The sequence below is a fragment of the Methanoculleus thermophilus genome, assembly GCF_001571405.1.
Lineage (GTDB): Archaea > Halobacteriota > Methanomicrobia > Methanomicrobiales > Methanoculleaceae > Methanoculleus > Methanoculleus thermophilus.
Window position 1 is genome coordinate 1 of sequence record NZ_BCNX01000014.1, and the last position, 44247, is coordinate 44247.

The 44247-nt window shown below is 59.0% G+C and carries 49 protein-coding genes, 4 tRNA genes and 1 rRNA gene; 31 read left to right on the forward strand and 23 right to left on the reverse strand.

The genetic code is table 11. The features are described from left to right. Positions 1-115: ribosomal RNA gene (gene rrf, locus MCUTH_RS10575) — 5S ribosomal RNA — on the forward strand; the annotation flags it as partial. A gap of 46 nt (positions 116-161) precedes the next feature. Here rrf and MCUTH_RS10580 read toward each other — a convergent pair. The 3 genes from MCUTH_RS10580 to MCUTH_RS10590 form a co-directional block, all read right to left on the reverse strand. After that, a complete protein-coding gene (locus MCUTH_RS10580) occupies positions 162-689 on the reverse strand; it encodes a fasciclin domain-containing protein (RefSeq protein ID WP_066958762.1) in 528 nt (175 codons plus the stop codon). Positions 690-1101: 412 nt separating this feature from the next. Next, a complete protein-coding gene (locus MCUTH_RS10585) occupies positions 1102-2313 on the reverse strand; it encodes a multidrug effflux MFS transporter (RefSeq protein WP_066958763.1) in 1212 nt (403 codons plus the stop codon). 38 nt (positions 2314-2351) lie between these two features. Beyond that, a tRNA-Glu gene (locus tag MCUTH_RS10590) sits at positions 2352-2426 on the reverse strand. A 190-nt stretch (positions 2427-2616) separates the two neighbouring features. On the opposite strand from MCUTH_RS10590, the gene MCUTH_RS10595 reads away from it, so the two are divergent. Then, positions 2617-3732 (forward strand): OBG GTPase family GTP-binding protein, encoded by a 1116-nt coding sequence (locus tag MCUTH_RS10595; RefSeq protein WP_066958764.1) that lies wholly within the window; start codon positions 2617-2619, stop codon positions 3730-3732. Here MCUTH_RS10595 and MCUTH_RS10600 read toward each other — a convergent pair. Then, on the reverse strand, positions 3719-4834 hold the full coding sequence (locus tag MCUTH_RS10600; RefSeq protein WP_066958765.1) for a tRNA (guanine(10)-N(2))-dimethyltransferase: 1116 nt from the start codon (positions 4832-4834) through the stop codon (positions 3719-3721). The two genes, MCUTH_RS10595 and MCUTH_RS10600, sit on opposite strands and share 14 nt — an antisense overlap. A 69-nt stretch (positions 4835-4903) precedes the next feature. On the opposite strand from MCUTH_RS10600, the gene MCUTH_RS10605 reads away from it, so the two are divergent. From MCUTH_RS10605 to MCUTH_RS10615, 3 genes are all read left to right on the forward strand, one after another. Next, a tRNA-Arg gene (locus tag MCUTH_RS10605) sits at positions 4904-4978 on the forward strand. 75 nt (positions 4979-5053) lie between these two features. Continuing rightward, on the forward strand, positions 5054-5893 hold the full coding sequence (locus MCUTH_RS10610; RefSeq protein ID WP_066958766.1) for a geranylgeranylglycerol-phosphate geranylgeranyltransferase: 840 nt from the start codon (positions 5054-5056) through the stop codon (positions 5891-5893). A gap of 211 nt (positions 5894-6104) precedes the next feature. Next, positions 6105-6515, forward strand: coding sequence for a bactofilin family protein (locus MCUTH_RS10615; RefSeq protein WP_066958767.1), 411 nt, complete (start codon positions 6105-6107; stop codon positions 6513-6515). Here MCUTH_RS10615 and MCUTH_RS10620 read toward each other — a convergent pair. The 4 genes from MCUTH_RS10620 to MCUTH_RS10635 are packed head-to-tail and all read right to left on the reverse strand — an operon-like array spanning position 6480 to position 9994. Then, positions 6480-7184: a DUF116 domain-containing protein gene (locus MCUTH_RS10620; protein WP_066958768.1), complete on the reverse strand. Its 705-nt coding sequence runs from the start codon at positions 7182-7184 to the stop codon at positions 6480-6482. The two genes, MCUTH_RS10615 and MCUTH_RS10620, sit on opposite strands and share 36 nt — an antisense overlap. Beyond that, the gene (gene mtnA / locus MCUTH_RS10625; RefSeq protein ID WP_066958769.1) at positions 7181-8233 is read right to left on the reverse strand and encodes an S-methyl-5-thioribose-1-phosphate isomerase; all 1053 of its coding nucleotides are present in this window, start codon (positions 8231-8233) and stop codon (positions 7181-7183) included. Before mtnA ends, MCUTH_RS10620 begins: the two co-directional genes overlap by 4 nt. Before the next feature lie 2 nt (positions 8234-8235). Beyond that, on the reverse strand, positions 8236-9510 hold the full coding sequence (locus MCUTH_RS10630) for a CoB--CoM heterodisulfide reductase iron-sulfur subunit A family protein (protein WP_066958770.1): 1275 nt from the start codon (positions 9508-9510) through the stop codon (positions 8236-8238). Next, the gene (locus MCUTH_RS10635) at positions 9503-9994 is read right to left on the reverse strand and encodes a gamma carbonic anhydrase family protein (RefSeq protein WP_066958771.1); all 492 of its coding nucleotides are present in this window, start codon (positions 9992-9994) and stop codon (positions 9503-9505) included. Before MCUTH_RS10635 ends, MCUTH_RS10630 begins: the two co-directional genes overlap by 8 nt. 431 nt (positions 9995-10425) lie before the next feature. Between MCUTH_RS10635 and MCUTH_RS10640 the strand changes: the two genes are divergently transcribed. Next, a complete protein-coding gene (locus MCUTH_RS10640; RefSeq protein ID WP_066958772.1) occupies positions 10426-10884 on the forward strand; it encodes a phosphopantetheine adenylyltransferase in 459 nt (152 codons plus the stop codon). On the opposite strand, the gene pyrI is transcribed toward MCUTH_RS10640, so the two are convergent. Together pyrI and pyrB are read right to left on the reverse strand one after the other, a co-directional pair. Beyond that, positions 10877-11347: an aspartate carbamoyltransferase regulatory subunit gene (gene pyrI, locus MCUTH_RS10645; RefSeq protein WP_066958773.1), complete on the reverse strand. Its 471-nt coding sequence runs from the start codon at positions 11345-11347 to the stop codon at positions 10877-10879. The two genes, MCUTH_RS10640 and pyrI, sit on opposite strands and share 8 nt — an antisense overlap. Continuing rightward, the gene (pyrB, locus tag MCUTH_RS10650) at positions 11344-12240 is read right to left on the reverse strand and encodes an aspartate carbamoyltransferase (protein WP_066958774.1); all 897 of its coding nucleotides are present in this window, start codon (positions 12238-12240) and stop codon (positions 11344-11346) included. The genes pyrI and pyrB overlap by 4 nt, the downstream gene beginning before the upstream one ends. Positions 12241-12425: 185 nt before the next feature. On the opposite strand from pyrB, the gene MCUTH_RS11460 reads away from it, so the two are divergent. Further along, positions 12426-12620, forward strand: a complete 195-nt coding sequence (locus MCUTH_RS11460; protein ID WP_083524871.1) for a hypothetical protein — start codon at positions 12426-12428, stop codon at positions 12618-12620. Between the two features lie 5 nt (positions 12621-12625). Here the strand turns inward: MCUTH_RS11460 and MCUTH_RS10655 are convergent, their stop codons facing one another. From MCUTH_RS10655 to MCUTH_RS10670, 4 genes are read right to left on the reverse strand one after another with little or no spacing between them, the layout of a single operon-like run. Further along, entirely contained in the window at positions 12626-13351 is a 726-nt protein-coding gene (locus MCUTH_RS10655) for a tRNA (adenine-N1)-methyltransferase (protein ID WP_066958775.1), read from the reverse strand. Next, a complete protein-coding gene (locus MCUTH_RS10660) occupies positions 13348-13689 on the reverse strand; it encodes a nascent polypeptide-associated complex protein (RefSeq protein WP_066958776.1) in 342 nt (113 codons plus the stop codon). The genes MCUTH_RS10655 and MCUTH_RS10660 overlap by 4 nt, the downstream gene beginning before the upstream one ends. Further along, complete coding sequence (locus tag MCUTH_RS10665) at positions 13671-14171, reverse strand: PUA domain-containing protein (RefSeq protein ID WP_066958777.1); 501 nt, start codon at positions 14169-14171, stop codon at positions 13671-13673. Before MCUTH_RS10665 ends, MCUTH_RS10660 begins: the two co-directional genes overlap by 19 nt. Beyond that, positions 14113-15510, reverse strand: coding sequence for a single-stranded-DNA-specific exonuclease RecJ (locus MCUTH_RS10670; RefSeq protein ID WP_066958802.1), 1398 nt, complete (start codon positions 15508-15510; stop codon positions 14113-14115). Before MCUTH_RS10670 ends, MCUTH_RS10665 begins: the two co-directional genes overlap by 59 nt. Positions 15511-16259: 749 nt before the next feature. Here MCUTH_RS10670 and MCUTH_RS10675 point away from each other — a divergent pair. The 12 genes from MCUTH_RS10675 to MCUTH_RS10725 all read left to right on the forward strand — a co-directional run bounded on the left by MCUTH_RS10675 (position 16260) and on the right by MCUTH_RS10725 (position 23161). After that, positions 16260-17648: an NAD(P)H-hydrate dehydratase gene (locus MCUTH_RS10675; protein ID WP_224732805.1), complete on the forward strand. Its 1389-nt coding sequence runs from the start codon at positions 16260-16262 to the stop codon at positions 17646-17648. 56 nt (positions 17649-17704) lie between these two features. Further along, a complete protein-coding gene (gene moaC / locus MCUTH_RS10680; RefSeq protein ID WP_066958803.1) occupies positions 17705-18199 on the forward strand; it encodes a cyclic pyranopterin monophosphate synthase MoaC in 495 nt (164 codons plus the stop codon). A 126-nt stretch (positions 18200-18325) separates the two neighbouring features. Further along, positions 18326-18916, forward strand: a complete 591-nt coding sequence (locus MCUTH_RS10685; RefSeq protein WP_066958779.1) for a 50S ribosomal protein L15e — start codon at positions 18326-18328, stop codon at positions 18914-18916. A 31-nt stretch (positions 18917-18947) separates the two neighbouring features. Continuing rightward, positions 18948-19592, forward strand: a complete 645-nt coding sequence (locus MCUTH_RS10690) for an RNase P subunit p30 family protein (protein WP_066958780.1) — start codon at positions 18948-18950, stop codon at positions 19590-19592. Continuing rightward, on the forward strand, positions 19589-20071 hold the full coding sequence (locus tag MCUTH_RS10695) for an Rpp14/Pop5 family protein (RefSeq protein WP_066958781.1): 483 nt from the start codon (positions 19589-19591) through the stop codon (positions 20069-20071). The genes MCUTH_RS10690 and MCUTH_RS10695 overlap by 4 nt, the downstream gene beginning before the upstream one ends. Next, the gene (gene psmA / locus MCUTH_RS10700) at positions 20071-20793 is read left to right on the forward strand and encodes an archaeal proteasome endopeptidase complex subunit alpha (RefSeq protein WP_066958782.1); all 723 of its coding nucleotides are present in this window, start codon (positions 20071-20073) and stop codon (positions 20791-20793) included. The genes MCUTH_RS10695 and psmA overlap by 1 nt, the downstream gene beginning before the upstream one ends. A gap of 11 nt (positions 20794-20804) precedes the next feature. Next, complete coding sequence (locus MCUTH_RS10705; RefSeq protein WP_066958783.1) at positions 20805-21509, forward strand: ribosome assembly factor SBDS; 705 nt, start codon at positions 20805-20807, stop codon at positions 21507-21509. 56 nt (positions 21510-21565) lie between these two features. Continuing rightward, positions 21566-21856 (forward strand): 50S ribosomal protein L37ae, encoded by a 291-nt coding sequence (locus tag MCUTH_RS10710; protein WP_066958784.1) that lies wholly within the window; start codon positions 21566-21568, stop codon positions 21854-21856. 6 nt (positions 21857-21862) lie between these two features. Next, a complete protein-coding gene (locus tag MCUTH_RS11465) occupies positions 21863-21994 on the forward strand; it encodes a DNA-directed RNA polymerase subunit P (RefSeq protein WP_083524872.1) in 132 nt (43 codons plus the stop codon). After that, positions 21991-22395, forward strand: a complete 405-nt coding sequence (locus MCUTH_RS10715; protein ID WP_066958785.1) for a Brix domain-containing protein — start codon at positions 21991-21993, stop codon at positions 22393-22395. Before MCUTH_RS11465 ends, MCUTH_RS10715 begins: the two co-directional genes overlap by 4 nt. Then, on the forward strand, positions 22392-22640 hold the full coding sequence (locus MCUTH_RS10720; protein ID WP_066958786.1) for a KEOPS complex subunit Pcc1: 249 nt from the start codon (positions 22392-22394) through the stop codon (positions 22638-22640). The genes MCUTH_RS10715 and MCUTH_RS10720 overlap by 4 nt, the downstream gene beginning before the upstream one ends. A gap of 155 nt (positions 22641-22795) precedes the next feature. Beyond that, positions 22796-23161, forward strand: coding sequence for a prefoldin subunit beta (locus MCUTH_RS10725; RefSeq protein WP_066958804.1), 366 nt, complete (start codon positions 22796-22798; stop codon positions 23159-23161). A gap of 35 nt (positions 23162-23196) precedes the next feature. Here the strand turns inward: MCUTH_RS10725 and MCUTH_RS10730 are convergent, their stop codons facing one another. Next, positions 23197-24741: a 2-isopropylmalate synthase gene (locus MCUTH_RS10730; protein ID WP_066958787.1), complete on the reverse strand. Its 1545-nt coding sequence runs from the start codon at positions 24739-24741 to the stop codon at positions 23197-23199. 149 nt (positions 24742-24890) lie between these two features. Here MCUTH_RS10730 and MCUTH_RS10735 point away from each other — a divergent pair. From MCUTH_RS10735 to MCUTH_RS10750, 4 genes are all read left to right on the forward strand, one after another. Beyond that, a tRNA-Tyr gene (locus tag MCUTH_RS10735) sits at positions 24891-24997 on the forward strand. 13 nt (positions 24998-25010) lie between these two features. Then, positions 25011-25083 (forward strand) — tRNA-Asp (locus MCUTH_RS10740). Positions 25084-25190: 107 nt separating this feature from the next. After that, complete coding sequence (locus MCUTH_RS10745) at positions 25191-25682, forward strand: HEAT repeat domain-containing protein (RefSeq protein WP_066958788.1); 492 nt, start codon at positions 25191-25193, stop codon at positions 25680-25682. A gap of 41 nt (positions 25683-25723) precedes the next feature. Beyond that, positions 25724-26137, forward strand: coding sequence for a secondary thiamine-phosphate synthase enzyme YjbQ (locus tag MCUTH_RS10750; RefSeq protein WP_066958789.1), 414 nt, complete (start codon positions 25724-25726; stop codon positions 26135-26137). 132 nt (positions 26138-26269) lie between these two features. On the opposite strand, the gene MCUTH_RS10755 is transcribed toward MCUTH_RS10750, so the two are convergent. Next, on the reverse strand, positions 26270-26533 hold the full coding sequence (locus MCUTH_RS10755) for a UPF0147 family protein (protein ID WP_066958790.1): 264 nt from the start codon (positions 26531-26533) through the stop codon (positions 26270-26272). 66 nt (positions 26534-26599) lie between these two features. On the opposite strand from MCUTH_RS10755, the gene MCUTH_RS10760 reads away from it, so the two are divergent. Continuing rightward, positions 26600-26983 (forward strand): Sjogren's syndrome/scleroderma autoantigen 1 family protein, encoded by a 384-nt coding sequence (locus MCUTH_RS10760; RefSeq protein WP_066958791.1) that lies wholly within the window; start codon positions 26600-26602, stop codon positions 26981-26983. Here the strand turns inward: MCUTH_RS10760 and MCUTH_RS10765 are convergent. Both MCUTH_RS10765 and glyS read right to left on the reverse strand, forming a co-directional pair. Beyond that, positions 26974-29235: a DEAD/DEAH box helicase gene (locus MCUTH_RS10765; RefSeq protein WP_066958792.1), complete on the reverse strand. Its 2262-nt coding sequence runs from the start codon at positions 29233-29235 to the stop codon at positions 26974-26976. The genes MCUTH_RS10760 and MCUTH_RS10765 overlap by 10 nt on opposite strands. After that, positions 29232-30962: a glycine--tRNA ligase gene (glyS, locus tag MCUTH_RS10770; protein WP_066958793.1), complete on the reverse strand. Its 1731-nt coding sequence runs from the start codon at positions 30960-30962 to the stop codon at positions 29232-29234. Before glyS ends, MCUTH_RS10765 begins: the two co-directional genes overlap by 4 nt. 311 nt (positions 30963-31273) lie before the next feature. On the opposite strand from glyS, the gene MCUTH_RS10775 reads away from it, so the two are divergent. The 4 genes from MCUTH_RS10775 (at position 31274) to MCUTH_RS10790 (ending at position 35679) form a co-directional block, all read left to right on the forward strand. Continuing rightward, positions 31274-31882, forward strand: a complete 609-nt coding sequence (locus MCUTH_RS10775; protein WP_066958794.1) for a helix-turn-helix domain-containing protein — start codon at positions 31274-31276, stop codon at positions 31880-31882. A gap of 64 nt (positions 31883-31946) precedes the next feature. Continuing rightward, the gene (locus MCUTH_RS10780) at positions 31947-32621 is read left to right on the forward strand and encodes a metal-dependent hydrolase (RefSeq protein WP_066958795.1); all 675 of its coding nucleotides are present in this window, start codon (positions 31947-31949) and stop codon (positions 32619-32621) included. 283 nt (positions 32622-32904) lie between these two features. Next, on the forward strand, positions 32905-33867 hold the full coding sequence (locus MCUTH_RS10785; protein WP_083524873.1) for a sulfurtransferase: 963 nt from the start codon (positions 32905-32907) through the stop codon (positions 33865-33867). Between the two features lie 558 nt (positions 33868-34425). Further along, the gene (locus tag MCUTH_RS10790) at positions 34426-35679 is read left to right on the forward strand and encodes an ArsB/NhaD family transporter (RefSeq protein ID WP_066958796.1); all 1254 of its coding nucleotides are present in this window, start codon (positions 34426-34428) and stop codon (positions 35677-35679) included. Here MCUTH_RS10790 and MCUTH_RS10795 read toward each other — a convergent pair. Both MCUTH_RS10795 and MCUTH_RS10800 read right to left on the reverse strand, forming a co-directional pair. Then, positions 35646-36572: a Clp1/GlmU family protein gene (locus tag MCUTH_RS10795; protein WP_066958806.1), complete on the reverse strand. Its 927-nt coding sequence runs from the start codon at positions 36570-36572 to the stop codon at positions 35646-35648. The genes MCUTH_RS10790 and MCUTH_RS10795 overlap by 34 nt on opposite strands. Before the next feature lie 275 nt (positions 36573-36847). Continuing rightward, positions 36848-37324 carry a pyridoxamine 5'-phosphate oxidase family protein gene (locus tag MCUTH_RS10800; RefSeq protein WP_066958797.1) on the reverse strand — a complete coding sequence of 159 codons (477 nt, stop codon included), beginning with the start codon at positions 37322-37324 and terminating at the stop codon, positions 36848-36850. A gap of 338 nt (positions 37325-37662) precedes the next feature. On the opposite strand from MCUTH_RS10800, the gene MCUTH_RS10805 reads away from it, so the two are divergent. Further along, entirely contained in the window at positions 37663-38973 is a 1311-nt protein-coding gene (locus tag MCUTH_RS10805) for a hypothetical protein (protein ID WP_224732804.1), read from the forward strand. A 19-nt stretch (positions 38974-38992) separates the two neighbouring features. Here the strand turns inward: MCUTH_RS10805 and MCUTH_RS10810 are convergent, their stop codons facing one another. Continuing rightward, positions 38993-39493, reverse strand: coding sequence for a metallophosphoesterase (locus tag MCUTH_RS10810; RefSeq protein ID WP_066958799.1), 501 nt, complete (start codon positions 39491-39493; stop codon positions 38993-38995). Between the two features lie 292 nt (positions 39494-39785). Between MCUTH_RS10810 and MCUTH_RS10815 the strand changes: the two genes are divergently transcribed. Continuing rightward, positions 39786-39971, forward strand: a complete 186-nt coding sequence (locus MCUTH_RS10815) for a hypothetical protein (protein ID WP_224732803.1) — start codon at positions 39786-39788, stop codon at positions 39969-39971. Positions 39972-40010: 39 nt separating this feature from the next. Here the strand turns inward: MCUTH_RS10815 and MCUTH_RS11470 are convergent, their stop codons facing one another. Together MCUTH_RS11470 and MCUTH_RS10825 are read right to left on the reverse strand one after the other, a co-directional pair. Then, on the reverse strand, positions 40011-41246 hold the full coding sequence (locus MCUTH_RS11470) for a GNAT family N-acetyltransferase (protein WP_083524874.1): 1236 nt from the start codon (positions 41244-41246) through the stop codon (positions 40011-40013). Positions 41247-41256: 10 nt separating this feature from the next. Continuing rightward, positions 41257-42459: an ATP-binding protein gene (locus tag MCUTH_RS10825; protein WP_083524875.1), complete on the reverse strand. Its 1203-nt coding sequence runs from the start codon at positions 42457-42459 to the stop codon at positions 41257-41259. Between the two features lie 387 nt (positions 42460-42846). On the opposite strand from MCUTH_RS10825, the gene MCUTH_RS10830 reads away from it, so the two are divergent. After that, positions 42847-44247, forward strand: a 1401-nt coding sequence (locus MCUTH_RS10830) for an NAD+ synthase (RefSeq protein WP_066958801.1), incomplete at its 3' end; no start/stop codon positions are given.

The window sequence follows — 44247 nt, forward strand, 5'->3', positions numbered from 1 at the left end:
GCCAGAGCAGAGGGGAAACACCTGGACTCATCCCGAACCCAGCAGTTAAGCCCTCTTACGTATTGTGTGGTACTGAGGTACGCGAGTCCTCGGGAAGCACGATTCGCTGCTAGTACCTCCCTTCCATTGGAAGCCTGCTCTTCTTTATTGTTCTGTTACGATTATCCCTCACTGCTTTGATTGGTCTCTTCTGCAGAAGATGGGCTGCTGTTAAAATTTGCCAGTTCCAGTGTTTTCTCCTGCGTTACGTTTGTTGTATTTGTGATATTCACTACAGCACCCGCCGTCTCTGCCTCAAGGAGGATCTCCGAGGGGATCATCACGGCATCGATGATGTAGATGATGCCGTTTGTTGCCAGGATCTCGCTCCCGACCACTTTTGCCCCGCCCAACCTCACTTCACCGCCGGTCGCTTCCACTGTGATCGGGCTGCCCTGTACGGTTGGTATGGTTTTGGCTGCAGTGATCTCCGATATTGTGTATCTTCCTGGGGCCAGATGATAGAGCAGAACCTCGGCGAGGTTGCCCTTAGGGTCATTGAAGAGTTCTTCCATCACGGCGTCCGGTAGGTGGGCAAAGACCTCATCCGTGGGTACAAAGATCGTGCACGGGCCGGGACCGGTGAATGCTCCTTTGAGTCCCGCCCTCTCTATCGCCTCTAAAAAGGTTGAGAAGTTGCCATTCTGCACAAGTACCTGCTCGATCGTCAGGTTTCATTCTGGATTTGCGTAAATAGGGGTCGATTTGAGCGATTTTAGGTTGCATGCAGGTGAGGTGCATGGCGGACGTCTGATCGCGCGGGCCGGGACCATCACGGCCGGCGGTATTGATGCCTCTTTGGGGCGTTCGCTCAGGTGATCCTACGCGATGCTGACTGCCCTCCGGCTGAACCCAAACGGCGGCAACTACAAACGTATCAAGCGTTCCGTCGCAAAGACAGCCTCACCTCTTTTCCGATGGGTTTAAGATAGTCTTTTTTCGGACGAGGGGGCAGGGAAGTTTTTCGGTTCCGTGCCTCTGCTACCGGGCGCTAATCGTCTTGGATCCTGTGCTTGTGTAGGTGCTAATAGAATCCCTCATCGTCACGCCCATCGGCTGTTCTCAACTCCTCACCAATCCCCATCTCCCGATCGCCGCCCACCCTGCGAGGCACACGGCCCCGACCGCCACGTTGAGCGCGCCAAGGCTCAGGACGAGGTTCTCTCCGCCAAGGAAGACCAGGATCATCCCGGCGCTGCCGAAGACGAGGCCGGCGCAGTTGATCAGGGCTGATGCGGAGCCGGTATCCTCCTTCTGCTGGTCGAGCATCAGGAACGCGCCCGGCGGACGCACGGCACTCCCCATCAATGATGCCGGGAAGAGGCCCAGGGCAAAGAAGAGAGGGCCGAGGTTCCCGAAGAGGCAGACGAGTGCTCCTCCGACAAGCATGACGGCGAAACCTGATGCGACGATCATCCAGCGGCTCGTGTGCCGGGAGAGCCAGAGGTAGAGGAAAGGACCCACTATCAGGCCTATAGCGTTGAGAGCAAAGTAGAAACTATACCACTGTTCCGAGAGCCCGAACCAATCCTGGTAGATGTACGGTGAGGCGGAGACAAATGCCAGGGATGCGGTGCTCACGAGCGAAAAAACGACGAGGAGCGATGTAAAACCCGGGTTCCTGAGCACGGCCCCGAGTCTCTGGATGGATTGCGCCACGGTGCCGGTATACCGCGAGGGTATGGTCTCTTCGAGGAGGAGGGCGCCTGCCATCGAGACGACTCCGATGAGAGCGAGTGTCAAAAAGAGCCCCCGCCACGACGTGTAGGGGAGCATGAACGCGCCGAGGACCGGCGCGATGGCGGGCGAGATGACGACCATCGACTGGACGATCGAGAGCACTGATTCCTGCTTCCTCCCGTCGTAGACGTCCTTGACCATCGCGGTCGCGACCGCAGAAGCGGCGCTGCCGCCGATGGCCTGGAGGACGCGGAATGCGCTCAGATGCCAGATGCTCCACGAGAGCGCACACCCGGCGCTTGCTGCGATGTACAGGGCAAGTCCGGCGAGGAGGATTGGACGGCGGCCGTATTTATCGGAAAGTGGGCCCCAGAAGAGCAGTCCAAGACTGAAGAAGAGAAAGAAGAGGATCAGGGTGAGGTTCGTCAGGTCGGCGGAGACCCCAAAGTAATCTCCCATGCCGGGGAGAGCGGGGAGGTAGAGATCGGTCGAGAGCGGGACAAAGGCGGAGAGCAGAGCAATCAGGACGACGAGACCCTTGTCGCCGAGATATTTCTGGACTCGCTGGTTTTGGCCGGAAAGTGATTGATCCATGGAATCGTCTCGAAGCAGAAGATTCTTTGAAAACAGAATGCTGCTATGGGGATTTGAACCCCAGTCGTAGGAGTGAGAGTCCTACATGATTGGCCGGTCTACACTATAGCAGCGCATTGCACACCATTGTGCTCTACATTGTTTGATGTTAAACTACTTAAACTTATCGCACATGCCCCTCTCCATGACCCGGCCTGTAACCTCGTAATCGGAGCCATATCCGGGCCTCGATTCTTCTGCCACACCATGATCTTTACCACAGACACCAATAAGTAGCTGCCCCGCATACCTATACCGGCAGTAATGAGCAGTGTCGAAGAGCAGATACGGGAGATTGAGGACGAACTCAAGAATACCCCGTACAACAAGGCGACTTCCAAGCATATCGGCCGCCTCAAGGCGAAACTTGCGAAGATTCGCGACGATGCGGTAGCCCGGGCTATGGCCTCCTCCGGCGGGGGAGAGGGCTACTCCGTGAAGAAGTCGGGAGACGCCACCGTTGTTTTAGTCGGTTTCCCGTCCGTCGGAAAGAGTACGCTGCTCAACAAACTCACCGGCAACGACCTCTCAGAGACTGGGGCATATGCCTTCACGACCGTCTCTGTCATCCCGGGCTCGATGGAGCACAGGGGCGCAAAGATCCAGATCCTGGATATCCCCGGCCTGATCGCCGGCGCAGCGATGGGCAAAGGCCGCGGGAAGGAAGTGATCGCCGTCGTCCGGAGCGCCGACCTGATCCTGATCCTTGTTGACGTCTTCAACCAGCAGCACGTCGACGTCCTCCTGCGCGAACTCTACGATGCGGGAATCCGAATTAACCAGGAAAAACCCGATATTACCATAAAGAAGACCGCAAACGGCGGGATCAGGCTGAACACCGTCGGCAGCGTTGATCTCGATATCGAGGAGATCCGGTCGATCCTTGCAGAGAACAAGATCGTCAATGCGGATGTCCTGATCCGCAACAACGTAACCCAGGATGATTTCATCGATGCGATGATTGGAAACCGGGTCTACGTCCCTGCATTCATCGCGGTCAACAAGGTCGATCTCGTCGACGAGAAGACGAGGACGAATATCGAGAAAGAGTTGACCAAACGGTTCGGTGAACCACCCATCATGGTCTCGGCGCACAGCGGCTACCGCATCGAAGACTTAAAGGACGCAATATACGAGAATCTCGGATTCATGCGTATTTACTTAAAACCGGTCGGCGGCCCTGCAGATATGGACGAGCCGCTGATCATCCGGAGCCCCGCGACGGTCGAGGACGTCTGCAACCGGCTTCACCGCGACTTCGCAGACAAGTTCCGGTATGCAAAAGTCTGGGGTAAATCGGCCAAGCACGACGCGCAGCGCGTCGGCCTCAACCACCAGCTCGCGGACGGGGACATCCTCACCATCGTCACCCGCCGCTGATCACTTTTTCAAGGACGGAAAGCGGTGCATCGGTTTTTATGGCGGTCCCTGAGTAGTGCGCTCGGCTTGCCCGGTAGCCGAGCCCCACAAGACGCTCGATGACCGTCTCGATGCTGCCGGGTGAGACCCGGAGTGATTTTGCTATGACGTGGTAGTCGTAGTGGCTCGATGTCTCCAGCTCCTGCCGGCAGGTCGAGAGCAGCCGCGCGATCCGTGCCCTGTTCCCGACGTTCACCAAAGGAAGCAGCTCCTCCATCGCGGCGAGCGTCGGATCGTCGTTGATCCTCCCGGTCCAGAGGGGGCCGACGGGGACGAGGTCCGCCCCGCAGAGGGGGCACTCCTCTGGTTCCGGAAGGAGACCGGTCTGCTCTGTCCGATAGAGGCAGTCTCTGCATTGCATGATGTAGCCAATCCGCGCAAGCGTCCTGTCGGCCGCAGCCGCCCCGTCCCTGAGACGGAGGTGCAGGCGGTGGAAGTGCTCGTGTGCGTAGCAGAAGAGGGGCTCTACCCCGCGATCGTACTTGATCACCTCGCGCACAACAAACCCTAGCAGCGTCCGGAGGCCGACCTCGGCGTGGTACTCGGTATTCCGGGGGCGGGAGAAGTAACGGCGCATTCCGGCTTTTAAGTGCGCCCCGCAGAGCGGGGCGGTATCGGTCGCGGTGACGAAGAGGTACCTCCCGGCGCTCCGGGCGGCGGCGTCGACAAACGGCGCAGGCGTCCCGAAGGGATCGAGATCGACGGCATCGAACTTCCGTACACTCATCAGAGCATTCGCATCGCTGTGGGTGACCTCGGCGGACAATCCGAGCCTCTCCACGTTCTGCCGGGCAAGGTCGACTGCTCTCTGGCTCCAGTCGTTGATCGTGACCGGGATACCGATTTCATGCGCCACCCGGAGCCCCCGGGCCCCTGACGCTCCCATGGCGTCGAGATAATCCTCCGGCCGCAGGACTGAGAGGAGGAGGATTGTAACATCCCGGTTCAGTTCCATGCGTGGATTATAAAAGACCGGTCCGCCTCCCGGCGGGAACTGAAGATGAGGATCTTGCCTCGGCACGAAAAACCGGGTTCTACCCTCCGTAACCTCAACGATATCCATTGCTTCCGGAAAGGTGGATACTCGATACCCTTATACCTTCTCATGAGTAATACTATTACTCCAGTCTGTGGGCTTGTGGCCTAGCCAGGATATGGCGTCAGCCTCCTAAGCTGAATGCCGGGGGTTCAAATCCCCCCAAGCCCGTCCGTTTTCCCGTGTTCTCTCAAGAGAAAACCCTCTGGTTATTTATCGATAGCCTGGTAACCTAACTATCCGAAAATGAGCGCAACAGCCTTTATCAGGATAACTCGCCCGCACAACGCCGTCGTTGCGGGGTTTACCGCGCTCATCGGGTACCTGGTCGCCACGGGTACCCTCACGCCGCCGTCGCTCCTGCTTGCCGTGGTGGTGACGCTCATAACCGCTGCGGGGAACGTCGTCAACGACGTCTATGACCTCGAGATCGACCGGATCAACCGGCCCGATCGACCCCTCCCGGCAGGACTGATCACTCTTTCCGGTGCGAAAGCCTACGCGGCAGTTCTCTTCATCGGCGGGCTTGCCGCCGCCGCCCTGACGACAACGCTCTGCTTTGCCATTGCTCTCGTAAACTCAATAATCCTGGTAGGATATGCCGTCTGGCTGAAGCGGACCCCGGGTATAGGCAACGTCGCGGTCGCCTACCTGACCGCGAGCGTCTTTCTCTTTGGTGGAGCGTTTGAAGGTATTGAGGGGCTCATTCAGAACCTCTCGCTTGCAACGATCACGTTCCTTGCGACCATCGCGCGGGAGATTCTCAAAGACGCCGAGGACGTGGACGGAGACGCTGCCGGAGGGGCACGCACGCTTCCTATGCTCGTCGGCGTCCAATGGACGGGCCGGCTCGCGCTCGCCTGTGCCTGCGGCGCAGTTCTCGTGAGCATTCTCCCCTTCGGCGACTGGTGGGGTCTCTTTTATCTTATCGCCATCGCGATCGTCGATATCGTCATCCTCTTTGGGGCGGCCCGGGGAGCGAGGTGCACGACGCCGGCATGTGTCCGCACGTCAAGGGCTACATCGATCTTACGGGCCGGAATGTTTGCTGCACTCGCGGTCTTTGCGGTTGCTGCGATCATCTAAGTTTCGGCAGCGCTTTTCCGCTTATCGAGTGGGCGGAGCGGGTGCCGGATATTCAGGTCAGCAGGAATGAATCTCTTGCGGGAGTTTAAGCCCGGGTGTTGTGACCCTGGCCTTTTGCCTGCGAACGCCCGGATGAACTCTGGCCGATCCGGAAAAATGCACTGATCAATTTATCTGATCCTAAATAGAGTTATTATCGCGGGAGATCCTCATGAAAGTTTACCGGCACGGGGACACGTACATCGCACCTAAAGGTTCCTTTTTTGACGGAAACGTGAAGATAGACGGAAATTTCATCGTCCCTCCGGAGACGCATATCTGGGGCAACGTCGTGGTTGCCGGCCGCTTCGAGCTCGGCCCGTGCTCAACGGTCGGTGGTTCAATCAAAGCCGAGAGTATCGTTGTCGGCCACGATGCCAAAATAAAAGGGCCGGTTTGTGTTGAGAAAACCGCCACGATCTGCGACAATGCGCGGCTCCATTCAATCCAGGCGGGAGGAAACATCATCCTCCGGCCAGGGGTCAACGTCGGGGACGTCAACAGCGGCGAGACAATCTTTGTCTTTGGAAAGGTCGGAAGCGTTCGCTTATTCGGAAGGGCCGTGAAGGTCTACGGGACCTGAAACGCGCTCAAGGCCAAGCAGGGCGACATCCCTCACCGCCGCCCAGTCCGCTATCGTCTCCACACATCCATCTTTTAGGTTCACGACGCCCATAGGGGTGATCCCAATCTTATCGCACATATCGATCCCGTCTTTTACCTCCGTGAGGCAGCCGACGCCGATGATCGCCTGTGGATGATACTTCTTGACCATCCGCTTTATGAATGTCGAGCCCGGGACGATGAAGACTCTATATCCGAGCCCTTCCAGCCAGGCTGTATTCTCCCCGACTGCACAGCGACCGCAGTTCCGGCATTTGAGACCTTCTGGTGTCAGGTTTGCCGGACACTGCGCCGATCGCAGGCATTGAGGGAGGAAGACCGCCCGCTGATTCACGGGGGTCTCCGAGAATGCCTTTGTGTTCATGGTGTTTCGGAGAGTTATGAAGAACGTGACGAGATCCCGATCATCCAGACCGAGGAGTTTGCAGAACGCCTTGACGAGCCCTTCGAGGAGGACCAGGCCCGGTATCAGGATCTGCGGAAGGTAAGATTTCCCTCTGGTGATCGATGCGGTGACGATGATGGCGAGCGCTATCGCGGCAAGCAGCATTCCGAGGATGAGGAAGAACGTGATCTCGCCGATGGTGGTCATCAGCTGGATCCAGAGGTTGGATTCAAAGAGTGTCATGATCTGGTTGTCTCTATAAACTGGAAGGACTTTGCGTACGGGGGTCGCAGGACCCCGATCTCGGTGATGATGGCATCGACAAGATCGAGGGGCGTGGCGTCGAAGGCGTAGTTGAGCACCCTGACGTCGTCGGGGACGAGTTGTCGGTCGCCACAGTACGCGAGTTCAGCGCGGTCCCGCTCCTCGACGGTGATCTCACTCTCCACCCGGGCAAGATCGAATGTGGAGACCGGTGCTGCGACGTAAAACGGGATTTTATGGTGATGTGCGGCGACGGCGTGCATGTAGGTCCCGATCTTGTTGAAGACTGCATCCTTTGTGATCCGGTCCGCGCCGACGATGACGAGGTCAATCTTTCCCTTCCGCATCAGGTATGCCGCAGACGAGTCGGGGATGAGGGTTACGTCGATCCCGTCCCGGGCAAGTTCCCAGCAGGTGAGCCGGGAGCCCTGGTTCAATGGCCGGGTCTCGCAGGCAAACACTCGCACGTTCTTGCCGGCTGCGACGGCCGATCGGATCACCCCGAGCGCCGTCCCCCAGCACCGACAGGCGAGCGCCCCTGCGTTGCAGTGGGTGAGGACCGTGCAGTCGTCGGGAAAGAGGTCTTTGCCAAACCCACCGAGCCTCCGGCAGGTCAACTCGTCCTCTTCTGCAACTGCGTTCGCCTCGGCGACGGCGAGGGCCTTTGCCTCCGCAACCGTTCTGGCCATCGATACCTTCGCAAGAACGCGGTCGATTCCCCACGAGAGGTTGACCGCGGTCGGGCGGGTGCTTTTAAGGAAGTCTCCCGCCCGCCGGAGATCGTCGAGGAATCTTCCGAGATCCCCTTCGGTGCTCCGGACGGCTGCAAGCGCCATGCCCATCGCACCCGCGATGCCGAGGGCCGGGGCGCCCCGGATCTCAAGCCTCCTGATCGCGCGGGCGAGATCGTCGACGGTGGTGCACCGCATCAGTTCGTACCTGCCGGGAAGGAGGGTTTGATCTATGTATATGATGCACTCGCTCTCAGCATCCCACGCGATGGTGTAGGGCTCTCTCCTCTCTGACATGCTCATTCTGCCCTGATAACATCAAGATACGCCCGCATTGCAGCTGCTTCTCCCATGGCGACCGAGTCCGGGATATCCTTTGGTGAGGTGGCGGTTCCCGCCACGTAGATCCCTGGCTTTACCGTGAGCACGGGGCCGAGTTTCTGGTCGGCAACCCCGAAGAACCCGGACTCATCCATCGGGATGCCGAGCATCCGGGCAATCTCCTCGGCCCCGGAAGCAGGCTCGAGTCCGACCGAGAGGACCACCAGGTCCGGGTGGAACGTCTCCACTTCGCCGGTCTCGGTGTTCTCCGCGGTCATCATAAGATGATCGCCCTTTTCGAGCACCTCGCCGGGGAACCCGCGGACGAACCGGACCCCAAGCCTCTTCGCCCGCTCGTAGTACTCCTCGTAACCCTTGCCATACGCCCGGATGTCGTTATAGAAGATCGTGACCTCGATCTCGGGGTTCTTCTCGCGGATGAGCGTGGCGTTCTTCATCGCGTACATGCAGCAGACCCCCGAGCAGTAGGGGCGGCCGAGGGATAGGTCACGGGAGCCGACGCACTGGACGAACGCCACGCTCCGGGGAGGCTTGCCGTTCGAGAGCCTCTTGAGCTTGCCGCCCGTCGGACCGCTTGCGTTAATCATCCGTTCTAACTCAAGGCTCGTTATAACGTCGGGGATGGCAAGATAACGCAGTTGTGTCTTATTTCGTGCATCAAACGTCGTATACCCGGTGGTGACGATGATGCTTGCCACCTCGATCTCGATCAGCCGTTCCTCATCCTCGTGGAGGATTGCTCCCTTGCCGCAGACGTCGTAACAGAGGCCGCACTCGATGCAGTGTGCCTGGTCTTTGATGACGATATCGGGGACCGCCTGTGGGTGGGGCTTGTAGATTGCTTTCCGCACGCCAATCCCGGCGTCGAACCGGTTATAGACCTCGACCGGGCAGATCGCCGTGCAGTCCCCGCACCCGTTGCACTCTTCCTCGATGATGTAGCGGGGATGCTTCCTGACCCTGACCTGAAAGTTCCCAACCTCTCCTTCGACCGACTCGACCTCGGAGCAGGTGTGGATGGTGACGTTGGGGTGCCGTGCCACCTCGACCATCTTTGGAGAGAGGATACACATTGAGCAGTCGTTTGTGGGAAATGTCTTATCGAGTTGGGCCATATGGCCACCAATGGTCGGCTCACGCTCGATGAGATGGACGTGAATGTTGTGACCTGCAAGGTCGAGCGCTGCCTGGATGCCCGCGACCCCGGCCCCGATGACGACGACGTCAGTCATGGCGGTACCTCTCTGCAAGTTTGACGTATTCACGCGCGTTCTGGATGATGCTCTCCTGCTGCTCGGGGGTCGTCTCTCTGACCACTTTCCCCGGCACGCCGAGGACCAGCGAGTTCGGCGGGATCTCTTTTCCCTCAGTAACCACGGCGCCTGCTCCGATGATGGAGCCCTCGCCGACAACCGCACCGTTCAGGACGACGGCACCCATCCCGACGAGCACCCGGTCATGGATGGTGCAGCCATGCAGGATGGCGCCGTGGCCGACCGAGACATCTGCCCCTACGGTGACCGGAAACCCGATCGTGGTGTGGACGACGGCATTATCCTGAATGTTTGATCCCGCTCCTACGCTGATCCGGTCTCTGTCGCCCCGAATCACCGCGCCGAACCATACGCTTACGTCGTCGGCGAGCGTCACGTCCCCGATGACTGTTGCGTTCTCCGCGATAAAGACACGTTTCCCCGCAACCGATCCGCTCTCCATAGTGCTGGTACTATTGGTTGCAGCGATACAAAATGGTCTCCCTCGGCGTGGGGTTGGATGGGGTATGGTGGGTAGGGGTGCGAAAGGGCATACCGGAAGAGCATTGGGGCAGGGTAGAGTTTATGGGGTCATTTGCCGGGGCATGGATGCCTGATGAGCGAGAGGGTCGGGACACTGGATCGTGTGGGGGAGATTTGGGGGCACGTTCCCATTGAACTTCTCGTCCGCTCAGCCTCCTGCATATCCGGCGGACGTCTGTGCATGGGCATGTATACGGCGTTTGAGCATCGTTGAGTTTGCCCGCTCCTGCTTGATCCGCACATCCCTCAACCGGTTGAGCCTGGATGTCCAGCCGGTTGTCTGCTTCCCGAGTTCTTCTCCACACCCTCCCGACCACTACCCATAAAAGCCCTCGCGGCAAATGCCTCTGGATGAAAGTGATGGTCGGGGGGACGTTCGATCCCCTGCATGCTGGACATCGGAAACTCCTTTCCCGCTCCTTTGAACTCGCGGGATCTAGCGGAGAGGTGATCATCGGGTTGACGACCGACGATTTTGCCAGCGCAAAAGTGCACCCCGTCCACCCCTACGACAAAAGGCTCGAAAACATCACCTCGTTCATCCGCGAGCAAGGTTATACCGCAACGTGGAAGGTCGAACCGCTCGCCGACCGCTACGGCAGCGCTCTTGATGCGGACTTCGATATTCTTGTCGTCTCCGAAGAGACCTTCCCGGTTGCCGTGGAGATCAACGAACTCCGTCGAGAACGCGGAAGAAAAAAAGTGGATCTCTATGAGGTCTCATGTGTCCTCGCTGAAGACGGCCGGAGAATCTCGAGCACCCGGATCTACCGGGGGGAGATAGACCGTCAGGGCCGTCTGCTTAAATGATGTAGTTTGCGATCTCGCCCTTTTTGATCAGCCAGTCGCAGTAACGGCAGTGCAGCCCTTTATCGAGGACCTCAAATGTGCTCTCCACCGGCTCGTTCGTGTTCGTGATACAGCCGGGGTTCGGGCACCTGACCACGCCTTTGAGGAGATGCGGGATCTCCACACCTTTCTTCTCCACGACCTGGTAGTCCCGGATGATATTGATCTTTGCCTGCGGCGCAAGCAGGGCGATCCGGTCGACCTCCTCCTTGCGGAGTTCTCTGTTCTCGATCTTGACGATGTCCTTCCTGCCCATCCGCTTGCTCTCGACGTTCGTCGCGATACTCAGGCACTCACGCGTCGACCCGGTGATGCCGAGTATGCGCAAAACGTTTAACGCCTCACCGGCCGTGATGTGGTCGATGACGGTGCCGTTCTTGATCGGGCTGATGATCAGCCCGCCTGACGGGTCCTTCCTGGTCATTTCATCACCTCGTAGAGGAGCGCCATCCTGACGGGGACACCGTTCCTCGCCTGCTCAAAGTAGCGCGCATACGGTGTCTGATCGACCGCCGGGTCGATCTCTCCCGCGCGCGGGAGAGGATGGAGGATCATCAGGTGATCCCGGACGCCGCAAAGGTGATCGGGGGTGATCCGGTAACTGGACGCGACATTATAATACGATCCCGAGTCCGGGAACCGCTCGCGCTGGATCCGTGTGACATAGAGGACATCGAGGTCCCTGATCACCTCCTCGACGTCCTCATGCTCGATCACCTCCATCCCGCGCTCCCGGAGTTCAAGGGTGATGTTTGCCGGCATCTCGAGCCCTCCTGGCGCTATCGTGTGCAGTTTGACACCGTAAAGAGAGAGAGCGAGCGCGAGCGAGTGTGCGGTCCTCCCGTAGCGGAGGTCGCCGAGGAGCCCCACGTCAAGCCCCTCGATAGGCATCGACTGTCTGATGGTGTAGAGATCGAGCAGTGTCTGGCTCGGGTGCTGCCCAGCGCCGTCTCCTGCGTTGATGACAGGGACCGTGGCGAACTCGCTCGCCAGGCGCGCCGCCCCTTCCTTTGGGTGGCGGAGTACAATTGCGTCTGCGTAGCCGCTCACCACCCGGATGGTGTCGGCCAGCGTCTCTCCCTTGACGATGGAACTTGCCTCCACAGAGTCCACGCTGATTGACCGTCCACCGAGTCGGGCCATGGCCGTCGCAAACGACATTCGTGTGCGGGTGCTGGGCTCAAAGAAGAGGAGGGCTGCAAGTTTATCTTCAAGTACCCGGGGATGGTAGTTCCCGGTGTCAAACTCCCGCGCCCGGTCCAGCAGGTAATCAATATCTCTTCGTTCGAGATCGCGGATCGATATTATGTGGTACATCGTGTGGCTACCTTCCGGGGCCCATCTCCGACCGCCGTATCCCGGGCCGCCGTCGGGATCGGGGATTGCCCCTCTTCTCTTAAGAATAACTGTTCACCGCACATCCACTAATACCTTTTTTCCGGCTCCCGTTCACAACAACCTTTCTCATCTTTGCTCCCTAAAACTAGAGAGGAGGCGAACTCGTGTCAGGAGACAAAGAGACATATGCTCCCGAGACCTGCTGCCACTGCGACGGACTCGGATGCACTTACTGCAACAATACAGGTGTCGTGATGGTGCTGCAGCCCTCACAGAAGTGCAGGCACTGCGGCGGCGATTGCTGTATATACTGCGGCTACACCGGGTGGGAACACCCGCTCAAGGAGTATAAGGGGTAGCCCACCTATTTTCGTGCGATCGTGATGTAGCCGCTGTGGGCGACCCTGGTCGACGGCCGGGTCCCGCGGGCGGAGCGCATCAGTTCTCTCTCCATGCACTCGTAGCAGTGGACGTCGCGGAAGAGCGGCGTTGCGGCGTCGAGCGCAGTGAATGTGTGCTCGAGGAACGGCGTGTAGCAGGCGAGGTATCCGCCGGGCGAGAGGATCGAGTAGGCGTGCTCCACGTGCTCTCGCGAAAGACCGAGATCCAGGTGGACGACGTCAAACTCGCCGGTTGCATCAAGCATATCGGCAGCGATCACCTCGACGTTATCGAGACGGGCTTCCCTGATGTTTCGCTCCGCAAGCCGGGCAAACTCAGGGCGCACCTCGTAGGTCTTCACCTCACGGGCAATCTTTCCGAAGTAGATCGCGGCAACCCCGCTCCCCGTGCCGGCATCAAGAACGCGGTCGTCGCGGTTCATCCCGGTATAGGCGATGACCATCCCGATGTCCTTTGGGAGCATGGGGGCTCCGCTCCGTCTTGCGTGAACGAAGAAATCGGTCGGCCGGGGCCGCAGAACGGTGAACGGGACATCGAGGTGAGTCCGGATCTCATCTCCCGGATTCATGCCCACGAGCGCCAGAAGATCGATCATCCCCCGGTCGGTCGAGAACTGCCCCTCGCCCGCCGTCATGAAGTACTCACGGTCTTTGCCGACAAGCAGAAGACGTTCGCCGATCTCGATCATTGCTGCGAGAGTTTCAGGATTGCTTCGGCGATATCGCCGCGGGTCTCGATGAGCGCCGCCTTTGCGTCCTCTTTCGTTGCGCCTGTCTGGGATGCGACGAGGGCGACGTCTTCGTCGGGGATCTCCGGGACGGCCTCCTCAAACCGGGCTTCGCCGCTGAGCTGGTATGTGGTGACCCCCTGCATCGTCGTAGCGATGACCTGGGCATCGTCAAAGACGTAGTTTCCCGAAGACGTGTAGATCACAACCTTCTCGACGCCTTCGATCTCCTCCATCTCCATGCCCATCTGCCTCATCATCTGCTTCATCTTTTTTGGGTTTATCTTGCCTGGAAACATTCTGTTCCTCTCCCCTGTCGTACTTTTACCGCTACACCATAATTAAATGCCAGCATCTCCCGGCCGGAGAGCAGGGCTGTTCCTGTGGCGAGGAGCACGTCGTCGCCGGTCACCACCAGCACCTCATCGCCGGCGCGGATACCCTCGTCGGCGGCGACGACGTGCTTTGCCATCGCGTTCTTCCCGTCCGCAATGAACGGGGCTACGTCCTCCTGCACCGTCACCCGGTAGGCCGGGGGGGCAAGATGGGCGCAAAGACGCGCCGCCCCGGCGAACCCGAGGGTCAGGCGGCCGTCTTGAGCTCTAACGGTTGCAAGCCTCTCCTTCCCGAGCCGCACCTGACGGATGCGTCCCGTCGTCGAGTACTGGAAGGTGGACTCGTCGGGAAATATCGCAACTCCGGCTCCGGCGCCAAATTGGAAATCAGCTATCGTCCGGATCCGCCGAAGCGAACTGTCTTTTGAGTATTCGGTTGACACCATCAACAAACTCCTCCTCTGTATCCCGGGGGATGAACGCCCCGGCCGCGATCTTGTGCCCGCCACCGGCGCCGCCCACCGCCGCCGACGCCTCGACGAGCGCCTGGGCGAGGTCGACCCCCTGACCGAGCGCCCATTCGTTCGTCCGCATCGAGACCTTCGTGACCTCCGGTTCGTCCACCATCGCGGCGAGCACCATCATGGGTTTTTTCCAGTTCAGCTTGGAGAGCGCCATCCCCGCCCCGATCCCGACGATGGTGTCGGGGAACCGGTCGCCGGTATGGATGTACTGGAGGTGCGAGAGTTCAGTCACCCCGTTCTCAAGAATGTACTGGAGCAGGTCGCGGATGATCGTCCGGTGGTGGGCGAGCATGTGTTCAGCCTCGCGGTAAGCGTCGCCGCGATCCCCGTGGCAGATGCAGCTCCCGACCCGGGGCTTTGCCCATCGGCCGCAGGCGTTGAGCAGGGTGGCGTACTCGGAGGCGTTCCGGAGCGGCGTGCGCTCCGGCTCGTCGGGGAAGATGTAGGTCTCGGCGAGCAGGCGGTCGGTCTCTCTTCCGTGTGCGATGAGCTGCTGGGCAAGGGCGCTGATTATCTTGCGCTTATCCTCGAACGGGAGTTCCTCCCAGACAAGCCAGCCGCCCCGGGAGTTCTTCAGCGGAATGCCGAGACGATCGAGGAATCGGAGCGCTGCGTTGGTGTTGTTTGTGATCCCGTCGATGTAGGGGTCGTCACAGTACGCGAGACAGACATGAATGGGGCGGGTGGACGTCCCGTAGCAGTTTAAGTCCCGTTCGTGCACGATGATGTTGCCGTACTCCACGCCGTCCTGGACGATCTCGCGGGCCGGCCCGACGAGCCCGCAATGCTCTCTCGCCATCATATCCCCGACGTTTCCGATGACGGCGAGTTTTGCAAGATCTGTGCCTGTCGGGTCGATCGCCTTTGCGACCAGGTAAGCGAGCCCTGCGGTGCTCATCCTGGTGATACCGTGGTCAAGGCAGTTCACCTGGGGGTAGGGCGTCTCGCAGGGCTGGCTGACGTGGTGGTCGAGGATCAGGACTTCGTCGGCAGAAAGACCGTGCTCCTCAAGGAGGCCTTGCTGCCCTGCCCCAAGATCGGTGAAGAGTTTCAGGGACCCATCCTTTGGGACGTGGCGCATTGCCATCGGTTCAAGCTGGCGGACGAAGACCGACTCGACCGGCATGCCCTCGCGGGTGAGCACCTGCGAGAGGATTGCCTCTGTACTGATGCCGTCGGCATCGATGTGGGAGATGATCGTTACGGAGTCCGCATCAGAGATCAGATCCGCCGCTCTCCGCACGTCGCTATCGAGGCCCATCTCCATAGTAGTGCGTCGTATAAGGTCAATAAAGCATGGGAGTGTGGGGGTTGATGGTGTCAGAGGGGTGGGGTGGGCGGGATTCTGAGGTGACAGGTGGACGATCCGGCACCGGCCGCGGACTAGAGGGACGGGGAATTCCCTCCGTTCAGCGGGACCCCTTTGTCTGTTTATGGAGCTTGTCAGGGACTCGGTGGTGTGGGCAATTGCCAAGGGGTGAAGGACACAGGCCAACACGGTGTAATGCGGGTCGTAATGCAGTGCAACCATAACGATACAAGAACCCGATGCACTGGACCGTGGGGGCATCGCATTTCAGGGGGGAGGAGACAGGGGAGGGGGGATGCTCCCCCCTCCCCGTCAGCCCCACCCCCTAGTGCGATGTCCAGTGGGAATCCGTGTCAGGTGGGGCCACCGGGTATCAGCACGTTTCAGGATGTCCTGAAAGACGGTGGGTTTTGAGGCGCGAGCAAAGCGAGCGTGAGAATCTCGAAGAGTTTCGAGTTGCGACGATTCGTAGGATCGGAGCGTAAGCACCCGAAGGGTGTGAAGCACGATGGTCCTTCGACCAGTCGCTCCTCGCACCTAACAGTGCTCCAGCTCCGGTTCTTCAAACCGTCGCTCCTCGCACCTATCGGTGCTCGCACTCCGATTCTTCGAATCATCGCGCTTTCAAAAGATATCTATGAGAGAAACGCCATAGCACCAATCAGACAACGTTTAGAGGGCCATGCATGACACCGGAGAGTATGCGCGAGTTTCTGGAGACCGGCATCATCGATGCCGGCAGGATGAAGGCAGTCGAGGGGAATGCCGTTGCGCTCGGGCTGCCGCCGCTTCTGATGATGGAGAGCGCCGGGCGGGCGACTGCGGATGCAGTCCTCTCCTACAAACCCTCCCGTGTCCTCGTCCTCTGCGGGAGGGGGAACAACGGCGGCGACGGGATGGTTGCGGCCCGCTACCTCCAGCACCTCGATGCAGTCGATGTCGTCTATCCCGACTGCGGTTCGATGACCGCCTCGACCACCACCCAACTCTCCCTCCTCCGGCACTGCTCCGTCTCCCTCCATCCTATCAGGTGCGCCGCCGATATCGATCGGCTCGCCCCGCTCTTTGACTCGGCCGATCTCATCGTCGATGCAATGCTCGGCACCGGGATATCCGGCGCGGTGCGGGAGCCGTTTGCAACCCTCGTCGCCCGGGCGAACGCGAGCGGCGCGCCCATCATTGCCGTCGACGTCCCTACCCCCGGGATCAGGGCGGCAAGGATCCTCTCGTTCCACCGGTCAAAAGTTGAGGGTGCGGACGTCGTGGATATCGGCATCCCGCTCGAGGCCGAGGTCTACACCGGTCCCGGCGATCTCACCTTCCTCCCGGCACGCGCGCCCGGGGCCCACAAGGGTGCCGGCGGCGAGGTCCTCGTCGTCGGAGGCGGCCCCTATCAGGGGGCGCCCTACATCGCCGCAATGGGAGCGCTCCGTGCCGGGGCGGATATCGTCCGGATCGCCTCGCCTGCGTATATCCCCATGCCGGACCTGATCTACGAGCGCCTGGAGGGGAGCGTGATCACAGCCGATCACCTGGAGACGATCCTCCCCCTCGTCGAGCGGGCCGATGTCGTCGTCTGCGGGATGGGGCTTGGCAAAGCGAGCCACGATGTCGTCCTCGCCATCGCGGAGGCGGCGAAGCGAGCGGTCTTCGATGCCGATGCGCTCGTCCGTCCCCTTCCGACGGCAAAGGAGACGATCTACACCCCGCATGGGGGCGAGTTCGCCCGGATGACGGGTACGGACCTCCCGTCGGATCTTATTGCGCGTGGCCGATGCGTGAAGGCCGCCGCGACGACGGGGACCATCCTGCTCAAAGGCCCGGTCGATATCATATCCGACGGGGTACGGGTCAGGTTCAACCGGACAGGGGCCCCCGCGATGACCGCCGGTGGGACGGGCGACCTGCTTGCCGGCATTACCGGGGCGCTCTTCTGTCAACTTCCCGCGTTCGAGGCGGCTTCGATTGCAGCCTACGTCTGCGGCAGGGCCGGGATGCGGGCCGCAGAGGAGCGGGGGAACGGACTGATCGCGACCGATATGCTCGAGTACATCCCGGACGAACTCTTCCGGGAGAGATCGCCAGAGTGACCTTTGATGAGACACCCTCTTTTATCCCCGAAAAAACAGAAGATCTCCTGATACCAATGAACGAGTCCGGCAAACAGAGCGAAAAGCCGATATTCACGCATATCGCGAACGATCGCGCGCAGATGGTGGATATCTCGGGAAAGTCCGAGGTTCCCCGGGAAGCGATCGCGAGCGGAAGGATTTACCTGCGGAGCGAGACACTCCGGGCCATCCGGGAGGGAACCGTGGTCAAGGGCAACGTGCTTGCGACCGCACGGGTGGCGGCCACCCTCGCGGTGAAGGATACCCCGCGTATCATCCCCATGTGCCACCCCATACCGCTCGCCGGGATCACCATCGACTTTACGGAGGGCGACGGTTACATCGAGGCGACCGCCCGCGTTAAGTCCTACGGGAGGACGGGCGTCGAGATGGAGGCCCTCACCGGAGTCTCGGTCGCTCTTCTCACCGTCTGGGATATGGTCAAATCCGCGGAGAAAGACGAGAACGGGCAGTACCCGGTCACCCGGATCGATGCCATCCGCGTTGTTGAGAAGCGCAAAGGGGTCTAGATCTCCCTGCGGGTGGGTGCCGGCGAAGAGAATCCTTTATCTATGCTCCCGTCAACCTGTTAAAGACCACGGGATACGTCCCGGAAAGGAATGTGGCGGAAACGCTGAACCTGAGGTGATAAAAGAATGGCAAAGTCAATGTATGCCTACGTTCGGGATGCTTGGAAGCAGCCTGATAGGTCCGAAGTGAAAGGCCTCCTCTGGGAGCGCCTCCAGAGATGGCGGCGCGAGGGGAGCGTCGTGCGCGTGGAGCACCCGACCCGGATCGACCGGGCCCGGTCGCTCGGCTACAAGGCTAAGCAGGGTGTCATCGTCGTGCGGGTCAAGGTCCGCCGTGGCGGCCGGAGGAAGTCGCGGTACGTCCGCGGTCGCAGGACTGCACGCATGGGTATGCGCCGGATGACCCCGGCAAAGAGCCTGCAGCGCATGGCCGAGGAGCGTGCATCCCGCAAGTTCCCGAACATGGAAGTCCTGAACTCCTACTGGGTTGGGCAAGACGGACGGGCAAAGTGGTTTGAAGTGATCCTGGTCGACGGTCACCACCCGTCAATCAAGAGCGACCGCAACCTCGCATGGATAGCCGACCCCGTTCACCGCGGACGGGCGGAGCGCGGCAAGACCTCTGCCGGCATGAAGGGGCGCGGAATGCGGAAGCGTGGTCGTGGAACCGAGAAGACCCGTCCAAGCATCCGTTCCCACGCGAACCGCGGGAAATAAATAACCCTTTTTTCTATACGGCCCGCGCACAATGAAGATCACAGACGCCAGTGTATGTCCCTATCCTGCCGGCGACTCGACCATCGGCCGCATGGCGCTCGAAGCGGCGGAGCTCGGGTTCGATAGCATCGTTGCCGTCGGGAATGTCAGAGACCGATTCAACGGACTGGAGGTTCTCCGGGGGGCCGTGATCAATGCCGCCTCTCAAAAAGAGGTTCTCAAGCAGGTCCGTGAGCCCGCTGTCCGGCAGGCAGACGTGGTCTTCGTCAACGCAGGGGAGATCGCCTTTAACCGGGCCATAGTCTCGGTCAAGGAAGTGAACGTCATCAGAAACATCCACACTACCCGGAAGAACGCCTTCGACCATGTTGCCGCACGGACGGCAGCAGAGCGGGGTGTTGCGGTGAATATCTCGATTGCTCCCATCATCCAGCTTCGCGGGGCAAAGCGCCAGATGGCGCTGCAGCGGTATGCAGACGTTCTCCTGCTGCAGCGCCGCTATGGCTTTCCGCTGACGATATCATCCGATGCACACTCGATCCTTGAGCAGCGGTCGGTCCGGGAGATCCGGGGTCTCTGTGCCCTTTTCGGAATGACCGGGTCGGAAGTGAGCGAGGCCCTCTCCTCCGTCGGCCGGATCATTGAACCGAAAGCGCCCGTGCGGGTGGTTGAATGAAACCGAGACCGCCGGCGATGCGGACGAAGTGGCGTTATATCCTTGCACGGATCGTTCCGTCTCGGGTGGCAGCGGACTCAAAGCAGGTCTACCTCTCGGTCATCGAGGCGGCGACAACCCTTCTTGGGGACGTAACTGTCGGTCTTGCACAACCGGCGGTGGTCTTCTGTGATGGGGGATACGTTATGATCCGATGCCGGCGGGGAACCGAGAGCGATATCGCTACGGCCCTTACAACGGTCACCATGATCGCCGATGAGAGAGTAGCACTCCGCACGGTCGCCACATCCGGGACCATTCGTGCATTGCGGCGCCGGATAAAACCTATCCAACTCCTCTCGGAGCCCGGGGAAGCAAAGGTCGGGGAAACGTATTTCATGGTATACCGCTACCCCCGTCAAAAGGTTGATTTGGTCGAAAAGGGTATTAAACATCAGAAGTCATTGTTTTTCACCGAAGCCGATTTGGAGGAACGATAATGCAACCACAATATCAGATGGGATACGACCGGGCGATCACGGTCTTCAGCCCGGACGGAAGGCTCTATCAGGTTGAGTATGCAAGAGAAGCGGTGAAACGGGGCACAACGGCCGTCGGGATCAAGTGCAGCGAAGGTGTTGTGCTGATCGTCGACAAGAGGGTTACGTCCCGTCTCCTCGAGCCGGTATCCATCGAGAAGATCTTCAAGATCGATGCGCATATCGGCGTGGCATCCTCCGGCCTCGTCGGTGATGCGCGTTCTCTTGTGGACAGAGCGCGGGTTGAGGCCCAGATCAACCGGGTCTCCTATAACGAGCCGATTGACGTTGAGATTCTTGCAAAGAAACTCTGCGACCACATGCAGACCTACACCCAGTTTGGCGGTGCACGCCCCTACGGGACTGCTCTCCTGATTGCAGGGATCAGCGACGGAGAGGCACGGCTGTTTGAGACCGACCCGAGCGGCACGCTCCTCGAGTACAAGGCGACCGGGATAGGTACGGGCCGCCCGGCGGTCATGAAGGTCTTTGAGGACGAGTACCAGGAAGATGCGGACTTTGCTGGCGCTATAAAACTTGGTATCAAGGCCCTGCATGCCGCGACAGAAGGCAAACTGGATGTGAGTGCCATCGAGATCGGTGTCGTTTCCATCGCGACCCGGATGTTCCGGAGGATGGAGAAGGAAGAGGTAAAGAGATACGTCGACCAGTTTGAAGAGTGAGTGCACCTTCTATGATACCCCTGGACCAGGCAGTTGTAGCGCGGCTTGAGAGCTACGGTGAGCGATTCGAGGTGCTTGTCGACCCTGACCAGGCCATGCGTATCCGGCAGGGAGAGAATGTTGATCTGGAGGATGTAATAGCAGCGGACTCCATCTTCTCAAACGCCGCCCATGCTGAACGCGCTTCTGATGAGGCTCTCCAGAAGGTCTTCAAGACGACCGAGTTTGAGCAGATTGCGCTCCGGATCATTCAGAAAGGCGAGATTCATCTCACCGCCGAGCAGCGCCGTCAACTCATTGCAGATAAACGCAACAGGATCATTACGTTCATATCGCGGAACGCCGTCAACCCGCAGACCGGCTACCCCCACCCCCCGCAGCGGATTGAACTTGCCATGGAGGAGGCGAGGGTGAACATCGACCCCTTCAAAGGGGTTGAAGAGCAGGTCAAGGAAGTGGTCAAGGCACTCCGCCCCATTCTCCCCATCCGATTTGAGGAACTCCGCATCGCAGTAAAGATCCCGGCGGATTATGCAGCGAGAGCCTATGGTGAACTCCAGAGTGCAGCGACCATCGAGCAGAACGAGTGGCAGAAGGATGGTTCCTGGATTGCTGTCGCGAGGATTCCGGCAGGCATTCAGGGGGAGTTCTACGACCTTATAAACAAGATCTCAAAGGGCTGCGCGGAGAGCCGGATTCTCGAGCGCATCTCGTGAGTAACTATATTAATTGACAGCGCAAAAAATTAGAGGACATACAAGAGGTACGCTAAATGGCAAACCGCAAACAGAGTGCCAAGGGCAGGGTAGTCGGAAGTTCCGGGCGTTTTGGCCCGCGGTATGGCCGGTTTATCCGGAAGAGAGTGACCCAGATCGAGCAGATCTCAAATGCGCGCCACGTCTGTCCCCGCTGTGACCGGGAAACGGTCCAGCGTGAGGGAACAGGGATCTGGCTGTGCCGCAAGTGCGGGTTTAAGTTTGCCGGCGGCAGTTACGCTCCCGAGACTCCCGCGATGCGTGTTGCCGCGCGGAGCATTGAGCGTTCGCTGCAGAAGGAGGGCTAATCAGTCGTGGCTGCCTATAAGTGCGCTCGATGCAAACAGAAAGTAGAGATCGATATCAATATTCGCTGTCCCTACTGTGGATACCGTATCCTTTTCAAAGAGCGCGGCGCAGCAATAAAAGATCTGAAGGCTCGATGACGATCGTCACGACGTCACGCAAGCCCCTCCCTGAGGTGCGCACCCTCTCCAGGGATCTGGCGTTCGCGATCGGTGGGGAGTATGTCACCCGTGGCAAGGCGGGTATGGGTGACCTCTTCTCCCTTGACGATCGGGTTTTGATCGTCTCTCGATCGGGCCCCCTTTTTATCATCCAGATCTTCTCGAACGAAGAATTGGTCGGAGAGATTGCCATCCGGTCATTCACCGTCACGGAGCGGCCGGGTGCGATTGCCCGCGGGCTCTTTGTCTCGAACCGATCCGTGTTCGAGACCCTCAAGGACCACGTCAACGTTGTATTCGCTGCCGAGGTCCTTCCCGGAAACAGGATTGTCTTTGATGGTACGCAGCGGAAGCGCTACACGCTGGAGGTGGCCTCGTGAACCATCATACGGCCGTTTTTGCGTTCACGACCGAGGATGCCCGTGCCCTCTACCTCTCCGTCTGTCAGGAGATGGGCGACGTGGGAGACCGCTCGTCCGTCCACGTACGGCTTGAGGGCACCGATAGACTCATCCTTGAGGTGACTGCAAGCGATATACCTGCCCTCCGGGCGGCCCTGAATACCTGGCTTCGGCTGATCACTATAGCGATCGAGATGAGGGAGATCGTCGCCCCTCAAGAGTGATGACGGTGCCAGAAAACTCCCTTCCCTGAACCCTCACATTTTATGGGCTTCACGCCCCTATGATGTAGAGAAAGGGCATCGGGCCGGGGAGGCCTTCCGCCCGCATCCGAAATATTGTTACAGATCGTTATCCCATTCTGGGAGGGTTGATGAATATGGAAAATATCCCACCTAAGGTACAGAACCAGCTGGCAATGCTCCAGCAGATGCAGCAGCAGCTGCAGGCTGTGATCTCACAGAAAGCACAGTATGAACTGACGATCCGCGAAGCCCGGCGGGCGGTCGAGGATCTTGCCGATGTTCCCGAGGATGCGGCAGTATTTATGAACGTCGGCAGCGTCATGATGCAGAAGAGCCGGGAGCAGGTGCTCTCCTCCTTGAATGAACGCATCGAGACGCTCGAACTTCGGGTTAAGTCGCTTGAAAAACAGGAGAAGGCTCTTCAGGGCAGGTTTGAGCAGTTATCCTCACAGATCAGGGGAGCACTCGAAGGGAAGCAGCAGCCTTCCGGTCCTGCCTGAACCTGGAACTTTTGGTAAAATAGGGGAGCGGGTGCTCACTCCTCCCGCTCACGGTCGTTCTTCCGCGTCCGGCAAACGAGGTTGATCGCGTTGATCATCGCCTCGACCGATGCCAGAATGATGTCGTCGCTTGATGCGCTGGCATCAAAGACCCGACCCAGTTCATCCTCAACGGTGATGGTGACGTGGCCGAGTGCATCGGTGCCGCCGGAGATTGCCTCGATGTTGAACTCTTTTAGATGAACCGGGACAGGAATGATCCCGAGGATCGCCCGCACGGCCGCATCCACCGGCCCGTTGCCGACGCTTGAGAAGACGTGCTCCACCCCATTGACCGTCGCCTTGACGCTCGCTGTCGGGATGACGTGGTTCCCGGTCATGATAGCGACATCCTGGAGTTCCAGAGTCTTCTCGTTCGGCGCAAGGTGCATGACACTCTCCGCGATCTCGTAGAGGTCGGCATCCGTCACGCGCTTGCCTTTACCGGCAATCCCCTTCATCCGCAACACAATCTCATCGAGCTGTGCGTCCGTGGGCTCTATGTGCACCTCGGCGAGCATCTGCTTGACTGCGTGCCTCCCGGCGTGTTTGCCGAGTTTCAGCCTGCGCCGGTGACCGACCATCTCGGGGGTCATGATCCCGGGCTCGAACGTATCTGACCGGGCGATCACACCGTGGGAGTGGATCCCGCTCTCGTGGGCAAAGGCGTTCTCGCCGACGATCGGCTGCGTGGCGGGAATACTCATCCCCGCGTAGCGTGCAACAAGCCTTGAGGTCTCTACAAGGCTTGTTGTCCGGATCCCGGTATCGATCCCATAGATTGATGAGAGGACCATCACCGTCTGCGCGAGATCCGCGTTCCCGGCCCGCTCCCCGATGCCGTTCACCGTCACCTGGACCTGGGATGCGCCCGCCTCGACCGCCGCGACGGTGTTTGCCACCGCAAGCCCGAAGTCGTTGTGACAGTGGACGTCGATGGGGCAGTCCACCTCCTCTCTGATCCTGGTGATGAGGCGCTTCATGGCCGCCGGCGTGATCACGCCGACCGTATCGGGGACGTTGATGACCGTTGCCCCCGCATCCACCGCGACACGGAAGACCTCTATCAGGTAGTCCCAGTCTGTCCTCGTCGCGTCCATCGCCGAGAACATGCATTGGTCGAGATGGTCACGGACGTATGAGACGATCTCGCCGGTTGCATCGAGGACCTCCTCACGGGTCTTTTTGATGGTGTACTCGCGCTGGACGTCGGATGTCGGAATGAAGACATGGACCATATCGACGTCGCAGTCGATGCACGCATCCACATCGGCCCGGAGCGATCGCGCTAGACCGCAGATCTGTGACGTGAGCCCGAGTGCCTTGATGGATTTGACGATCTCGCGCTCGGCATCAGACGATGCGGGAAAGCCCGCTTCGATGGCGTGCACTCCGATCTTCGAGAGTTGCTCTGCAATACCGAGCTTCTCTTCGCGCGTGAATGAGATGCCCGGCGTTTGTTCACCGTCGCGCAGTGTGGTGTCGAAAACAGTGACGTTCTTTTTCGCACGGCTATCGGTGAAGAAGACAGTACGCTTCAGCGTACCTGGTTGCTTCAGCGTTTGTGGAGTTCATGATTATATCAGTTATTAGAACTAATATATGAATAATGCTCCTGGTTGTGCAGGACCGGCTGGCAAGTGGGCGAAAAATATAATAACTCATCACGACAACATTGTTAGAGCAGGGACCCGCCTTAACTCAGACTGGTAGAGTGCGCGGCTGTAGTATAGTTTTCGCTCTCGGGCGAACTGCGCGGCTACCGCGATGTCCCCGGTTCGAATCCGGGAGGCGGGATCCACCAACAAGTGCCCAGGTAGTGTAGTGGCCTATCATGACGGCCTGTCACGCCGTCGACACGGATTCGAATTCCGTCCTGGGCGTCCAATTCTTTTATCTTCCTTTGCTATTTCGTGGACAGATCTTCAATCCTTATAGCGCATCGCTCTCAATCTCTTATCGCGGGGACCATCCGCGGATGTGACTTGCGATGACACGGATTGCGAATGAACAGGATCTGAAGATCCACATCTCCCGGCTCTCCGCTCCGGACAAAGATGTCCGGGCAGAAGCGATGCGCGGGCTCGTTGCGCTCGGGAGACCGGCAGTACCTGCCTGTATAGCCCTGCTGCAAGACGGCGACTGGAAGGTGCGCTACCGTGCCGCGGAAGCCCTTGGTCTGATCGGTGACGGTGAAGCGTATGCGCCTCTCATCGCCGCTCTCGCTGACGAAAAAGATCACGTCCGCTACATGGCGGCGAAAGGACTCGGGCTGCTTGGTGACCCGCGCGCGGTAGTGCATCTTGGGGCCATGCTCCGCGACGAGAATGAGTTTGTGCGACGGAGTGCCGCGGGTTCTCTTGGAGCGATCGGCGGCGAGGCGGCGATCGGGCTGCTGCGCGCGGCGATGAACGATGAGGTTAGCGACGGTGTCCGTGCGGCAATCCTTGCGGCGCTCCGCGATGCGGGACGTTTATCATAATGGAGGAGACAACCGGAATACCGTTGAGGTGATTTTTGGGGATGTTCCAGACTACAATCCAGGTTGAGACGCATGGGGAGGGGGAGATCGTCAACCTCACGCCCCGCGTACAGCAGGCGGTCGATGAGAGCGGTGTGCGGGAGGGGCTTGCGAACGTCTTCGTCGCAGGCTCGACCGCTGCCGTCACCACCATCGAGTACGAGCCCGGTGTGCTCTCCGACCTCCGCCGGGCGCTCTCGGTCATCGCCCCGGCTGACATACCATACGCTCACGACGCGGCGTGGGGCGATGGCAATGGGCGATCTCATGTCCGGGCAGCAATCGTCGGCCCCTCCCTCTCCGTCCCGGTAATCGGTGGCAGGCTTGCCTGCGGCACCTGGCAGCAGATCGTCTTGCTTGAGCTCGATGTGAGACAAAGCCGCAAACGTTCGGTCTATATCACTGTTCAAGGGTAACGACCGCAACGATTGGTGATAATTGAGGATTCCGGCAAGCAATCGAGGGTGCATACCGGGCAGGGGTACGGTGCCTGATTAACAACCCCGAATAGCAGCATTTTGCCGGAATCGTACAAAAGAATACGTAATTTAATCGAGAGGAACTGTTTCGAGCTGCGATACCAGTTCCCAGATCCGGGTTCTGGCGTGAACCGGCATGTTTGGATCGTTGCTGATCTCGTCGATCATGGAGATTGCGGTTGCGGCGCGGAGACCGATACTCCGGGACTCATCCTGAAGAACGGATTTTGTCTCATCTGCGACGCGCCGGATATTGCGCGGGATCGTGGAATCCTCGCTGATATTCTGCAGCATCTGGATGCAGATCCGTATTGTTTCGTCTGGACTTGCCATAAGAATTACCCCTTTATTATTAATGGCATCCAGACATATATAAGTTCATTAAGGGAGTTCAACGAAATGACGGCGGATAAGGCTGACGAAGTCATGGCTGAGTATCTCCTGAAAGGAGGAAAGATGCTCGCAAAATCCTGCAAGGTTTGCGGGTATCCCCTGTTTGAGTACAAAGGAGAGACGCAGTGTGTGATCTGTCCAGTTCTGGGCTCCAAAGCCCCTTCCACCGAGTCGGAGCCGGTTCGAGAGGTCCCTCCCGAGTTAGTGCAGGCACCGTCGCCCGCGCCGGCCGCGCCCGCGGCGAAGGACCGTGTCGTCGATGAACTGGAGCAGACGATCATCCATCTCTGCGAGCGAATCCGGGGTGAGCCGCGGGCCGACGAGTGCCTGACCCTGATGAAGGCGGTTGCGAAGGGTGCGGCGGCCCTCGCTGCGCTCGCTCAGCGGTAAGGCCTGCGGGCGAGATCCCATATCTTCTGGGCCGTCTTTTCTCCGATCCCGTGCACCGACGCCAGTTCGTCCGCGTCGGCATCTATGATCGCCTTGAGCGATCCAAAGTGCTCGAGGAGGAGTCGTGCGCTCCGGATTCCGACATTCGGGAACGCCGCGAGCACATACTCCTGCTCCTCACGGATCGACCGATAGGATTTCTTCGGGTGCACCTTCCGCTCTCCCCGCTCGCTCCCCTCCCGCTGTGCGAGGACGTAGAGCATCTCAGCGGTGTCGTCTGCATTCTTTGTGCGGAGCAGTGTGACACCCATATCAACCGTGATTGCGGCAAGCGTGCCCCGGATCGCGTTCGCGTGGATGTTGCGTACGCTATAGAGGTCATCCTCGCCCTCGATGATCAGGATCGGTCGCGGCACCGCGTCGGCCATGGCCCGGATCTGCCCGAAGAGATCCCGCTCGATGAGGGTGTCCATGAAGTCCTGTACGGTTTTACGCTCGACAAGAATGCGATCCCCGATTGCATAATCGCCGAACTCAAGGCGCTCGAGCGTTATTGATGCCCCAAGCTCATGCAGGTGCTCCGCAACCCGCGATGATGTCTCCCGGTCATCGATGGTGATTGCGGGGCCCATGGAAGTAAACTCCAGAACACTTGCCTGCTTGGTAACAGCCGGGATGGCTGCAGCCGGAGTGGAGCCGGGCAGAGGGTCCGGTGCGGCGCTCATGCTCTTGATCCCCTTCACCATCGCCCGCTCCCGGGTCTGGCTCACGTAGCGGAACGTCTCATCAGATGTACCCTTCGTCACCAGGACGATGATCGTGCCGCTGCCGCTCCTACCGGTCCGCCCTTTCCGCTGGATGCTCCGGATCTCTGAAGGGACAGCCTCATAAAAGATCACCATGTCCGTCGAGGGGACATCGAGCCCTTCCTCACCTACCGAGGTCGCAACCAGGCATTTGAACTCCCCTTTGCGGAATCTGGCAAGGCTTTCGATCTGCTCCTTCTGTGTGAGACCCCGCTCGGCATCACGGGAGGCCTGACCGACAAACCGCTCGCAGGCGATCCCTCCTGCGGTGAGTGTATCGACGATGGTCTGGACGGTGTCGCGGTAGGTGGCAAAGACGATGATCCGGCTCTCGGGATGTGCCTCAAGCTGCGCCCGGACCAGTTCGCGGACGATCGCGACCTTGGGATGGAGTTCCTCCTTCCAGCCACTCGCGATCTCGACGAGGCGCTGGTAGGCCGGGTCGCCAACGAGGCGTTTGCTTGCCTTGCTCCCCGAACTCGAGGCTCCTTCCGCTCCAAGCCGGGCGAGATAGAGTTTGAGCGCCTCGCTGCCTTGCGTCTCGGCAAGCGAGATGGCGTGGCGAAGTTTCATGCACTCCGCGTGCAGGGATGCTGCGATGAACGCCGAGGGGTCCCGTGTCCGTATGCGCTGCTGGATCTGGGCATTGAGAACATTAAGCGCTTTGATTGAGAGTTTGTCCGGTTTTGGGACCTGGAAGTTGAGGTTTGCAAGCCGGGTGAGCCGGGACGCCACGAGTTCGCGGAGGGTGACGATCGCCGCCTGCAGTTCCTCAGGCAGGTAGACGTCGATGTACTGGATATCGCGCTCGTGGATGTAGGGGCGGACGTCCTCATCGGTCTCGACCCTAGTCTCGACCGCCTCGATGTGAAGATTCGTGCAGACCTCCTGCACCTTCGCCTGGTCGCCTCCGGGGGAAGCGGTCATTGCAAGCAGCAGTGGCTCCCTTGCCGTGGAACAGTAGTGCTCGGCGAGAAAGACGTAGGCGTAGTTTCCCACCGCCCGGTGGCACTCATCCACGATCAGCAGTACGACATCGGCAAGACTGTATCGTCCTGCAAGGCAGTCGTTCTTGATCACCTGCGGGGTGGCAAAGCAGACCCGGCAGGCTTCCCAGGCTCTGGTCCGCTCCTCTGGGGGTGTGTCCCCGGTGAACATGGCGAACTCGGACTCCAGGGGTTCGGAACCATCCTGGGCGAGGAGAAATTGCTTAAAAAAGCGGAGGTGCTGCTCGACCAGGGGTTTTGTGGGCGCGAGCATCAGCACCTTCCCCCGGTGGGAGTAGAGGCGGGATGCCGCGACGAGGAGCGCGACGGCCGTCTTCCCTAGACCGGTCGGGAGGACGACCATGGTGTTTGCATCAAGCGCGCGGAGCGCAATTGAGAGTTGGTATCGCCGCTCTTCGATACAATCTGGCCGGATCAGAGGGTGGGAGACGTAGTTCATACCCTGATTTCACGGAACGTGGTTGCACCGGTGATGAGTCCGGAGAGGATCTCCGGCAGCCGCTCGATAGGTACCCGGACCTGCTCCATGCTGTCGCGGTCTCTGACGGTCACAGTGTTGTCTTCAAGCGTATCGTAGTCGACGGTGACCGCAAACGGCGTCCCGATCTCATCCTGCCTCCGGTAGCGCCTCCCGATGGCTCCGGAATCGTCATACTGCGCAAGGATGCGGCACCGGGTGAGGCGCTCCGTGATCGTCTGCGCGATGGTATCGAGGCCGTCCCGGTTCATCAACGGGAGGACGGCGACCTGGACCGGTGCGATCGCCGGCGGGAAACGGAGGACTTTCCTGATCTCGCCCTCGACTTCCTCCTCGGCGTAACTGTGCTCCAGCGCAACGTAGATCATCCGGTCGATCCCGTATGACGGTTCAATGACATGAGGCATCACCTCTTCACCGCGGACCTCGACCTCTTCCTCGCGGACCTGGTAGAGATCGGCCGGGATGAAGAACTCCTCGCCATCGACGGTGACGCGTGCGCCGTCTTCACCCGGCTCAGATGATGCCAGGGCATCCGCGATTGCTTTTGCCTTACCCCGGTATTTTGGGCCGAGTACGCCCATATCGGCGACAATCCGCCTCTTTGTGACCCGCTTTGGCTCATCGTAGGGGATGAAGACCGTCATCGGGGTGCCTGAGTGCTTGGCGTGCGAGCGCAGGTCGTAGTTGGTGCGGTCGGCGATACCGACGATCTCCACCCACCCGAAGCGCTCGGAGTAGACCTCGGCGTCCCAGCAGTCGGTCGCATAGTGCGCTCGTTCGTCGGTCAGGTGCTGGCGGAACCGGAGCTTTGCCGGATCCACGCCAATGGAGGTGAGGATCTGGTGGGTCAGCGCGATGTAGTAGGCGACGTACTCGTTTGCGACAACTCCTTCGTCTACAGCAGCGCGCATCGTGCTTACGGCTGGTTCAAGGTTCTCGAGTTGCCGCGCGATGGTAAGGAGAGGCACCTTGTACTCTGCGTAGCGGTGGAAGGCAGGGTGGTTCTTCTCGTCCGGGTGGACGAAGATCTCGGCCTCCGCCTGGGAGAACTCCCGCAGCCGGAGCATGCCCTGGCGGGGGGAGATCTCGTTGCGGTAGGACTTCCCGATCTGGACGGCGCCGAAGGGTAGTTTGTCCCGATAGAAGCGCAGAAGTCGGGGGAAGTCGGTGAAGATGCCCTGGGCGGTCTCGGGGCGCAGGTAGCCTTTCCGCTGGGATCCGGGCCCGATGGTGGTCTCAAACATCAGATTGAATGCAAAGACACCCGCCTCTCCCAGGCGCTCTTTGCATGAGGGGCAGGGCAGTTCATAGATCGCCGCCTGGAGTGCCTCGGCGGAGAGGGTGCCGGCGTTCTCGATGCCGTTCTCCGCTGCGATGTGATCCGCACGCAGGTACTCGCCACAGTGCGGACACTGCACCATCTTATCGGCAAACTCTTTCACATGGCCGGATGCGACGAAGATTGCTTCGTTTCCGACGGTGGGGCACTCGATCTCGTAGTAACCTTCCTGGAAGACATAGAAGGATCGCCAGAGGTTCTCGATGTTCCTCTTTAGCATTGCTCCAAGCGGGCCGTAGTCGATGAAACCGGCGACGGACCCGTATATCTCGGATGACGGCCAGACAAAACCGCGTCTCCTGGCCACTTCCATGACTTTTTCGTAAATATCGCTTGTCTCGGCCATAGTCTTGCAGTATACTTCAGCGCCGGTGCTAATAAAGAGTCGTTCTCGTCTTTCCGGAGATCACGATTCTTTAAAAAACGGACAGGATAATATGGTATTATTTCCATGGTTGGGAAGATTCCTGGAAAGAGAGTCGCATCCTCGAAAATGATCTTTCTCATCCGGGAGACTATATGGTAACCTTTAAATGTTAGCGGTTGTAATGTAGGGAACGTTATCCCCCACACCATGGGGAATATTTATATACTGTTGGTTGTCAGTGGATGACCTTCAGAACCAGACGGTGGAATACAGAACAGAGAGACACGGACATGGCAGGAGATACACGCAAGCAGCAGCTCCTTGAGCTGTTCACGTCCATCACGAACAAGAAGGCGATCGTTGAACCGATGAGGAAGGTTCACGGTACGCTCCGGGATCGCGATGCTGTTGAGCGCGAGATTGCCCTGATCATGCGGGAGATCCTCGATCAGGGGTACTTCAAGACCAAACTTGCCCCCCGGCAGCTCGCAAGACTCGTGGTTGCATACTACGACGGCAAGAACGATACGGAGATTGCGAGGGCGCTTGGTGATGAGAAACTGAGCAAGACCGTGGCGCGCGCGCGGGTTCGCCTCAAACTCTTCAGAGAACTCGACTTCAAGATGCCGTTTGATCAGAGTATGATGGCCGAACTTCTTGATTCGGGAAAGACCATGAAGGAGATCAGCGAGGAACTCAATGTGAGCCCCTCCACTCTTCGTGAGTACCGCCACGTCATCGAGCAGCAGAGGGATACAACCCTGGATCCTTACCTGGAACGGATCAGGGATGTGATGGAGGACCGTGACCTCTCTGAACAGATGACACGTGGTGTCACCGACGATGGCCTCTCCGAGGCGATCGATATCGCCGAAGCTATAGATATGGGGGAGTTCTAAACTCCCACTCCACCCTCTGTTGTCCCACTGAAGATTTTTAACCGCGTAGATCGATCTCTTCTCCATGAGGTTGACTTGGCTTGGCCACGCGTGTTTCTTGCTTGCCGGATCGCGGACTATTCTCATCGATCCCTTCATCCCGGATGGAATTCTCCCCACAAAGCCCGATATCGTTGCCGTGACGCATGCTCACGGGGATCACATGGGCATTGCGGTGCAACTTCAGAAGAAGACGGTCGCGGTCAACGAGGTCGCGAAGTACCTGGCGTCGAAGGGTGTTCCATCCGAGCCGATGAACATCGGCGGGAGCATCACCGTCGACGGTGTCCGGTTTACGATGACGCCTGCTCTTCACTCGTCATGGCTCGAGGATGAGGGCATGGGCTTTTACGGCGGCACAGCAGCCGGTTTTGTCATCACGATGGACGGTATCAGTGTCTATCATGCCGGCGACACGGCGCTCTTTTCGGATATGCAGCTCATCCGGGATCTCTACCGGCCAGATGTGGCGCTTCTCCCCGTAGGGGGGCGCTTCACCATGGGGCCTGAAGAGGCGATGATCGCCGCCCGGTACACCGGGGCGCGGCTGGTGATCCCGATGCACTACGATACGTTCCCCGTCATTCAGCAGGATCTTCAGGGCTTTAAGGAGGCCCTTGAACGGACAACGCCGATCAAGGTCCGGATCCTCAACCCGCGGGAGAGCATCGATCTCGGGCCGGAGATCTCCGGGGAGTGAGGGGGAGGCCTCCCTCGCACCCGGCAGTTTCTGCCGGTACTGCCTACCGCTCCTGGTATTCTCTCCACAAGCGGGGCAATCACCCCTCGTTATTTCCCCATTAACCTTCGTTATCTCCGGGCCCCGGTCGCCTGGCTCCGGACTCTGTCCTGTTTCTGTGGCATGCCTCCCCCAAACGCAACATGCCTCCACTGAGTCCTGCATAAGATATATGTGGTCTCAAACCCGGAGTGTGGCCAGGCTCACCAGGTATCGGTGAGATTCTCAGTACGAGGTGATAGGAATGGATGAGAAGATGTTTACCCCAGGCGGCATGGAACGTATGCAGGCCTTAAGCGACCGGGATAATGTTCCGTATCCCCGGGGAGACGGGATGGTCAAACTGGTGAACACGGGCTGGCTGGCCGACCACCTCAACGACAGCAACCTGACGATCCTGGATGTCCAGCCGGATGTGCACGACTACATCCAGGAACACATCCCCGGTGCAGTTTACCTGACCGAAGGGGTTCTGCGGGTCTCCAACCGTGGCTTCCCAACGACATACAGCCCGAACTCCTGTATCCAGGAAGCGTTCCGGCGCGCAGGTGTTGAAGCCGACTCTCCGGTAGTTGTTTACACCTCCAAAGGCGCGTTCTCCGGTCGGGGTGACGGGCTTGCGCAGACGATGATGGCCTATACCCTGGCAAAGTATGGGCATAACAAAGTATACCTCCTCGATGGTGGGCTTGATGCCTGGAAGAGCGAGGGTCTGGAACTCTCGCAGGACTACCCCACAGTTGAACCGTCCAACTTCACCGTTGAGGTCCGCGACGAGTACGCTATCGGATACGAGGAGTTCGTACGGATTAAGGACAACGAGGGTGTGGTTGTGCTCGACGCGCGCCCGGCAAAGTTCTATGAAGGACAGGGACCCTGGCGGGTCGCCGGGCATATCCCTGGCGCCATCAACCTGCCCTGGAGAAGCCTGATGACCGACGAGAACCCGATGCAGTTCAGATCGAACGCCGAACTCGATATCATTCTCGAAGAGCACGGCGTCGATCGGAACCAGACTGTCATCTGCACGTGCGGGACCGGCCGGGAGGCTACAAACGAGTTCGTTCTCTTGAAGTGGCTTTACCTCTACCCGAACGTCCGGATCTACGAGGGTTCGTTCACCGAATGGGTTAGCCGTCCGGGTAGTCCAGTCGTGGAAGGACCGGAATCACGAGAACGTAGAGCAGAGACGGCGCCCGCACGATAATCTGTGAACATCAGGGCAACCGGTCAAAACCATTATTTTTTACAATTTACTAATCGAAGAGTATAAATAAATCGAGTTCTCATACACTCTCAGAGAGATTTGGATCCACACTAGACACTTCCCCCCTTGACGTCGTCTTTTTGTGTATCCTCTTCTCTCTAAACCGCATTTCTTAGCGCTTACTGCTTGACCGATATGTGAACTTCTACAACGCGCTGCACTCATAGGTTCTTGACGCATCTCGCGCCCCCCTGAATTGTCAGCACTCTCTCTACCGTTCGGTCGTGAAGCCGCTCCCTGTTTTAGATGCCCCGGTAAACGTTGCCATGCAGCAATTTACCCCGCTCGTACTGCCCTCTACACGGGCCACTCGATCTCTCTCGTGGTGCTGAAGTTGCTGCAAAGCCGTGCCGAATGTATATATCAACGCCTATCGACCTCATGAGCAGTCCCTGAAAATATCCGAAGAGCGTCATCAACTATACCGTCAGATAGGGTGATCCTTAATTCCCCCGAGGACGAACTCTTGATCAGTACACTCTCCTTCGCTGGCACATCATGGGCACCCTCATTCCGCTTATCGTCCTCATTGTCGTCTTCGTCCTGATCGCGGTCCGAAAAGTAGGCAACATCAACTTTCGCATCTGGCAGGTGATGCTCCTTGGCGCCGCGGCCGTCCTCGTTGCAGGAGCGATAACGCCAAAGGATGCGCTCGCATCCATCAATCTTGACGTGATGCTCTTCCTCTTCTTTATGTTCGTGATCGGGGAAGCGCTCGCGGCAAGCGGTTACCTCTACCACCTCTCTTATCATCTCTTTGCCCGAGCGGGATCGGTCCGCCACCTGGTCTTTCTCATCCTCATCGGCGGCGGTCTCCTCTCGGCGCTCCTGATGAACGATACCCTCGCGGTCGTCGGGACCCCCCTGATGCTTTACTTTGCTCGACGGCACGGGATATCCCCCAAACTTCTCCTGCTTTCGCTCGCGTTTGCGGTCACGACGGGAAGTGTTGCTAGCCCGATAGGAAACCCGCAGAATCTCCTCATCGCGCTCTCGGGCGGTATCGAGAACCCGTTCATCACGTTCCCGCTCTATCTGGCTCTCCCGACGGTGATCTCCCTTTTGCTTGCTTATTGGTTCCTCTGTCGGGCGTTTCCTGATGATCTCAACTCTGCCATCCCGCTCGTGCACCGAAAGGAGGAGATCCTCGACCCCGACCTTGCCTCCCTCGCTCGACTCTCCCTCATCCTACTCGTTCTCCTGATTGGAGCAAAGATTCTCGCGGCCGTGCTTTTCCCTGCCTTCGATATCGGGTTGACATGGATTGCAGTCATCGCAGCGCTTCCGATCCTTCTTGGCAGCAGGAGGCGATTTGAGATAGTCTATCGGATCGATTGGCCGACACTGGCCTTCTTCGCCGGCCTCTTCGTCCTTATGGCGAGTGTCTGGCAGTCGGGGGTCTTCCAGCCGCTCATCGAGGAGAGTCCTCTTGATATCACCGCTCCCCCGGTCATTCTCGCGATGGGCGTCATCGTCTCCCAGTTCGTGTCGAACGTTCCCTTCGTCGCCCTATCTCTTCCCGTCCTCTCACATCTAGGGGCATCCACGGCGGGCATGATGGCGCTTGCGGCCGGCAGCACGATCGCAGGGAACATGCTGATCCTCGGGGCGGCAAGCAACGTCATCATCATTCAGTGCGCGGAGAGAGAGGGTGAGACGCTGACATTCGGCGAATTCGCCCGGGTCGGTCTCCCGCTCACCATCGCCCAGGCGGCGGTCTACGCGCTCTTCCTCTCCTTCATTCCGGCATGAGGGTTGGGGTGGGTGGACTCCATAGACCCCGGCTCTGCTGCGAGATCCAGGTAGATCGAGCCGAACCTGACCGACGCGACGGCGGCCTGGTCGAAGGGCGGGGCGAAGACCTCGAGCACCTGCCCTCTACGGTGCACCTTTTCGACAATCGCAAGGGCAAGAACGAAGTTCTCCGGATCGTTGAAGGAGACCAACCGCCCCTTGATCTCGTGCGGGTTCTTCATGTCGGGGATCCTGCCCTGAAATCCGAGTCCGAGGAGCGAGATCCCCTGTGCCCTCCCTTCGGCAAAGTAGGCCGCGAAACACTCTTCACGGTAGCGTCGCCTCTCGATTGGACTCCGGGCGACGGCTGCAGGCGCCACGGGGATCCGGTGTATCGCCATTGCGGGGTCCCGGGAAAAGTTCGCAAGAATTCGTTCCAGTTCCCGTCCATGCTGGAGGGCGACGATGCGGGTCGGGCGGAGAAGGTCGATCATCTGAACCTGGAACTCGATCCCTGCTCCTCCATAGATGAGTCCGGGGGAGTCGATGATAGTGACATCGGTCGAGAGTTCGGCGGCTTTCTCGACAAGGCGCTTTGCTCCGGTCAGCATCTGAATGAAGTGACCGCCGGGGGAGGTTGAGCCGACAAACCGAAGATAGGACTGGCATGGTGGTTCCGGCGCGCCGTTGTAGATGACCATCCCTTCGGTCGTCGGGGGGCCTATCCGGGACTGCCCGGTGTCGCAGTCGACGTATGCTGTCTTCGTATGGATAGCAGCCCTCTCGACGAGGTAGTGGCAGAGAGTCGACTTGCCGCTGTCCGTCGCTCCGATGACATATACGCGCTCGGGGGTATCCGCCCGGAGAAGCGCCTCGGTGAGTTCCTCCCATTCTCTCCCGATGCTGATCATAGCAGGAGGATAGTGTGGCCCATAGATATAGAACGCTCTCGGGACATTATCCCGGTCCCTGCCGGGCCCCACCTCGTGACCCATGGCGTTGCAGGGGCATCGATGACGACCGGCGCATCAGGTGAAGATCCGTTGAGGGTAAAGGGAAGAACGTGGGCAGGAGCAGGTTTGTGATAAGAAGCGCGGCGAGGAGAGCGGCGAAGATCCGGCGGGATCTATTATGGTTCCGCATCTGCGGGCAACCCGACGGGCGCCGTTTGCCCTCAAAAATTGGGTTAGAGATTCTTTAAGGCGACAATATCGGTCACGCCGGTGAGCTTCCAGATATTTGAGCGCTCTTCGGAGGCGATCGACTCGAGCGGTTCTTCGGGCTTATGGCCGAGCGCGGCAAGGATATTCTTTGAGAGGCCATGCTTCTTGATCATATCTACGAACTTTTCCCTGATGATCTTCTTCTCGATCGCATCCTCAAGCTGCACCAGGTATCCTTGCATGGTTACGAAGGTGTAGCAGGAGAGATCGCTTGAATACTTCTCAATCTCCACGGAGACATACGGGTGCTGCTTGAAGAGGTTATTCTTTCTGCCGTACTTGGTCGCAAGGAAGTAGAGAAACTTTCCGTCGAAGACATACAGAAACGGGGCGATATAAGGGTATTTGGCACCCTGGAAAGCAATGCGGCTGATAAATCCTTCTTCGATGAGTTTATCGTACTCTTCTTTATCCATATTCGGGATCTTCACAATCTCCATCGGGCATCCTCCTATTCCGGTAACCTATGAGGGTTCATATAGGTTTCCACGGGAGGATTATACTTACCGGGTTGATTGAACAGGTGGGAGTTGCGGGCCCGGTCTTTGGTGTTTCCGGTTCCATTGCCTAGAATGCGGATAACCGGATGGTTTGAGCGGCGTTGTCTCGTTAACTGCCCCGGACTAGGGCAATCCTGATTGGCATGCGTTGATGCTGGATCTGAGATCTCCGGATGGCTGACGACGGCCTATATCGCAAATGATTTTGCGAGAGGGGTTATTTTTTTCAAAATTAAATATAATAATGTATATATAATCTAATCGTGAAAAAAGTGGGCATGAGCAAACACGATGCAAACGCTCTAATCCTCCTTGGAATTGCCGTATGCACCGGATCCCTCCTCATGGTGCCGGCCATTGCCAGTCCTGTGCAGGGGCTCACGGCGCTGGAATCGGGGGTGTTGCTCCAGTCTCCGCTCAACAATATTCTATCAGATGAAGCGAAATTGGACTCTCCCGATCTCGAGGGCGAAGGAGATACCCCTGAAACGCTCCAGCCCCCGGCTCTTGCCGAGACTCCTGACCCGCTTGATGATACGGAGCAGACGGAGCCTGCCGAACCGGAGTTCACCGGCCAGCCCGTTGATCCGACTCCCGCAACTGATGCGCCCATGAACGGCCCTGCGGATGACGAACGTCTGGCAGAGATCATAGACAGCACGAGCATCTCCCTGGTGAGACTCTCAATGAAGCATGCACACGCTCTCTACCTGAACGATACGGATGCTGCAGCAGAGGCAGCAGACGAACTGTACGCGCTCTCCAGCAGGGTGCTTGCGGAGGTTCAGATGCTTGAGGTCTCCCCTGACCGTGCGCCCGTCAGGGATGAGTTCGTCCGGTCACTCCTGGCCTACTCATCTGCGGGCAAGACACTTGCCAATGCAACGGATACCGGGACCGCGGAGTCTGTTCGGGCAGCCTTCAGGGATCTGGAGATCGCATCGGATGGCCTTGAGGTGGTCAGTCAACAGACCTTCGCTGTGCGGTCGGCGAGCACCGGTCTTTCCACGATGAGAACCGCCACCCTGGCAGCAGAGACGCCCGCCGCCTGGACCAGTTCGGCCGATCTGGTATCGGTCACGCCCCCGGAGGAGGTGCTGGCCCTTGGTGAGCGCTACACCTACGACGATCCTGCTGGCGAGAATATGATCTCGCTGATCGCGGAGTCCACCCGGGATGCATCGGCGTACGAGGAAGTCTCGGCCAACACGTCTCCGACGCGAATCGAGGCCGGTGATGGGCGCACGTTCCTCCTTGTTGCCCTAAAGTCAACAAACCTCGGGCATAAAGGCGACTCCGATCTCTATACCATTGAGACCCCAGGACGCGACGCGTTCACCCTTGAGGGTCAGGGATTGGCGTTCAAGCCTCTTGAGGTCCCGTCCTTCACATCCCTTGGTGAATCGTTCGACAGAAAGCTCCTTGAGCGCTACGAATCCCTGAAAGGTTACCTCTACTTCGATGTTCCTGCTGACTTTGACGTCACCAGCGCGACGCTTCGAGTGGATCTCGGGGATGCCGGCACTCCTGCTTGGGATCTCGGAAGAGATTTCGCAAAAGAGTCCGGCGGCGATGCGGTTTCTGTGTAACCGCATCACACTCTTTTTATCATTCAAGGGAGAGCAGTTCCACGTTCTGTGTTACCGTATCCAGCACTGCGATGGTTGGTCTCCCGGTCAGGTAGCCACAGACCTCCCCGGGGTTGACGACCAGTCTCCTCCCGAGGCTGCGTGCCCCGGCTTGATGGGTGTGGCCGTGGACCACAACGTCAAAAGCCCCCTGCCCGATAAGTGCCTGCAGGAGTTCTCGTTCATCGCCGTGCAGCAGCCCTATCGTCAATCCCCCGGCAGTGATCTCAGCAAATCTCCCTCTCAGACAGAGGTGCTCGTGCTCGGCAAACCGGGCGGCGAGGAGGTGATGGTCACCATCGTTGTTCCCAAGAACCCCGATCAGCGGAGATTGCAGATTCGCGAGCCGGGGGATGACGAATGGAGAAACATAGTCCCCGGCATGGAGTGTCAGGGATACCTGCTCCTCGTTCAGCCGCTTTACGGCTGCATCCACCATCTGGATGTTGTCGTGGGTGTCAGAGAGAATTCCGATGCGCATATTATGCACTCCTGGCTGCAGTCACGATATAACTGACTGTGTGCCCCGCGGATTCCACCTGCCGGACAATCAGAGGTGCGCTCCCACCCTCCTGCCATAGATATTCCAGCCGTTCTATCCTCTAATTTTCTCGATTCTTGCTGATTATCCGTTTTTCTCACCGTAAAAATTTTATTCAACCATTTTCTGATACTGAAATAGAACTCGCACTCCCGTGGATGATTCGAATTTTAGGCGCGGATCAGGCCCGATTCACCGGGAGGCGGAGATGATGATTTTGTGGAGTTGCAGTATGTGGGCGTATGTCAAGCGCTTTGATGGCAAAACAGAAGAGCGAGAGTTCCCTGCAGGGGTAAATATCGAGATCGGTGATATTCTTGAGGACGGCTCGGTCGTCATCGATGTTTCATACCCGGATGAGGCCGACGACTATACGGATTCATACGATCTCGATCCACTGGAGGCCTATGACGACTGAGATGGGAGTTCAAGCCCGATAGGGCGGTCCCCTCCCAAGTTATCGTCGAAACGGACCGGCAAAGCGGCGCATCGGTTGAACGTTTGCTCCTTCCATATCTCCAATGGCAAACGCGAACCTGGACCGGATGGTCGGAGGAAGGTCGCTTTCTGGTATCGATACAAATCCATATGTTGCGTAAAACTCAACGAGGTTCCGGACCGAGTGCATGTACAGGGTGTCATGCTGGCACGCCTCGACGAGCGCGTCCATCGCCCTTCGGGCATACCCTCTTCCCCGGAACCGGACCGGGGTGAAGACTCCGTCCACCTCGTAGCCGTCCGGGTGTCGGCGGCACCTGGCGACGGAGACGAGGGTGCCGTCCGCAAAGACCCCGAATATCCTATCAGTCTCCGGGTTGGCCTTTAACTGGTGGTAATCAATCCAGATCTCCTCGGCGAGGGGGAACTCTTCGCTCCGCAGTTCTCTGGTTTCAATCTTTAAGAGGATCGGGATTGCCAGAACCAATATCGGTGACTTTACGCATTCTACGACTGCGCTCGTGACGCTCCCGAGCGGTGCGCTTCCTGCTGCATCACGCTTTCCTATGCGCGGAATCACGACTACGGAGGCATCGATCTCGTCCGCTACGGCACAGATGATCTGCGCCGGATTTCCGGTCCGAATCATTGGGCGAATTTCATCTCCCGCTGGTGCAAGGTCTCTTCGCAGGAGATCCAGTCTTTCGGCTGCCTCCTGCTCCGTTTCCTGGCGCCCGGGCTCGATGACATGCAGGAGTACGGCAGTCCCGTCTCCGGCGTGATCTTTTAAGACAGAACGAACCTCCGGTGCCGTTGGTTCAAGATCAGTCGGCACCAGCAGGCGCCAAAAGAGCGGCGCCGGTCTCTTCCCACCCGATTGCGGCACGATCAGGACGTGTGTCCGTGCTTTCCTGAGTACGGTGGCTGCGACGTTTCCGGAGAGGAGGTTCCGAAGCAGGCCGGGGTCACGGACCCCCATTGCTATCAGGCCGGCTCCCATCTCATCGGCTGCCCGGAGTACTCTCTCCGCGACATCCGTTCCGTCGTCCTCTGCGATCGAGATTGCTGCCGTGATGCCCTGCTGCTGCACTCTCTCTTGCATCCGGTAAAGTTGGTCCTCGTCAGGCTGGGGTCCGTCCGATCGCCGGGCGTGGAGGAGGACGACCTCACGGACGCCCGGGATCTCACCGACCCGCTCCGCCATGAGCATCGAGGCGGCGGAGAGGTCTGTTGGGATGAGTACCTTTGTAAACATGGCTCATACCTCACACAATCCGGTAGCCGTCCGGCGGCACGTGGATCACGAATCGTGCCCCCTCACCAGGCGTTCCGGTCTCCTGGATTGTCATGCCGGTGATGGCAAGGATCTCCCGGACAAGGAAGAGCCCCAGTCCGCCATCGGTTCCAAAGCCGTACGCAAATATCTTCTCCTTATCCGCTTCAGGAATTCCCACCCCGTCGTCCTCGATGTAGATAGAGAGACCATCCTCCTGGATCTGGTAGGTGATGACGATCTGCGATACGGTCTTGCCGTGGCGGAAGGCATTCTCGATCAGGTTGGAGAAGACCTGATCGAGCTTGGGGTCGGCGAAGATTTCGAGCCGCTCCACCCAGGAGCGGACCGAGATCCCGGGAAGGAGCAGGCATGAGACCACCTCCCGGATAACCCTCTGCAGCGGCTGCCACTCCGGCGGCCGGAGACCGAGGTCCTGGTAGTCGCGGGTGATCTCAGCGCGGCGCTGCACGAGCCGGGCATCCTCTTCCAGGCTGTTTATGTACTGGCGAACGGCGGGGTCGTCGAACTGCCGTGTTCCCTCGGCTATCCGCGAAAGAAGCCCAAAGACCGCTGCCATTAGATCGTTCCGGGTGAGGCGCCCAAGCATGTTCAGCCTGGCGTTCGCCTCACGAAGTGCATCCTCGGCGTTCTTCCGGGCGGTGATGTCGATGAGCGTGAGGACAAACCGTCCTCCCGGGAGCCTGCCGCCCGATACAAGCGCCCGAACTGCAGACCCGTCGATGCGGCGGAGGGTTGTCTCATACCCGTATGCAGCCCCATCCCTGCGGATCTTTGCTACAAACTCGTCCCAGGTCTCGGGATCGTCGATGAACCGGGTGATGGGCTCTCTAATCAGGCCGCGGATCGTGGAGCCGAGGAGGGTTGCTCCCACGTAGTTGACCTCCTCGATGCGCGTTCCGTCGTCCGGCGCGATGATGAGTGTTCCTGCCTCTGAGTTGTCGAATATCCCGCGGTAGCGCTCCTCCTGCTCCCGGAGCCGGAATGAGAGGAGTGATACGACGGCACCGATAGCTACGTAAACTGCGGCTCGCGCAACAACCGAGACGATCTGCTCGGCTCCCCCCTCAAAGATGAGCAGGGCCGTTGCAAGATAACCCAGGCTCAGAGCAATCGAGAAGACGACGCCGTGTCGGGGATACCAGTATGCGGCAAGCACGATCGGGATATACATCAGGTGCGGGAAGATGGTCGTGATTCCGGCGGAAAGCCCGACGATGTTCGCGGCAAAAGCGATGATGGTCGCTATCGCAAGCAGGAGGAGCGGGTATCCCGGTCATTCCTCCCCGCGAACTGGCGCAGTTGAATATTCAGGGTATCCGCCTCCTGTTGTCGATTTGGAGTGTAGGCGGCTTACCAATGGTCAGGAGAGGAGATACTTCTCTATAATACGCTCTCTGCATGATCCCTACTAGGCGCTTTGGTCTTGGGTGCTTAAAATAACTCTGATCGCAAGATCGGTCCGCCTGGTCCGGCATATCCCGCGTCTCTCTATCCCGCGTGGCACTGGGTTATGAAAAGGCATATGCACACCGTTCTGCCATTACTCTTCTGGGAAACCATGAAGATCTCACTCCTCCAGGTGAACACGGTTGTCGGCGATCTGACCGGCAACGCCGACCGGATAGCGGCTGGTGTCAGGGAGGCGTCCCGGTACCGGCCTGACCTGATCGTGGCACCGGAGCTCTCTCTGATCGGCTGCCCGCCCCATGACCTGCTCCTCCAGACCGGATTTGTTAAAAAGAGCCTTGCAGTTCTTGAAGATCTGGCCGCCGATCTTTCAGGCGCGCCACCGGTGCTTCTTGGTTTTGCGGAGCCAAACCTCTCCGGGACCGGCCGGCCGCTCTTCAATGCCGCAGCCCTCCTTCGGGATGGGGAGGTGAGGGAGACATTTCGAAAGACCCGGCTCTCCCGAAATATTCCCGATGAGGAGCGATACTTTGAGCCGTGGACCGGTACCCCTCAGGTTCTTCGTATTGGCCGGCGAGCGATCGGCGTCTCAATCGGGGACGAGATCTGGCGCGGCGGCCCGATGCCGGAGGTGATCGTGAATCTCTCCGCGTCGCCTTTTGTTGCAGGCGCACAGAGTCTGCGGGAAGAGTCCCTCTCCCGGATCGCGAAGAGTCACCGGGTGGTAATCGCCAGAGTTAACCTTGTCGGAGGCAATGACGATCTCGTCTTTGACGGTCGGAGTTCTGCCTTCTCTGCTGATGGTACGATGGTTGCCCGCGGTGCAGCCTTTGCTGAGGATCTCGTGAACGTCGACCTTGCTCTCCCCTCCCTGCAGGCAGTCGCTCCCGACGACGTGGAGCCCGAATCGGAGATCTGGCGGGCACTGGTCCTCGGCACCCGGGATTACGTCCATAAGTGCGGTTTTACATCGGTCCACCTCGGTCTCTCCGGCGGGATTGACTCGTCGCTCGTAGCAGCAATCGCCGTCGAGGCACTCGGTCCGGAGAACGTCCTCGGGGTGCTCCTCCCCTCCCCCTACACCTCCGCCGAGAGCATCGAAGACGCCCGTGAACTTGCAGAGAACCTTGGCATCAGAGTGGAGTGCGTCCCAATCAGCCAGATAATGAAGGCATTTGACGGTGCTCTTTCTGATCTCTTTGCCGGCATGCGCCGCGACGCCACCGAGGAGAACCTTCAGGCCAGGATCCGGGGGACCGTCCTGATGGCCCTCTCGAACAAGTTCGGCTCCATGCTCCTCTCCACCGGGAACAAGTCCGAGGCTGCGGTCGGCTACTGCACCCTCTACGGCGACACGGCGGGAGGTCTCTCTGTGATCGGCGATCTCCCGAAGTGCATGGTCTACCGGATCTGCCGGTGGCTGAACCGAAAGCATCCCGTCATCCCCGAACGGGTGCTCGAGAAGCCCCCCTCCGCGGAGCTCAGGCCCGGCCAGACCGATCTTGAGACCCTCCCTCCATATGACCTCCTCGACGCCATCCTCTACCGCTAC

Bases quoted from the DNA above. Each gene is read 5' to 3' on its own strand.
- glyS (WP_066958793.1), bottom strand. From the start codon at position 30,962: ATGGCCGAGACAAGCGATATTTACGAAAAAGTCATGGAAGTGGCCAGG.
- MCUTH_RS10785 (WP_083524873.1), top strand. From the start codon at position 32,905: ATGGATGAGAAGATGTTTACCCCAGGCGGCATGGAACGTATGCAGGCC.
- MCUTH_RS10825 (WP_083524875.1), bottom strand. From the start codon at position 42,459: ATGTATATCCCGATCGTGCTTGCCGCATACTGGTATCCCCGACACGGC.
- MCUTH_RS10760 (WP_066958791.1), top strand. From the start codon at position 26,600: ATGACGGCGGATAAGGCTGACGAAGTCATGGCTGAGTATCTCCTGAAA.
- MCUTH_RS10710 (WP_066958784.1), top strand. From the start codon at position 21,566: ATGGCAAACCGCAAACAGAGTGCCAAGGGCAGGGTAGTCGGAAGTTCC.
- MCUTH_RS10775 (WP_066958794.1), top strand. From the start codon at position 31,274: ATGGCAGGAGATACACGCAAGCAGCAGCTCCTTGAGCTGTTCACGTCC.
- MCUTH_RS10695 (WP_066958781.1), top strand. From the start codon at position 19,589: ATGAAACCGAGACCGCCGGCGATGCGGACGAAGTGGCGTTATATCCTT.
- MCUTH_RS10665 (WP_066958777.1), bottom strand. From the start codon at position 14,171: ATGGTGTCAACCGAATACTCAAAAGACAGTTCGCTTCGGCGGATCCGG.
- MCUTH_RS10705 (WP_066958783.1), top strand. From the start codon at position 20,805: ATGATACCCCTGGACCAGGCAGTTGTAGCGCGGCTTGAGAGCTACGGT.
- MCUTH_RS10725 (WP_066958804.1), top strand. From the start codon at position 22,796: ATGGAAAATATCCCACCTAAGGTACAGAACCAGCTGGCAATGCTCCAG.
- MCUTH_RS10660 (WP_066958776.1), bottom strand. From the start codon at position 13,689: ATGTTTCCAGGCAAGATAAACCCAAAAAAGATGAAGCAGATGATGAGG.
- MCUTH_RS10790 (WP_066958796.1), top strand. From the start codon at position 34,426: ATGGGCACCCTCATTCCGCTTATCGTCCTCATTGTCGTCTTCGTCCTG.
- MCUTH_RS10655 (WP_066958775.1), bottom strand. From the start codon at position 13,351: ATGATCGAGATCGGCGAACGTCTTCTGCTTGTCGGCAAAGACCGTGAG.
- MCUTH_RS10750 (WP_066958789.1), top strand. From the start codon at position 25,724: ATGTTCCAGACTACAATCCAGGTTGAGACGCATGGGGAGGGGGAGATC.
- MCUTH_RS10715 (WP_066958785.1), top strand. From the start codon at position 21,991: ATGACGATCGTCACGACGTCACGCAAGCCCCTCCCTGAGGTGCGCACC.
- MCUTH_RS10780 (WP_066958795.1), top strand. From the start codon at position 31,947: ATGAGGTTGACTTGGCTTGGCCACGCGTGTTTCTTGCTTGCCGGATCG.
- MCUTH_RS10620 (WP_066958768.1), bottom strand. From the start codon at position 7,184: ATGACACTCTTTGAATCCAACCTCTGGATCCAGCTGATGACCACCATC.
- MCUTH_RS10765 (WP_066958792.1), bottom strand. From the start codon at position 29,235: ATGAACTACGTCTCCCACCCTCTGATCCGGCCAGATTGTATCGAAGAG.
- mtnA (WP_066958769.1), bottom strand. From the start codon at position 8,233: ATGTCAGAGAGGAGAGAGCCCTACACCATCGCGTGGGATGCTGAGAGC.
- MCUTH_RS10640 (WP_066958772.1), top strand. From the start codon at position 10,426: ATGAAAGTGATGGTCGGGGGGACGTTCGATCCCCTGCATGCTGGACAT.
- psmA (WP_066958782.1), top strand. From the start codon at position 20,071: ATGCAACCACAATATCAGATGGGATACGACCGGGCGATCACGGTCTTC.
- MCUTH_RS10690 (WP_066958780.1), top strand. From the start codon at position 18,948: ATGAAGATCACAGACGCCAGTGTATGTCCCTATCCTGCCGGCGACTCG.
- MCUTH_RS10585 (WP_066958763.1), bottom strand. From the start codon at position 2,313: ATGGATCAATCACTTTCCGGCCAAAACCAGCGAGTCCAGAAATATCTC.
- MCUTH_RS10610 (WP_066958766.1), top strand. From the start codon at position 5,054: ATGAGCGCAACAGCCTTTATCAGGATAACTCGCCCGCACAACGCCGTC.
- MCUTH_RS10600 (WP_066958765.1), bottom strand. From the start codon at position 4,834: ATGGATATCGTTGAGGTTACGGAGGGTAGAACCCGGTTTTTCGTGCCG.
- MCUTH_RS10595 (WP_066958764.1), top strand. From the start codon at position 2,617: ATGAGCAGTGTCGAAGAGCAGATACGGGAGATTGAGGACGAACTCAAG.
- MCUTH_RS10675 (WP_224732805.1), top strand. From the start codon at position 16,260: ATGCGCGAGTTTCTGGAGACCGGCATCATCGATGCCGGCAGGATGAAG.
- pyrI (WP_066958773.1), bottom strand. From the start codon at position 11,347: ATGACCAGGAAGGACCCGTCAGGCGGGCTGATCATCAGCCCGATCAAG.
- MCUTH_RS10630 (WP_066958770.1), bottom strand. From the start codon at position 9,510: ATGACTGACGTCGTCGTCATCGGGGCCGGGGTCGCGGGCATCCAGGCA.
- MCUTH_RS10615 (WP_066958767.1), top strand. From the start codon at position 6,105: ATGAAAGTTTACCGGCACGGGGACACGTACATCGCACCTAAAGGTTCC.
- MCUTH_RS10800 (WP_066958797.1), bottom strand. From the start codon at position 37,324: ATGGAGATTGTGAAGATCCCGAATATGGATAAAGAAGAGTACGATAAA.
- pyrB (WP_066958774.1), bottom strand. From the start codon at position 12,240: ATGTACCACATAATATCGATCCGCGATCTCGAACGAAGAGATATTGAT.
- MCUTH_RS10670 (WP_066958802.1), bottom strand. From the start codon at position 15,510: ATGGGCCTCGATAGCGACGTGCGGAGAGCGGCGGATCTGATCTCTGAT.
- MCUTH_RS11470 (WP_083524874.1), bottom strand. From the start codon at position 41,246: ATGTTTACAAAGGTACTCATCCCAACAGACCTCTCCGCCGCCTCGATG.
- MCUTH_RS10805 (WP_224732804.1), top strand. From the start codon at position 37,663: ATGAGCAAACACGATGCAAACGCTCTAATCCTCCTTGGAATTGCCGTA.
- MCUTH_RS10755 (WP_066958790.1), bottom strand. From the start codon at position 26,533: ATGGCAAGTCCAGACGAAACAATACGGATCTGCATCCAGATGCTGCAG.
- moaC (WP_066958803.1), top strand. From the start codon at position 17,705: ATGAACGAGTCCGGCAAACAGAGCGAAAAGCCGATATTCACGCATATC.
- MCUTH_RS10635 (WP_066958771.1), bottom strand. From the start codon at position 9,994: ATGGAGAGCGGATCGGTTGCGGGGAAACGTGTCTTTATCGCGGAGAAC.
- MCUTH_RS10815 (WP_224732803.1), top strand. From the start codon at position 39,786: ATGTGGGCGTATGTCAAGCGCTTTGATGGCAAAACAGAAGAGCGAGAG.
- MCUTH_RS10745 (WP_066958788.1), top strand. From the start codon at position 25,191: ATGACACGGATTGCGAATGAACAGGATCTGAAGATCCACATCTCCCGG.
- MCUTH_RS10810 (WP_066958799.1), bottom strand. From the start codon at position 39,493: ATGCGCATCGGAATTCTCTCTGACACCCACGACAACATCCAGATGGTG.
- MCUTH_RS10685 (WP_066958779.1), top strand. From the start codon at position 18,326: ATGGCAAAGTCAATGTATGCCTACGTTCGGGATGCTTGGAAGCAGCCT.
- MCUTH_RS10795 (WP_066958806.1), bottom strand. From the start codon at position 36,572: ATGATCAGCATCGGGAGAGAATGGGAGGAACTCACCGAGGCGCTTCTC.